The following is a 57,671-nucleotide window of genomic DNA, read 5'->3' as shown; positions in this document are numbered from 1 at the left end:
CATCGTGACGCCTATCGCCATCGGTTACATCATCGCCACCAGCGGCTCCTTTGAAGGCGCGCTGATCTATGTCGGTATTCATGCCTTTGTCGCCGCATTCAGCTTCCTGGTGATCGCGGGCGATATCAAACGTGTCGAACTGAAAACCTGGCCCGGTAAGGATGCATTATGAATACGCAAAGTTCGCCGGTGATTACTGAGATGCAGGTTATCCCGGTCGCCGGCTATGACAGCATGCTGCTCAATATTGGCGGTGCGCACAACGCCTGTTTTACCCGCAATATTGTGGTTCTCACCGACAGCGCCGGTCACACCGGCGTCGGTGAAGCCCCCGGCGGCGACACCATCTATCAGACGCTGGTAGAGGCGATTCCGCAGGTGAAAGGCCAGCAGATTGCGCGAATGAACCGTCTGGTGCAGCAGGTGCACAAAGGCAATCAGTCGGCTGACTTCACCACCTTCGGCAACGGTGCCTGGACTTTTGAGTTGCGGGTCAACGCAGTAGCCGCGCTGGAAGCGGCGCTGCTCGATCTGCTGGGACAGTGTCTGGGCGTACCGGTGGCTGAACTGCTGGGGCCAGGTAAACAGCGTGATGAAGTGACGGTGCTGGGCTATCTGTTCTATCTCGGCGACCGCCGCAAGACCGATCTGCCCTATCTGAGTGGTGAGCAGGCCAGCCACGACTGGTATCACCTGCGTCATCAGGAAGCGCTGACCAGCGATGCCGTGGTGCGGCTGGCTGAGGCGGCGCAGGATAAATATGGCTTCAAAGATTTTAAGCTCAAAGGCGGCGTGTTGCCGGGCGAGCAGGAGATTGCCACCGCGGCGGCGCTGAAGCAGCGCTTTCCCGACGCCCGCATTACGGTCGACCCGAACGGCGCCTGGCTGCTGGACGAGGCGATAGCGCTGTGTAAAGGGATGCAGGATGTGCTGAGCTACGCCGAAGATCCGTGCGGCGCGGAGCAGGGCTATTCGGGACGTGAAGTGATGGCCGAGTTCCGGCGCGCAACCGGCTTACCGGTGGCCACCAATATGATCGCCACTAACTGGCGCGAGATGAATCACGCGGTGATGCTTAATGCAGTCGATATTCCGCTGGCGGATCCTCACTTCTGGACGCTGAGCGGCGCCGTGCGGGTCGCGCAGCTCTGCGATGAGTGGGGCCTCACCTGGGGCTGCCACTCCAATAACCACTTCGATATTTCGCTGGCGATGTTCACCCATGTGGGTGCGGCAGCGCCAGGCAATCCTACCGCGATTGATACCCACTGGATCTGGCAGGAGGGCGATCAGCGCCTGACGAAAAATCCGCTGCAAATCCGCAACGGGAAAATTGCCGTACCGGATGCGCCGGGTCTGGGCATTGAGCTCGACTGGGAGCAGGTAAACAAAGCCAATCAGCTTTATCAGTCACTGCCCGCCGGTGCGCGTAACGACGCTACGGCGATGCAATATCTGGTCCCCGGCTGGACATTTGATCGCAAACGCCCGGCATTTGGCCGTGCAACAGCATAAGGAGCAGGAGATGAGTTCAACACCGAAAGTCACCGCCATGCAGGTTATTCCGGTCGCAGGCTACGACAGCATGCTGCTGAACCTCAGCGGCGCTCACTCGCCATTCTTTACCCGCAACATTGTGATTATCAAAGATAACGCCGGACACACCGGCGTCGGCGAAATCCCGGGCGGCGAAAAAATCCGCCAGACGCTGGAAGATGCAGCGTCGCTGGTGATTGGCAAAACCGTGGGCGAATACAAAAACATTCTCAGCCTGGTGCGCAGCACCTTCGCCGACCGCGATGCCAGCGGGCGCGGCACCCAGACCTTCGATCTGCGCACCACTATTCATGTGGTGACCGGCATTGAAGCGGCGCTGCTCGACCTGCTGGGTCAGCATCTGGAAGTTAATGTGGCCTCGCTGCTGGGCGACGGACAGCAGCGCGACCGCGTTGAGATGCTCGGCTACCTCTTCTACATCGGCGACCGCCGCAAAACGTCCCTCTCTTACCAGAGCCAGGAGAGCGATCCCTGCGACTGGTATCGCCTGCGCCACGAAGAAGCACTAACCCCGGAGACGGTGGTGCGGCTGGCGGAAGCGGCGTATGAGAAATATGGTTTCAACGATTTCAAACTCAAAGGCGGCGTACTGCGCGGCGGCGAAGAGGCCGAAGCGGTTACTGCGCTGGCTAAGCGTTTTCCTGAAGCCCGTATCACCCTCGATCCCAACGGGGCCTGGTCGCTCAACGAGGCGATCATGCTCGGCAAACAGCTCAAAGATGTGCTCGCCTACGCAGAAGATCCCTGTGGCGCGGAGCAGGGTTACTCCGGCCGTGAAGTGATGGCGGAGTTCCGTCGCGCCACCGGCATGCCAACCGCCACCAATATGATCGCCACCGACTGGCGTCAGATGGGCCATACCCTGTCGCTGCAGTCGGTGGACATTCCGCTGGCGGATCCGCACTTCTGGACCATGCAGGGTTCGGTGCGGGTAGCACAGATGTGTCACGACTTCGGCCTGACATGGGGCTCGCACTCCAATAACCACTTCGATATTTCGCTGGCGATGTTCACCCACGTCGCCGCTGCCGCGCCGGGCGCGATCACCGCCATTGATACCCACTGGATCTGGCAGGAGGGCAATCAGCGCCTGACCAAAGAGCCATTCCAGATCAAAGGCGGCATGGTGCAGGTACCGCAGAAGCCCGGTCTCGGCGTCGAGCTGGATATGGATCAGGTGATGCAGGCCAACGCGCTCTATCAGAAGCAGGGGCTGGGCGCGCGTGACGATGCCGAAGCGATGCAATTTTTAGTGCCGGGATGGACCTACGACAACAAACGTCCCTGCCTGGTACGTTAACCTTTTCGGCTCCCCACGGGGAGCCATCGTCACAGGAGTTTAACCATGAGTAATGCAGCCTGGCCAAATGGATTTCGTCGTCGTTTGTTAGCGGGTGAAACCCTGATCGGCAGCTGGTGTGCGCTTGCCAGCCCGATCTCAACCGAGATTTTAGGGCTGGCCGGTTTTGACTGGCTGGTCCTGGATGGCGAACACGCGCCCAACGATATCACCACGTTTGTGCCACAGCTGATGGCGCTTAAAGGCAGCCACAGTGCGCCCGTGGTGCGTCCGCCCTGCAACGAGCCGGTGATCATTAAGCGTCTGCTGGATATCGGGTTTAACAACTTCCTGGTGCCATTTGTCGAGACCGAAGAGGAAGCAGTGCGTGCCGTCGCATCAACCCGCTATCCGCCAGCCGGCATTCGCGGTGTCTCGGTTTCGCACCGCAGCAACATGTACGGCACCCTGCCGGATTACAACAGCACCATCAATGACAACATCACGGTGCTGGTGCAGATCGAAACCCAGCAGGCGGTCGACAACATTGACGCCATCGCGGCGGTGGACGGTGTCGACGGTATTTTTGTCGGGCCGGGCGATCTCTCTGCTGCGCTGGGCTATCTCGGTCAGCCTGCGCATCCTGAAGTGCTGAAAGTGATTAAACACATTTTTGAACGCGCCAAAGCCGCCGGTAAGCCGAGCGGCATTCTGGCACCGGTGGAAGCGGACGCGCGTCGTTATCTGGAGTGGGGTGCCACTTTTGTCGCCGTCGGCAGCGATGTCGGTATGTTCCGCAACGCCTCTCAGGCGTTATGCGACAAATTTAAGCGCTAATCAATCAAGGGGAAACGCAATGAAAATTGGATTTATCGGCCTGGGTATTATGGGCAAACCAATGAGTAAAAATCTGGTGAAAGCCGGTTATTCGCTGGTGGTGCGCGATCATAACGCTGACAACGAAGCGGAACTGACTGAACTGGGCGCGACCGTGGCGAAATCGCCAAAAGAGGTGGCTGAGCAGTGCGATGTGGTGATTACCATGGTGCCCAACTCGCCGCAGGTCATTGAAGTCTGCCTGGGTAAAAATGGCATTATCGAAGGGGCGAAGCCAGGCCTGGTGGTCATCGACATGAGCTCCATTGCGCCGCTGGCGAGCCGTGAAGTCCATGATGCGCTGGCAGAAAAAGGGATCAAAATGCTGGATGCGCCGGTCAGTGGCGGTGAACCCAAAGCGATTGAAGGCACGCTCTCTGTGATGGTCGGCGGTGATAAAGCGGTGTTCGATACCTGCTACGACATCATGAAATCGATGGCGGGATCGGTGGTGCATACCGGCGACATCGGTGCGGGTAACGTGACTAAGCTGGCCAACCAGGTGATTGTGGCGCTGAATATTGCGGCGATGTCCGAGGCGTTATCACTGGCGACCAAAGCGGGTGTAAATCCGGATCTGGTCTATCAGGCGATTCGTGGCGGCCTGGCCGGCAGTACGGTACTGGATGCCAAAGCGCCCATGGTGATGGATCGCAACTTCAAACCTGGCTTCCGCATTGACCTGCATATCAAAGATCTGGCGAACGCGCTGGATACCTCGCACAGCATCGGCGCGCATCTGCCGCTGACGGCGGCGGTGATGGAGATGATGCAGGCGCTGCGTAACGACGGGCAGGGTAGCGCCGACCACAGCGCGCTGGCCTGCTATTATGAGAAGTTAGCGAAGGTTGAAATCGCCCGCTAAAACCCGGTGTCGGTCTCTGCGGAAACCGGACTGGTTCAGAGCCGTTTCAATTACTCAACTGCGCTCGGATTGCCTATGAAAATCGTAATCGCACCGGATTCATATAAAGAGAGTTTATCCGCCCTGGATGTGGCATCGGCGATTGAAGCGGGTTTCCGTGACATCTTTCCCGATGCGCATTACGTGAAAATACCGGTCGCCGACGGCGGTGAAGGAACGGTAGAAGCGATGGTGGCGGCGACGAAGGGAAAAATCGTCAGGCTGAAGGTGACGGGGCCGCTGGGAACAGAGGTTGACGCCTTCTATGGCCTGTCCGGCGATGAGTCCACCGCCTATATCGAAATGGCAGCGGCCAGTGGACTGGAGCGGGTGCCTGCATCGCAGCGTGACCCGCTGATAACGACCTCATTTGGCACCGGCGAGTTGATCAGACATGCGCTGGATAAGGGGGTCGGCCACATCATCATTGGTATCGGCGGCAGCGCCACCAATGATGGCGGAGCCGGCATGATGCAGGCGCTGGGCGCCCGGCTGCTGGACGACCAGGGCTGCGAGATCGGTCACGGTGGCGGTGCACTCGCCGATCTTGCCAGCATCGATATTGACGCGCTGGACGCCCGCATTCATCAGTGCCGCATTGAAGTGGCCTGTGACGTCACGAATCCGCTGACGGGCAAAGAGGGTGCATCGGCCATTTTCGGCCCGCAGAAAGGGGCGACACCGGCGCTGGTGCAGCAGCTCGATCAGGCGCTGGCCCATTACGCCGCGATTATTCACCGCGATCTCGATATTGATGTGCTGCATATTCCGGGCGGCGGCGCAGCGGGCGGTATGGGGGCGGCGCTGCACGCCTTCTGTCAGGCAGAGCTGCGGCGCGGCATTGAGATTGTTACTGAAGCGCTGGGGCTGGCGGAAGAGGTAAAAGATGCTGACCTGGTAATTACCGGTGAAGGGCGTATCGACAGCCAGAGTATTAATGGCAAGGTGCCGATCGGCGTCGCCAGCGTGGCAAAGCGCTTTAATAAGCCGGTGATTGGCATCGCCGGAAGCCTGACGGCCGATGTCGGCGTGGTGCATCAGCACGGGATCGATGCGGTATTCAGCGTGCTCTACAGCATCTGTTCCCTGGATGAGGCACTCGCCAGCGCCGGAAAGAATGTTGAGATGACGGCGCGTAATGTGGCAGCCACGTTAAAGCTGGCCGGGTTTAACTAACCACCAGCATTACCCGGCCACTCCACATCGGCCGGGTTTAACTCACCGCCAGCCTTATCCAATCCCTAACAGCTGGCGGGCTTCTCGGGCGACGTTCTCCATCTCATCCTGCAGCTCCAGCAGTTCCGGCTCCAGCGCAGCGATATCGCTGGCCTCCAGCAGCTCTCTTTCCAGCTGATGGCAGAGTTGCTTCATGCGCGGCACGCCGCTGTAGCTGGCACTGCCGTGCAGCTTGTGAATAATCTCACGCAGGGCGTTGACCTCATTGGTCGACATAAACTGCGCCATCTTCGCATGCACTTCCGGTAAAAATTCCAGCAGCATTCGCAGCAGATCGCGCGCCAGATCGGCTTTGTTCGCCGCCTGTCGCAGCGCCAGTTGCCAGTCCAGCGTGGGTAATATTGGCAGCAGTTCCGGCACGGTGACCACTGGTGGTGGCGTATAGCGCGCCAGCAACTGTCTTAACTTGCTCTCATCAATCGGTTTGGCAAGATAGTCATTCATGCCCGCCTTGATCAATTGCTCACGCTCGCCATCAATCGCATGGGCGGTGACCGCCACAATCGGTGTACTGGCATGATGCGGCATGCTGCGGATAATTTCGCTGGCGCGAATGCCATCGATGTCCGGCATCTGAATATCCATCAGAATCACATCCAGCGACTGCTGACGTGCCTCACGGATGGCGTGTTCGGCGCTGCTGCACAGCAGGATGTTCTGCACCTGCTCCTCCAGCAGCGCGCCAATCAGCTTGAGGTTGGCGGGGTTATCATCCACCGCCATCAGCGTCAGCGGCAGCCGGGGTGAAAGCGGCAGTTCACTGATCTGACGGGTATGCAGATCCAGTAACATCGGCAGGAGTCGCGTCAGGGAGATCGGTTTAGCGATGCAACCGTCAATGCCGCGTACCTTCAGCTCATCCGCCAGCAACATCATCGGGCTGGGGAGCGCCATCAGCACGTTGTCGGCCCGATCCAGCAGCGCATTAATCATGCGTTCATTGAGCAGCTCGGGCTGACTGATGTCGACCGGCATCGCCATCAGCAGCAGCGGATAGTGAGACGCTTTTAAACCCTCCAGCGTTTCGCTGTAATCGATCTGCAATGGTGTGGCGCTCAACATCTCCAGTGCTGCGCTGGCAACGTTAGCATCCGCTTCAACATAGGCAATGCGCGCATGTGACAGCGCATCCAGCACGCGTGGCATGCCGGGCGCATTGGGATTGAGATCCAGCTGCACGCGAATCACAAAGGTGGAGCCCTTGTCCGGCTGGCTGCTGAAGGTGATTTCGCCGCCCATCTCCCGCACCAGTTTCTGCGTGATCACCAGCCCCAGCCCGGTGCCGCCATGACGGCGCGAAATGCTGGCGTCAGCCTGACGGAACGCCTGGAAAAGCTGTGTCTGTTGCTGCTCAGAGATGCCGATGCCGCTATCTTCAACCTGAATCTCCAGCTCGACGCGCGACTGCGTAATCACCCGCTGTCCGACACGCAGGCCGATATACCCTTTCTCGGTAAACTTGATGGCGTTACCGATCAGGTTAATCAGAATCTGTTGCAGGCGCAGCGCATCGCCAATCACATTGTCCGGCACGCTGCTGTCACACACCACCGTCAGCTCCAGCCCTTTGTCATGCGCCGACGGGGCCAGCAGCACCAGCGTTTCATCCAGTGTGGCACGCAGCGGGAAGGGGATCGCCTCCAGCATCAGTTTGCCCGCTTCCAGCTTCGAGAAATCGAGCACGTCATTGATAATACTGAGCAGGTTATTGGCTGAACGTTCAATGGTCTGCATATAGTCGCGCTGGGTGGTGCGCAGCTGGGTTTTCAGCATCTGCCGGGTAAAGCCCAGCACGCCATTAAGCGGCGTCCGCAGCTCATGCGACATATTGGCCAGAAACTCAGATTTGATACGCGCCGCTTCCTGGGCGCGTTTCTTCGCCAGATCCAGCTCAACGTTCTGAATCTCCAGCTGTTCCAGCGTCTCTCGCAGATCGTAGGTCGCCTGATCGATATTGTGCTGCATCTCTTCGTGATAGGCGGTCAGCGACATCGCCATCGCATTAATCCCGTTTTTCAGAATGCTGAGTTCACCCAGCATGTATCCCTCAACGCGGCTGTCGAGCTGGCCGCGACGGATGCGGTCAACGGTGGTGACCATATTGCGGATCGGGCCGGTGACATCACGCATCAGACGATAGGCAAATAGCATGGCCAGGCAGAGACAGAAGAGCAGCATCAGCGTGGCGACAAACACCTCTTTGTACTGCTGCAGGCGCACCGACTGCAGATCCAGCTCTATCGCCACGTAGCCCAGCGGATTGCCCGACGGCTTGGCATCTTCGTCCGGCAATTCATCCACATCGTAACGCTCTGTGGTGATCGGAGTGCGCAGAATCAATACGTTGCCGTGACGTTCCATGGAGACATCGTCGGGCAGGGCGCGGATATCATCCTGTTGCAGCAGGCTGAGGTTCTGCTTGTGATTGGAGGTGACGTAGAGCTGGTTGTGATTATCAAACACCGAGATCGCCCGGACGATGCCGGAATGGCGGCGGTGCAGCAGGCTGACCAGTTCACGCATGGCGTCACGGTTGTGCCAGGTCATGCTGTATTCGCTGGAGATCGCCAGCGGTTCAATGATATTGGCTCCGGCATCGATAACCTGGCGCTGCAGTTCATTGTAACGGTGCACCACAAAAAATGAGCTGAGCAGCAGGCCAACCATCAGCGTGGGTGCCAGAATTAAAATCATCATTCGCGCCCGCAGGCTGTATTTGGTCATAATAGTCGCCTGGCTACTCCGGCATTAACGTCCCTGTGCATGCTGTCGACAAAAACAATGCAGGTCGTTTTCGATAAAGAGAATTAATAACACTATGGCGCAATTTTACGTTGCAAAACAGCGCGTGACGACGCAACAACGGATCACCGTCACCATTGAGGCGCTCGATCCGTTCGGACAAGGGGTGGCGCGTCACAAGGGCAAAACCCTTTTTGTCGCCGGTGCCCTGCCTGGGGAACAGGCGGAGGTCATGCTGACAGAGGATAAACGTCAATTTGCCCGGGCGAAAGTGACACGACTGATTAGCCGCAGTCCGGCGCGCGTCACGCCACGCTGCCCGCATTATGAACGCTGCGGCGGCTGCCAGCAGCAGCATGCCGATGTGGCGCTGCAACAGCAGAGCAAAGCCCAGGCGCTGAGCCGGATGCTGCGCCAGGCCGCCGCACAAGAGGTGGCGGTGGATGAGGTGATTGCCGGTCAGCCCTGGGGCTATCGTCGTCGCGCCCGTCTGGGGCTGCAATGGCAAAATAAGGCGCAGCGGTTGCAGATGGGCTTCCGTCAGGAAGCCAGCAACGATCTGGTTGATATTCAGCAATGCCCCATTTTAGTGCCCGAACTTGAGGCTTTACTGGTTCCATTGCATCAGTGTCTCAGTGACTTACGCGCCGTCAGGCGTCTCGGGCATGTGGAGCTGGTGCTGGCAGACAACGGGCCGCTGATGATTCTGCGCCATCTTGATGCGCTGCATGCGGATGACCGTGAAAAACTGGAACAGTTTTCGCATAAGCATCAGCTGATGCTGTTCCTGGATGCGGGCGAGGAAGAGTTGAGTGCGTTAAATGAGTCGACGCCGTTTTATCAATCTCACCAGCTTAAGCTAACCTTCAGCCCACAGGATTTTATTCAGGTTAACGATGGTGTTAATCAGCAGATGGTCGCGAAGGCAATTGCCTGGCTCGATCTGCAGCCGGAAGACCGGGTGCTGGATCTGTTTTGCGGCATGGGAAACTTCACACTTCCTATAGGAATCTTCGTACATAATGTGGTTGGTGTGGAGGGGATTGCAGCATTAGTGCGGCAGGCAGCGTATAATGCTGATTTGAATAATCTTAAAAATGTCAGTTTCTTTCAGCATAATCTGGAAGAAGAAGTGTCGCGCCAGCCGTGGGCGGCACAGGGATTTAACAAGGTATTACTCGATCCGGCACGCGCCGGGGCTGCGGGCGTAATGGCGCATGTGGTTAAACTTGCACCAGATCGCGTGGTCTATGTTTCGTGTAATCCCACCACACTCGCCCGCGACAGCCAGACATTGCTGTCGGCAGGCTACCAATTGGAAAGGGTCGCGATGCTGGATATGTTCCCACATACCCGTCATCTCGAATCCATGGTGCTGTTCAGAAAAACATAAGCGATGTATGTCGTTGTGCAGGAGAGGTTATGGTTGCGGTCAGAAGTGCGCATTTAAATACTGAGGGGGATTTCGCCCTCGACCAGTGGATCGCCAGTCTCGGTATTGCCAACCCGCAATCATGTCAACGTGTGGCCGAGACGTGGCGCTACTGTGAAGCGCAGACGCAGGGCCATCCTGATCAGTCGCTGCTGCTGTGGCGCGGTATTGAGATGGTTGAAATCCTCTCAATGCTCAGCATGGATATCGAAAGCCTGTGTGCGGCGCTGATTTTCCCGCTGGCTAACGATGAAGTGGTGAGTGAAGAGGAGCTGGAAACCGCCGTCGGCAAAGGCATTGTCTCGCTGGTACACGGCGTGCGCGATATGGACGCCATCCGCCAGCTGAAAGCGATCCACAACGACTCCATGGCCTCTGAACAGGTGGATAACGTCCGCCGCATGCTGCTGGCGATGGTGGAGGATTTCCGCTGCGTAGTGCTGAAGCTGGCTGAACGCATCATGAACCTGCGCGAAATGAAAGATGCGCCGGAAGATGAGCGGGTACTGGCCGCCAAAGAGAGCACCAATATCTATGCGCCACTGGCCAACCGTCTCGGTATTGGTCAGCTCAAATGGGAGCTGGAAGATTACTGCTTCCGCTATCTGCATCCCGACGAATATAAGCGCATCGCCAAATTACTGCATGAGCGGCGTATTGACCGTGAGCAGTACATCGAAAACTTCGTCAGCAATCTGCGCAAAGAGATGGTCAAAGAGGGCGTGCGCGCCGAAGTCTATGGCCGTCCGAAACATATCTACAGCATCTGGCGCAAGATGCAGAAAAAATCGCTGGCCTTTGATGAGCTGTTTGACGTGCGGGCGGTGCGCATCGTCGCCGATCGCCTGCAGGATTGCTACGGTGCGCTGGGTACGGTGCATACGCTCTATCGCCATCTGCCCAGTGAATTCGATGACTACGTCGCTAACCCCAAACCCAACGGCTACCAGTCGATTCATACGGTGGTGTTAGGGCCGCAGGGCAAAACGGTGGAGATCCAGATCCGTACCCGCCAGATGCATGAAGATGCCGAGCTGGGCGTGGCGGCGCACTGGAAATATAAAGAGGGGCCAACTTCCAGCAGCGCGCGTGGCGCGGCCGGTCATGAAGAGCGGATCGCCTGGCTGCGTAAGCTCATCAGCTGGCAGGAAGAGATGGCGGACTCCGGCGAACTGCTGGAAGAGGTCCGCAGCCAGGTGTTCGATGACCGGGTCTACGTCTTTACCCCGAAAGGCGACGTGGTGGATCTGCCCGCTGGATCGACGCCGCTCGACTTTGCCTATCATATTCACAGCGACATCGGTCACCGCTGCATCGGCGCGAAAATCGGTGGCCGCATCGTGCCGTTCACCTACCAGCTGCAGATGGGCGATCAGGTTGAAGTGATCACCCAGAAGCAGCCGAACCCGAGCCGCGACTGGCTCAATCCGAATCTGGGCTACATCACCACCAACCGTGGGCGCTCGAAGATCCACAACTGGTTCCGTAAGCAGGATCGCGACAAGAATATTATCGCCGGACGGCAGATTCTGGATAACGAACTGAATCAGCTGGATATCAGCCTGCGCGAAGCCGAAAAACTGCTGCTGCCGCGCTATAACGTCACCTCGCTTGAAGAGCTGCTGGCGGCGATTGGCGGCGGCGATATTCGTCTTAACCAGATGGTTAACTTCCTGCAGGCGAAGCTGAACAAGCCGAGCGCCGAAGAGGAAGATCGCGAAGCGCTGCGCCAGCTGACCCAGAAATCGTACACTCCCTCTTCACGCAAAGAGAGCGGACGCGTCGTCGTGGAAGGCGTGGGCAACCTGATGCACCACATTGCCCGCTGCTGCCAGCCGATTCCGGGGGATGATATTGTCGGCTTCATCACCCAGGGGCGCGGCATCTCTATTCACCGCGCCGACTGCGACCAGCTGGCTGAACTCATTTCGCATGCGCCGGAACGTATCGTCGATGCGGTGTGGGGCGAAAGTTACTCCAGCGGCTATTCGCTGGTGGTGCGCGTGACCGCCAACGATCGCAGCGGCTTACTGCGTGACATCACCACCATTCTCGCCAACGAGAAAGTGAATGTCCTGGGCGTCTCAAGCCGCAGCGACACCAAAAAACAGCTGGCGACCATCGACATGGATATTGAGATCTACAACCATCAGGTACTGGGACGTGTCCTGGCGCGTCTGAACCAGGTCTCTGATATCATTGACGCCCGTCGCCTGCACTGATATTCAGGCAGGCACTGAGGCAACCGGCAGCTGGAGGTTGCGCAGGCGTTTTCTGCACCACCAGACACGGCCGGACGCGGTGAATAGCGTCCTGCCGTGTTGTACGCTTTGCCTCTTCGCCCGTTGCCTGTCATCTCACTAATCAAGGATCCTCCTGAATGAACGCTATTGAGCGCCTGCTTGGCATAATGAAAACCCTGCGCGATCCACAACATGGCTGTCCGTGGGATCGTGAACAGACCTTCGCCACCATCGCGCCCTATACGCTGGAAGAGACCTACGAAGTGCTGGACGCTATCCAGCGCGAAGATTTTGACGATCTGCGCGGTGAGCTGGGCGATCTGCTGTTTCAGGTGGTGTTCTATGCGCAGATGGCCAGCGAACAGGATCGCTTTAATTTTGAGGATGTCTGCCACGCAATCAGCGACAAGCTGGAGCGCCGTCATCCACACATTTTTGGCGATGCCACAGCAGAAACCAGCAGCGAAGTGCTGAAAAACTGGGAAGCGATAAAAACCGCTGAGCGGGCTGACAAAGCCCAGCATTCGGCGCTGGATGATATCCCTAAGGCACTGCCCGCACTGATGCGCGCCCACAAGATTCAGAAGCGTTGTCGCAATGTCGGATTCGACTGGACCACGCTGGGGCCGGTGGTGGCTAAAGTGCATGAAGAGATTGATGAAGTGATGCACGAGGCGCAGCAGAGCGTGGTGGATGGTGAGAAGCTGGAAGAGGAGATTGGCGATCTGCTGTTCGCCACGGTTAACCTGTCGCGCCATCTGGGCAGCAAAGCGGAAACTGCGCTGCAAAAGGCCAACGACAAGTTTGAGCGCCGCTTCCGCGAAGTCGAAGCGATCATCGCTGCACAGGGGTTAAGTATGCCGGGTGCCACACTGGAGCAGATGGAAGCCGCCTGGCAGCAGGTGAAACGGGGCGAGAAGCGCTGATTATTCCAGCGCTGTGCATAAAGTCACCGCTTTCGCTTACTCGATTCAGCCTGACGGCAACTTTGTGACGCACGTCAACATTTCATTGGCGGCTATCGGCTATGTTAGCCGCAGCAATGCGTTGGAGGATGGCGGTGATTCATCAATTGTGGCTGATAGCGGTTTCCAGTATACTGTTTTCCCGTCCTGGTTATTCCACCGTCTTTAAACCTAAACTCTCAGGTTCAGCATGACAACGAATTATATTTTTGTGACCGGCGGGGTCGTTTCCTCTCTGGGTAAAGGCATTGCCGCAGCCTCCCTCGCAGCCATTCTCGAAGCCCGTGGTCTGAACGTGACCATCATGAAGCTGGACCCGTATATCAACGTGGATCCAGGCACCATGAGCCCGACGCAGCACGGTGAAGTTTTCGTCACTGATGACGGCGCTGAAACCGATCTGGATTTGGGTCACTACGAGCGCTTCATCCGTACCAAAATGTCGCGTCGTAACAACTTCACCACTGGCCGTATCTACTCAGAAGTCCTGCGCAAAGAGCGCCGTGGCGACTATCTGGGCGCAACCATTCAGGTTATTCCGCACATCACCAACGCCATCAAAGAACGCATTATTGAAGGCGGTGAAGGTCATGATGTGGTACTGGTCGAAATCGGCGGCACGGTCGGTGATATCGAATCACTGCCGTTCCTGGAAGCGATTCGCCAGATGGCCGTTGATGTGGGCCGCGAACACACCATGTATATGCACCTGACGCTGGTGCCGTATATGGCGGCTGCCGGTGAAGTGAAAACCAAACCGACCCAGCACTCGGTGAAAGAGTTGCTGTCGATTGGTATTCAGCCAGACGTGCTGATTTGCCGTTCTGACCGTGCCGTACCGGCCAACGAACGCGCTAAAATCGCCCTGTTCTGTAACGTCCCTGAAAAAGCGGTTATCTCGCTGAAAGACGTTGATTCCATCTACAAGATTCCTGGCATGCTGAAATCGCAGGGCCTGGATGACTATATCTGCAAGCGCTTCAACCTGAATGCACCGGAAGCCAACCTGGCCGAATGGGAGCAGGTGATCTACGAAGAAGCCAATCCGGGTGGTGAAGTCACCATCGGTATGGTGGGCAAGTATGTGGAATTGCCGGATGCCTACAAGTCGGTCATCGAAGCGCTGAAACATGGCGGCCTGAAAAATCGCGTCACCGTGAACATCAAACTGATCGATTCGCAGGATGTTGAATCACGCGGTGTCGAATTACTGAAAGATCTGGATGCGATTCTGATCCCGGGTGGCTTCGGTTACCGTGGCGTGGAAGGCAAGCTGATGACCGCGCAGTATGCACGTGAAAACAACGTGCCGTACCTGGGCATCTGCCTGGGCATGCAGGTTGCGCTGATGGAGTTCGCCCGCAATGTCGCCGGGATGCCGGGCGCCAACTCCACGGAATTTGTGCCAGACTGTAAATATCCGGTGGTGGCATTAATCACCGAATGGCGTGACGAAGATGGCAACGTCGAAGTCCGCAGCGAGCAGAGCGATCTGGGCGGCACCATGCGTCTGGGCAGCCAGCAGTGTCAGTTAACGCCGGGCAGCCAGGTTCGCCAGCTCTACGGCTCTGACACTATCGTTGAGCGCCATCGCCACCGCTATGAAGTGAACAATATGCTGTTAAAGCAGATTGAAGCAGCCGGTCTGCGCGTAGCAGGTCGCTCTGGTGATGATCAACTGGTTGAGATTATCGAGATCCCGAACCATCCATGGTTTGTGGCCTGCCAGTTCCATCCTGAGTTTACCTCGACCCCACGCGACGGCCATCCGCTGTTTGCCGGCTTTGTTAAAGCCGCACATGAGCATCAGAAGCGTTTAGCGAAGTAAGTTTCACAGGCAGCGCGCGAACTTTTCGCGCGTTGCTTGTCTTAGGATTGACTAACTTGTACTGAGGAAAATCGTAATGTCCAAAATCGTAAAAGTCATCGGTCGCGAAATTATCGACTCACGTGGTAACCCGACTGTTGAAGCTGAAGTGCATCTGGAAGGCGGTTTCGTAGGCCTGGCAGCTGCGCCATCAGGTGCCTCTACCGGTTCACGCGAAGCGCTGGAACTGCGTGACGGTGACAAATCACGTTATCTGGGCAAAGGCGTAACCAAAGCCGTTGCTGCAGTAAACGGTCCGATTGCTGAAGCGGTAAAAGGCAAAGACGCGAAAGATCAGGCGAACATCGATAAGATCATGATCGACCTGGACGGTACTGAGAACAAATCTAACTTCGGTGCTAACGCCATTCTGGCTGTTTCACTGGCAGCTGCTAAAGCCGCTGCAGCCTCTAAAGGTCAGCCGCTGTACGAGCACATCGCTGAACTGAACGGCACCCCAGGCAAATACTCTATGCCACTGCCAATGATGAACATCATCAACGGCGGCGAACATGCCGACAACAACGTCGACATCCAGGAATTCATGATCCAGCCGGTTGGCGCTCCGAACCTGAAAGAAGCCATCCGTATGGGTTCTGAAGTGTTCCACAGCCTGGCAAAAGTGCTGAAAAGCAAAGGCATGAGCACTGCAGTGGGTGACGAAGGCGGCTATGCGCCTAACCTGGGTTCCAACGCCGAAGCGCTGGCTGTTATCGCTGAAGCGGTAAAAGCAGCAGGCTACGAGCTGGGCAAAGACATCACCCTGGCGATGGACTGTGCGGCATCTGAGTTCTACAAAGATGGCAAATACGTTCTGGCCGGTGAAGGCGGTAAATCGTTTACCTCTGAAGAGTTCACCCACTTCCTGGAAGATCTGACTAAACAGTATCCGATCGTTTCTATCGAAGATGGCCTGGACGAATCTGACTGGGACGGCTTCGCTTACCAGACCAAAGTACTGGGCGACAAAATCCAGCTGGTGGGTGATGACCTGTTCGTTACCAACACCAAAATTCTGAAAGAAGGTATCGATAAAGGTATCGCTAACTCCATTCTGATCAAATTCAACCAGATCGGTTCTCTGACCGAAACTCTGGCTGCGATCAAAATGGCGAAAGACGCGGGCTACACTGCCGTGATCTCTCACCGTTCAGGCGAAACCGAAGATGCGACCATCGCTGACCTGGCGGTAGGTACTGCAGCGGGCCAGATCAAAACCGGTTCAATGAGCCGTTCTGACCGTGTTGCTAAGTACAACCAGCTGATCCGTATTGAAGAAGCGCTGGGTTCTAAAGCGCCATTCAACGGTCTGAAAGAAGTTAAAGGTCAGTAATGACTGTGCGTTGATGTCGCGCTAAGTGACATCATCGGCCTCTGAAGCCCCGCCTTGTGCGGGGCTTTTTGTTGGTGGCGGTGTGCAGATGCAGACGCAGATGGCAAGGCCCGATCGCCAAAGCGGCATCTCTGCCGGCCCGGTCCGCGCGATAACGCACCTCATCCCTGAGGTGCGCCCGTTACCGGGCCAACGCTTTGCGTTGTTCAAAAACGCTTCCGGCGTTTTTGTCCTGAGCGCGGGACGCTTTGCTCTTCGGTCCTGGCCATCCACGTTTTGCGCCTGTCAGCCATCTGAAGCCCCTCTTTTGTGTTTTGTCCGGCGCGGAGAAAAGGCACAACGCGTGGTTGAGCTGCGCGGCAAATCTGCCATAATCAGCGCCCTGTTTTTTTCAAGCGAGTCCGTAATGCAATACCCGATTAACGAAATGTTCCAGACACTGCAGGGCGAAGGTTATTACACCGGCGTGCCTGCCATTTTCATTCGTTTGCAGGGATGCCCGGTGGGCTGTAGCTGGTGCGATACCAAACACACCTGGGAAAAGCGGACAGATCGGGAAACGTCGCTGGGCGATATTTTGATCAAGACGGTGGAAAGCGACGCCTGGGGGGATGCCGACGCGGCGACCCTGGTGAGTGCCATTGCGCAGCAGGGCTGGACGGCGCGTCATGTGGTCATCACCGGTGGTGAACCGGCGATATACGATCTGCGTCCGTTAACCACTGCGCTGGAGCAGCACGGTTTCCAGTGCCAGATTGAGACCAGCGGAACCCACGAGATTCACTGTTCCGAACGGACCTGGGTGACTGTCTCGCCGAAGGTCAACATGCGCGGCGGCTACGATGTTCTGCCCCAGGCGCTGAGCCGGGCCGATGAAATCAAGCATCCGGTAGCGCGCGAGCGTGATGTGGAAGCGCTGGATCGGCTGCTGGCAGGCATTGATGACACCAAAGCGCGTATCATCGCCCTGCAGCCAATCAGCCGCAAAGATGATGCAACCCGGCTCTGTATTGAGACCTGCATTGCTCGTAACTGGCGTCTGTCGATGCAGACCCATAAATATCTCAATATCGCCTGATCCTGATAAAGCGGCACGCAATGAGCCGTTAACTACAGGAAAGCGTTGAGCGTCAGAGGCAGGACGGAGAGAAAAGCCGCGTCGGATCGAAGGGTTCGATCCGACAGGGTTAGCCGCGGTAAACGCAGCCTGCGGTGCAGGTTTCTTTGATCATCACCGCGCTTAGCAGCGGCAGTTGCGGCTTCATCTGATCCCAGATCCATTTCGCCAGCACTTCGCTGGTGGGATTTTCCAGGCCGGGAATATCATTCAGATAGTAGTGGTCCAGCCGATTGTAGACCGGCTTAAACGCCGCCTTCAGCTCAGCAAAATCCATAACCCAGCCGGTATGCGCATCCACTTCGCCGGTAATCTCCAGACGAACCAGGAACGAATGACCGTGCAGACGGCCACATTTGTGTCCGGCCGGCACATTCGGTAGATGATGCGCGGCTTCGAACTGGAACTCTTTAAACAAGGTGGTAGACATAATGGTTCTCAGACATTAAAAAACCGCTGAATTCTACCTGATTACCGCTTTTTTCGCACCCGAACCGCACAAACCGATACTTTTCCTGCGCGTTTATACAGTGTCGTCCAGCTAATTAACTGATATATCACCGCTTTGCTTACCACTTTTAACGATTATTACTACCTGGAAAACCATTTAGTCATTTTGGTTATTTGATATGTCGAAGGTGTATTTAATCGTTAATATACGGACCGGTAACCTACGCACTCTTCCGCCATTTTACGGTCCGGACTTCTGATACTGGAATTTTTAACGCGATGACGACTCAGGCACCTGGTTCAATGCTTCCGCTCTCCCCGGAACAACTCGCTCGCTTACAGGCGGCGACGACAGATTATTCCCCGACTCAACTGGCGTGGCTGTCAGGCTATTTCTGGGGCAGGGTGGAACAGACCCCGGGTAGCGCCGTCGCCAGCACTGCATCTGTTCCGGCTCCGGCTCCGGCCGAAGCGCCCGCCATTACGCTGCTTTCCGCTTCCCAGACCGGCAACGCACGTCGTCTGGCTGAGCAGTTGCGTGATGACCTGCTGGCCGCAAAGCTGAACGTAAACCTGGTGAATGCCGGTGATTACAAGTTCAAACAGATTGGCCAGGAAAAAATGCTGGTGGTTGTAACCTCCACCCAGGGCGAAGGCGAACCGCCGGAAGAGGCGGTGGCGCTGCATAAATTCCTGATGTCGAAAAAGGCACCGAAAATGGAGGGTGCCGCCTTCGCAGTGTTTGGCCTGGGCGACACCTCTTATGAATTCTTCAGTCAGGCGGGTAAAGATTTTGACAGCCGACTGGCGGAGCTGGGCGGTGAGCGTCTGCTGGATCGCGTCGATGCAGATGTTGAGTATGCAGAGCAGGCCGCCGCCTGGCGCAATGCACTGACGGAAATTCTCAAGAAACGCGTGCCGACCGAATCCCCGGCGCAGGCTGCGGCGACAGCAGCCGGCAGCGTCAACGAAGTCACCACCAGCCCCTATACTAAAGAGTCGCCGCTCAGCGCGAGTCTGGCGGTGAATCAGAAAATTACCGGACGGGATTCAGATAAAGATGTGCGCCATATCGAAATCGATCTGGGCGATTCCGGTCTGCGCTACCAGCCTGGCGATGCGCTGGGCGTCTGGTATGAGAACGACGCGGCGCTGGTCAGCGAACTGCTGGAGCTGGTCTGGCTGAAAGGCGATGAGCCGGTAGAGGTTCAGGGGAAAACCCTGCCGCTGGCGGAGGCGCTGCAGAAGCATTTCGAGCTGACGGTTAACACCGCGCAGATCGTGGCGCAGTATGCCCAGCTGTCACGCAACGCGGAGTTGCTCTCACTGGTGGATGATAAAGCCAGGCTGCAGCACTATGCGCAGCACTATCCGATTGTGGATATGGTGCGCCTGGCACCGTCTGAACTCAGCGCTGAACAGCTGACCGGCCTGCTGCGACCGTTGACGCCGCGACTCTACTCTATCGCCTCTTCGCAGGCTGAAACCGATACCGAAGTGCATATCACCGTCGGTGCCGTTCGCTTTGATATTGAAGGTCGCCAGCGTGGCGGCGGTGCATCGACCTGGCTGGCCGATCGCATCGAAGAAGAGGGCGAAGTCCGGGTCTTCATCGAACACAACGACAACTTCCGCCTGCCGGCTAATCCGGATGCGCCAGTGATCATGATTGGCCCGGGCACCGGCATCGCGCCGTTCCGCGCCTTTATGCAGCAGCGCGACAACGACGGTGCCGGCGGCAAAAACTGGCTATTCTTTGGTAATCCGCACTTCACCGACGATTTCCTCTATCAGGTAGAGTGGCAGAAATATGTGAAGGATGGTCTGCTGACCCATATCGACCTCGCCTGGTCACGCGATCAGGCAGAGAAGATTTACGTACAGGATAAGATCCGCGCGAAAGGGGCCGAAGTGTGGCGCTGGATTGAAGAGGGCGCGCATCTTTATGTCTGTGGCGACGCGAATCGTATGGCAAAAGACGTCGAGCAGGCACTGCTGGATGTGGTGGTCGAACACGGCGGAATGGATCGTGAAACGGCCGACGAATTTTTAAGTGAGCTGCGCATTGAGCGCCGTTATCAGCGAGACGTTTACTAATGAGCGATAAACACCCTGGACCGCTGGTTGTAGAAGGCAAATTAGCAGACGCTGAGCGTCTGAAGAAGCAGAGCAACTATCTGCGCGGCACCATTAAAGAAGATCTGGAAGAGGGTCTGACCGGCGGTTTTACCGGCGACAACTTCCTGCTGATTCGTTTTCACGGCATGTACCAGCAGGACGATCGCGATATTCGTGCCGAACGTGCGGAGCAGAAGCTGGAGCCGCGCCACGCCATGATGCTGCGTTGCCGGTTACCGGGCGGCATCATTACGCCGACTCAGTGGCTGGCCATCGACAAATTTGCCACCGATAAAACCATCTATGGCAGCATCCGTCTGACTAACCGTCAGACCTTCCAGTTTCACGGCATTCTGAAGAAGAACGTCAAGCCGACGCATCAGATGCTGCATGAGGTGGGGCTGGATGCGCTGGCGACCGCCAACGACGTTAACCGTAACGTGCTCTGTACGTCGAACCCGGTTGAGTCGGAACTGCATCAGGAAGCGTATGAGTGGGCGAAGAAACTCTCTGAGCATCTGCTGCCACGCACCCGTGCCTATGCGGAGATCTGGTGGGATAAAGAAAAAGTCGCCACCACCGACGAAGAGCCGATCCTCGGTGAAACGTATCTGCCGCGTAAATTCAAAACCACCGTGGTGATCCCGCCGCATAACGACGTGGATCTGCACGCCAACGATCTGAACTTTGTCGCTGTCGCCGAGCACGGCAAGCTGGTGGGCTTTAACCTGCTGGTGGGTGGCGGGCTGTCGATTGAGCACGGTAACAAAGCGACCTACGCGCGCACCGCCAGCGAGTTTGGTTACTTCCCGGTGGAGAAGATCCTCGACGTTGCCGAGGCGGTGGTCACGACTCAGCGCGACTGGGGCAACCGTACCGACCGTAAAAACGCCAAAACCAAGTACACCCTGGAACGCGTTGGCGTCGAGACCTTTAAAGCCGAAGTTGAAAAACGGGCAGGCCTGACGTTTGAGCCGATCCGTCCTTATGAGTTCACCACCCGTGGCGATCGCATTGGCTGGATTAAAGGCATCGACAACAAATGGCACCTGACGCTGTTTATCGAAAATGGTCGCCTGCTCGACTATCCGGGCCGACCGCTGAAAAGCGGCATCGCTGAAATTGCGAAAATCCATCAGGGCGATTTCCGCCTGACCGCTAATCAGAACCTGATTGTGGCGGGCGTGCCGGAAAGCGAAAAAGCGCAGATCGAAGCAATCGCGCGCGAACATGGTCTGATGGATCACGTTACGGCACAGCGCGAAAACTCGATGGCCTGCGTGGCGTTCCCGACCTGTCCGCTGGCGATGGCAGAAGCCGAGCGCTTCCTGCCTGCCTTTGTGACCAAAGTGGAAGGGATCATGCATGCGCATGGCGTTGGTGATGAGCACATAGTGTTACGCGTTACCGGTTGTCCCAACGGCTGTGGCCGTGCCATGCTGGCTGAGCTGGGTCTGGTGGGTAAAGCGCCAGGTCGCTACAACCTGCATCTGGGTGGAAACCGCAGCGGAACGCGTATTCCCCGCATGTACCGTGAAAACATTAACGAAAGCGAAATTCTCGCCACCATTGATGAGCTGGTGGGACGCTGGGCCACTGAGCGCCAGGCCGCTGAAGGCTTTGGTGACTTCACCATCCGCGCGGGCATTGTTGCGCCGGTGCTGGACCCGGCACGCGATTTTTGGGAGGAAGCAAAATGAGTCACCCCGACCTCGCAGCACTGAATGAGATGTCCAAAGTCCAGCGTGCTATGGCGCTGGCCGCGACCAATGCGCAGCTGGAGAAGTCATCAGCGGAAGAGCGGGTCAGCTGGGCGCTGGAGAATCTGCCGGGTGCCTATGTGCTCTCCTCCAGTTTCGGTATTCAGGCCGCGGTGTCGCTGCATCTGGTGACGCGTCTGCAGCCCGATATTCCGGTGATCCTGACCGACACCGGCTATCTGTTCCCGGAGACCTATCGTTTTATTGATGAGCTGGCGGACCAGCTCAATCTCAACCTTAAAGTGTTCCGCGCCGAAACCTCACCGGCCTGGCAGGAAGCGCGCTACGGCAAACTGTGGGAGCAGGGCGTCGAGGGGATTGAGAAATATAACGAGATCAACAAAGTTGAGCCGATGAATCGCGCCATTGAAACCCTTGGCGCGCAGACCTGGTTTGCTGGATTGCGCCGCGACCAGTCGGGCAGCCGGGCGAATCTGCCGGTGCTGGGCGTCCAGCGTGGCGTCTTTAAGCTGCTGCCGATTATCGACTGGGATAACCGCCAGATTCATCAGTACCTGGAACAGCATAAGCTGAAGTACCATCCGCTGTGGGATGAAGGCTATCTCTCGGTGGGCGATACCCATACCACCCGCAAGTGGGAACCGGGTATGGCAGAAGAAGAGACGCGCTTCTTCGGTCTCAAGCGCGAGTGTGGTCTGCACGAAGGCTGACGCAGGACTTCTCTCCCCCAACACCGGGAGAGAAGTTTTTGGCTGCAGTCAGGCGGAAAGCTAAGCGCCTTTTAATCCGGCAAACGCCTCTGCTGCACGGGTCACATTCACTTTCGTCACCTCATACTCTGCCACCGTGACAAACGGATCTTCCGCTAAAATTGCATCCAGCTCTTCTCGTTCCATCTCCCTGACCAGTAACATGCCGCCCGTGCGCGGATCTTTACGTCCCGCTGCAATAAAAAAGCCCGCGTCAAAATAGCGATCCAGCCATTCGATATGGGCTGCCAGCAGCGCTTCAACTTCTTCTACCGGACGAACGTAGTTCAGAAAGACCACGTACATGTCAGATCCTTACACTTTGGGGTTGGTCAGTTCACTGAGCAGCGGCAGTAGCACGCGAACGCTGTCGCGGGTTCGCAAGGTTATCTGCCCCGGCAGCCAGCGGTCGAGATAGCTCAGATTATCCAGGTCAGTCTGATGGCGGGTAACGCCATCAGGAAAGTGGGGACTACGATGACGCTGCAGCGCACCATCTTTATTACCCAGCGTCCAGTTGCTGGCGGTCACATCCAGCAGCGGAAAGCCCGCCTTGTCGAAGGCATTAAGCGCGTCAAAATCTTTACGGTTCAGCTGATGACTGGCGGCGGGAATGCCCTGCTGACGTGCCAGTAACAGGGCTCGTTCGCTGGTCTGCTTGCGCACCGCCCGGGGCGTATTCATGCCGCTGTTAAAATAGAGATGATCGCCGGTGATCAGGCTATTCAGATCGATGACCAGCAGGGTATTCTTCTTCTCACGCGTGCTCATCCGCTCAACATAATCATCCATGCCGTGCAGATCCGCCTCTCCGGCGCTCAGCGCCACAAAGCGTATGCCGTAGTGCAGCGGTTTGCGGCTCAGCTGCTGCGCCAGCTCCAGCATTACGCCAAGACCCGATGCATTATCATCGACGCCCTGCAGGCGTAAGCCGCCCAGGTTGTGCTGGGCCTGGCTGCTATTTTGCGGCGTCCAGGTATCCAGATGTGCCACGATCAGAATCTCCTGCGGCACGCTGCCGGCACGCGCGGCAATCACCGAGGTTGCCGTGAGCTTATGCCAGCGCTGCGTGCCATCCTCTTCCTGCCACTTATAGCCGGTCCTGAACTGGCGGGTATTGGTCTTATAACCCAGCGCGGTAAATTGCTGTTGCAGGTAGTCGGCTGCCATCAGCTCAGCCGGGCTGCCGCTCATCCGGCCAGGAAACAAGGTGGCGATGTGCCGGACCTGCTGTTCGGCAAACTGACCAGGCGGAGTGGCCAGAGCCAGCGGGGAAATGAGTGCGCCAAATAAAATTGTCGCTACCCTCAAGCGGAGGGAATAAAACATAGTGCATCCTTTTTCATTATTCGGGAGCCGTTCCGCATGGGGGCCAGGGCCAGCCATGCCGCGCGCATTATATCCTTTTTGTCCCGTGACTTTGTTAGTGGAATCGGGCGCTGTCACTACCGAAAGGCGTAACGGACCATTATCGCTGGCACTTATCTGCTTTTGCTGCCGCAGGTGTGGCTTTCAATATGTGAGCCTGTTCACGAAAAAGCCATTAAATTTCATCTGTTAAGACCAAATTGTTCTGTGCTTTGCGGCGTCGTTATTCCATTCGGTAACTACTCATTCCAATTCGTAATTTCATCTGGATAAACTCAGCGACGTATAGTCGCGTTAATACAAAGTTAAAACATCAGGGTTAACGTGGACTATTTGCCTCTTTTTGCCGATCTTTCTGGCCGCCCGGTTCTGGTTGTCGGCGGGGGAGATATTGCGGCGCGAAAAATTGAACTGCTGCGCCGTGCACGCGCGCGCGTTCTGATCGCATCTCGTGAACTCTGCCCTGAACTGCAGGCACTGCTGGATAAGCAGGAGCTGGAGTGGCTGGCGACCGAATTTGACCCGGCCCAGCTGGATGGCGTTTTCCTGGTGATTGCCGCCACCGACGACAACCATCTCAACAGCCAGGTGTTTGAAGCCGCCAACGCGCGGCATAAGCTGGTTAACGTGGTGGATGACCAGCCAAAATGCACCTTTATCTTCCCCTCGATTGTTGACCGCTCACCGCTGGTGGTGGCGATCTCCTCCAGCGGCACCGCACCGGTGCTGGCACGCATGCTGCGCGAAAAAATCGAAACGCTGCTGCCTGCCAGTCTGGGTCAGATGGCTGAAGTGGCCGGACTCTGGCGCGATAAAGTTAAACAGCGCTTCAGCCGCATGTCTGACCGTCGGCGCTTCTGGGAACGCGCTTTCGATGGCCGGTTCGCCAGTGAGATGTCTGCCGGTAACGTCGAAGAGGCGAAACGCACGCTGGACCGTGAGCTGCTGGAAGAGCCGACCCGTCAGGGCGAGATCTTTCTGGTGGGCGCCGGGCCGGGCGACAGCGGTCTGCTGACGCTGCGTGGCCTGCAGGTGATGCAGTTAGCCGATGTGGTGCTCTACGACCATCTGGTCAGCGAAGAGGTGCTGGATCTGGTGCGCCGCGATGCCGATCGCATCTGCGTCGGCAAACGGGCCAGCGCGCACACGTTGCCGCAGGAAGAGATCAATCAGATGCTGGTTTCACTGGCGCTGAAAGGCAAGCGCGTCGTGCGCCTCAAGGGCGGCGATCCCTTTATCTTTGGCCGCGGCGGCGAAGAGCTGCAGGCGGCTCAGCAGGCGGGTGTGCCGTTCCAGGTGGTGCCGGGCGTCACCGCGGCTGCCGGTGCGACGGCCTATGCCGGTATTCCGCTGACCCACCGCGACTACGCGCAGAGCGTGATGTTTATTACCGGTCACTGCCGTCCCGATGGGGATGACATTGACTGGCCATCGCTGGCGCGTGCGCGTCAGACGCTGGCGATCTACATGGGAACCGTTAAAGCCGCTGCCATCAGCGAGGCGCTGATTCAGCACGGTCGCGCGCCATCAACGCCGGTGGCGGTGATCAGTCGCGGCACCCGTCAGGATCAACAGGTGCTGACCGGCACCTTAGAACAACTTGAGGCGCTGGCCGCCTCGGCACCCACTCCGGCGCTGCTGGTGATCGGAGAGGTGGTTAATCTGCACGGGCAACTCGCCTGGTTTAAACATTCAGCACAGCAGGGGGCTCGCGAGTCCGCCGTTGTCAATCTGGCTTGAGGGAAAATCATGGACCAAAAACGACTCACTCATCTGCGTCAGCTGGAGGCGGAGAGTATCCACATCATTCGCGAAGTGGCGGCGGAGTTCAGCAATCCGGTGATGATGTACTCCATCGGCAAAGACTCCTCGGTCATGCTCCATCTGGCGCGTAAAGCCTTCTACCCAGGCACGCTGCCCTTCCCGTTGCTGCATGTGGATACCGGCTGGAAATTCCGTGAAATGTACGAATTTCGCGATCGCACCGTGAAAGCGATGGGCGCAGAGTTGCTGGTTCACCGCAACCCGGAAGGCGTAGCGATGGGCATCAACCCCTTTGTTCACGGCAGTGCCAAACACACTGACATCATGAAAACCGAAGGGCTGAAGCAGGCGCTGAACAAATATGGTTTTGATGCAGCCTTTGGCGGCGCACGTCGTGATGAAGAGAAGTCACGCGCCAAAGAGCGTATCTACTCATTCCGTGACCGCTTCCATCGCTGGGATCCGAAAAACCAGCGCCCTGAGCTGTGGCACAACTACAACGGTCAGATCAACAAGGGTGAAAGCATCCGCGTCTTCCCGCTGTCGAACTGGACCGAACTGGATATCTGGCAGTACATCTTCCTGGAAAACATCGAGATCGTGCCGCTCTATCTCGCCGCACCGCGTCCGGTGCTGGAGCGTGATGGCATGCTGATGATGATCGATGACGATCGCATCAACCTGCAGCCGGGTGAAGAGATCACCGAACGGATGGTCCGTTTCCGTACGCTCGGCTGCTGGCCGCTGACCGGCGCGGTAGAGTCCGAGGCGCAGACGCTGCCGGAGATCATCGAAGAGATGCTGGTTTCCACCACCAGCGAGCGTCAGGGCCGCATGATCGATCGCGATCAGTCCGGTTCGATGGAACTGAAAAAACGTCAGGGTTATTTCTAAGGAGACGCCAGATGAATACCGTAATTGCACAACAGATTGCCGACCAGGGCGGCGTTGAAGCCTGGCTGACCACGCAACAACACAAGAGCCTGCTGCGTTTTCTGACCTGCGGCAGCGTTGACGACGGAAAAAGTACCCTGATTGGACGTCTGCTACACGACACCCGTCAGATCTATGAAGATCAGCTCTCGTCGCTGCACAACGACAGCAAGCGTCACGGCACCCAGGGCGAGAAGCTCGATCTGGCGCTGCTGGTGGATGGTCTGCAGGCTGAGCGTGAGCAGGGCATTACCATTGATGTGGCCTACCGCTACTTCTCGACCGAAAAGCGTAAATTTATTATCGCCGACACGCCGGGACATGAGCAGTACACCCGTAACATGGCGACCGGCGCGTCAACCTGCGATCTGGCGATCCTGCTGATCGATGCGCGTAAAGGCGTACTGGATCAGACCCGCCGCCACAGCTTTATCTCGACGCTGCTGGGGATCAAACACCTGGTGGTGGCGATCAATAAGATGGATCTGGTGGAGTACAACCAGGAGCGCTTCGAACAGATCAAACAGGATTACCTCGACTTTGCTGCGCAGCTGCCGGAAGACCTCGATATCCGCTTTGTGCCGATGTCGGCGCTGGAAGGGGATAACGTCGCCTCTGCCAGTCAGACCATGCCGTGGTATAGCGGCCCGACGCTGCTGGATGTGCTGGAGACCGTGGAGCTGAAGCGCGTCGTCGATCATCAGCCGATGCGTTTCCCGGTGCAGTATGTCAACCGTCCGAACCTCGATTTTCGTGGCTATGCCGGCACCCTGGCGTCGGGCAGCGTGCAGGTAGGCCAGCGCGTTAAAGTGCTGCCTTCTGGCGTGGAGTCGACCATTGCCCGCATTGTGACCTTCGATGGCGATCTGCAGGAAGCGGGTGCAGGCGAAGCGATTACCCTGGTGCTGCAGGATGAGATTGATATCAGCCGTGGCGATCTGCTGGTGGATGCCAGTGAAGAGCTGGCAGCGGTTCAGTCTGCCAGCGTTGACGTGGTCTGGATGGCAGAACAGCCGCTGCAGGCCGGTCAGAGTTATGACCTGAAAATCGCCGGTAAGAAAACCCGTGGCCGGGTAGAGAAGGTGCTGCATCAGGTCGAGATCAACTCACTGGAGACGCGTCAGGTCGATACGCTGCCGCTGAACGGTATCGGTCGCATTGAGATCACCTTTGATGAACCGATGGTGCTCGACAGCTATCAGCAGAACCCGGTAACCGGCGGCATGATCTTTATCGATCGCCTGAGCAACGTCACCGTGGGTGCTGGCATGATCCATCAGCCAAACCACGATGCCCCGGTTAATACCGGCGAGTTCAGCGCGTTTGAGCTGGAACTGAATGCGCTGGTGCGCCGCCACTTCCCACACTGGAATGCGCGCGACCTGCTGGGCGGTCAGTAATGGCTCAGCACGACGATAACGTGGTGTGGCATGATCATCCGGTGACACGCGCCTCACGCGAACAGCAGCATGGCCATCAGGGCGTGGTGCTGTGGTTCACCGGCCTTTCGGGCTCGGGGAAATCCACCGTTGCCGGTGCGCTGGAGCAGGCGCTGCACCGCATCGGCGTCAGCACCTATCTGCTGGATGGTGACAATGTGCGTCACGGCCTCTGTCGTGACCTCGGTTTCAGCGATGATGACCGTAAAGAGAATATCCGTCGCGTCGGTGAAGTGGCGAAACTGATGGTGGATGCCGGACTCGTGGTGCTCACTGCCTTTATTTCGCCGCATCGCGCCGAGCGTCAGATGGTGCGCGATCTGCTGGAGCCGGGACAGTTTATCGAGGTATTTGTCGATACGCCGTTAGCCGTGTGTGAAGCGCGTGATCCGAAAGGGTTGTATCGCAAAGCGCGCGCCGGTGAACTGCGTAATTTCACCGGCATCGACAGCGTCTATGAGGCGCCCGATAGCCCGGAAATCCAGCTGGATGGCGAACAATTGGTTACAAAACTGGCCGCCCAATTGTTAGACCTGCTGCGTGACCGCGATATCATCAAATCCTGAAGAGACAGCGGCAAATCGTTTCTGATTTGCCGCCCTCGCGCCAACAGGATGCCTATGCAGAACATTACCCCAATGCTCGCTCGAAAAGATGACTCCTCCCCGGATGAGCCGCGCTCATTGCTGCCGGGCGGCGTTATCGGCTTTCTCGCTTACTGGTGCGCACTGGCGATTCCTTTCCTGCTGTTCGGCTCTAACACGCTGTTCTTCTTTCTTTATACCTGGCCATTCTTTCTGGCGCTGCTGCCGGTTGCGGTGGTCACGGGTATCGCGCTGAATACGCTGCTGAGTGGACAGTGGCTGTGGGCCGCGCTCGCCACGGTGATCATGGTGGTCACGCTCTTCTGGTTAATGTTCTCTTTTCTCTCCGGCTGGTAAGCCCTCAGCGCGCCCGCGCTGATGTGCAAACGCATCGGCAGGTTACAAATCTTTTCCCGTCTGAATCGGTACTGATTCATATTTTGCGCAGACGCGCAGCAAAGCGCGCCATTTTCTCCGCTGGTGTGGAGTCCTGTGCAAAGTTATGGGATGATTGGGCCGTTTTTAGGGGGCGGGATGGGAAAACTGACGTTACTGTTATTGGTGCTGCTTGGCTGGCTGCAATATTCGTTGTGGCTGGGGAAAAATGGCATCCATGACTATACGCGCGTCAATGATGATGTCGCGGTGCAACAGGCAAACAATGCCAAACTGAAATCGCGAAACGATCAGCTGTTTGCCGAAATTGACGATCTCAATGGCGGCTCGGAAGCGATCGAGGAGCGTGCACGCAATGAACTGGGCATGATTAAGCCCGGTGAGACTTTCTATCGTCTGGTGCCTGACCAGAACAAACGCAACGCGCAACAAGCAGCGCTTAACCAACAACGATAAAACATGAACACTCTGGCCTCCCTTGCGGATGTGATTGCCGTGGTGCCCGCTGCCGGGATCGGCAGCCGCATGCAGGCAACCTGTCCGAAGCAGTATCTGACGATTGGTCAGCACACCCTTCTGGAACACAGCATTGCGCGTCTGTTTTCCCATCCCGCTATCAAACAGGTGATTGTCGCCCTCAGTCCTGATGACCAGCACTTCGCTTCACTGCCGCTGGCACGCGATCCGCGCGTGCTCAGGGTGACAGGCGGAGAGACCCGCGCCGAATCGGTGCTGGCCGGATTGCAGGCCGCACAGGGTTCCGCCTGGGTGCTGGTCCATGACGCCGCGCGTCCCTGTCTGCATCCCGACGATCTCCAGCAACTGCTCAACGTGCGTGAACAGAGCCACGTTGGCGGGATTCTGGCCGCGCCAGTGCGTGACACCATGAAACGGGGCGAGCCGGGCAAAGCCGCTGTGGCCCATACCGTAGAGCGCGACGATCTCTGGCACGCCTTAACGCCGCAATTTTTCCCTCATGCGCTGCTCACCGCCTGCCTGACGCGGGCGCTGGCAGAAGGCGCGACCATCACCGATGAAGCCTCGGCGCTGGAGTATTGCGGCTACCACCCGCTGTTAGTCAGCGGACGCAGTGATAACATCAAAGTCACCCGGCCAGAAGATCTGGCGCTGGCGGCTTTTTATCTGAGTCAGATTCAATTAAAGGAGAGCGCATGATGCGTATCGGTCACGGTTTTGACGTTCACGCCTTTGGCGGAGAGGGTCCGTTAGTGATTGGCGGTGTGCGGATCCCGTTTGAGCAGGGTTTTATCGCCCATTCGGATGGCGATGTGGCGCTGCATGCGCTGACTGACGCGCTGCTGGGCGCAGTGGCGATGGGCGATATCGGCAAGCTGTTTCCTGACACCGATCCGGCCTTTAAAGGGGCGGACAGCCGCGGCCTGCTGCGTGAGGCCTGGCGCCGTATCGAAGCCAAAGGCTATCGCATTGGTAATGTCGACGTCACGATTATTGCTCAGGCACCGAAAATGCTGCCGCACGTGCCACAGATGCGGATCAATATTGCAGAAGATCTGGGCTGCCATATGGATGCGGTCAACGTCAAAGCGACCACCACCGAGAAGCTGGGCTTTACCGGGCGCGGCGAAGGCATCGCCTGTGAAGCGGTGGCGTTAGTCCTGAAAGCTGACAGCCAATGATGCTGAATTACCTGCACGGCACACCCGTGGCCTCCGGCGTGATCAAAGCCAATCCGGAAGATTTCGTGGTGGTTGAAGATCTCGGTTATGGCGCGGATGGTGAAGGTGAGCACCTGCTGGTGCGCATCCGTAAAGTGGGGGCCAATACCCGCTTTGTGGCTGAGGCACTGGCGAAGTATCTCGGTATTCATCAGCGCGACATGAGTTATGCCGGAATGAAAGATCGCCATGCGGTGACGGAACAGACCCTCTGTTTTCGCCTGCCGGGTAATGCGATGCCCGATCTGCGCGGTTTTGAGCTGGAAGGGGTCGAGATTCTGCAGGCGGTGCGCCACAAACGTAAGCTGCGCATCGGCGCACTGGCGGGGAACGCGTTCCGGCTGATCATCCGCCAGATCAGTGACCGTGATGCAGTTGAAACGCGTCTGGCGCAGATTCGCGATGCGGGCGTGCCGAACTATTTTGGTGAACAGCGTTTTGGTCGCGGCGGCAATAACCTGGTGATGGCAGAAAAGTGGGCGCGCAATGAGATCATTATTCGCGACCGCAACAAGCGCAGCCTGATGCTCTCTGCCGCGCGCAGTGCGCTGTTTAATCAGGTGACCAGTGCGCGTCTGCAACAGCAGGGTGGGCTGACTCAGGTGCTCAACGGCGATGCGTTGCAGCTGACCGGACGAGGCAGCTGGTTTGTCGCGCAGCCTGATGAACTGGCAGAGTCACAGCGCCGGGTTGATCAGCATGAGCTGCGCATCACCGCGCCGCTGCCGGGACGGGGCGAGCCTGGCCCGCAGGCTGACGCGCTGGCCTTTGAACAGCAGGCGCTGGCTGATGAGACGCTGCTGCTGGGACTGATTGAACGTGAGAAGGTTGATGCTGCACGCCGTGCCATGCTGGTGGTGCCGCGCGATATGCAGTGGAGCTGGTGGGATGATGTCACGCTGGAACTGGCATTCTGGCTGCCAGCGGGCAGCTTTGCCACCAGCGTGGTCCGGGAGCTGCTGACCCACGCGGACTCGCCCGATCAGATTGATGAGTAATCTTCGCCGCAACCTGACCCGCAGTGTGGGTAATGTTGCGGCAAACCCCCACCGTCGTGTGATTTACGCCTACCACTTCCTTGCGCGCCTCGCTAGAATGCAAAAATCGCCGTCCATTCCTCACCTGTTGCCATGCCGTTAAAACAGGTTCCGTCACGGCGACCAGTCGAATAAAAAAAGGTCAGAACGAAATGCGGATATTGCTCAGTAACGATGACGGCATTCATGCGCCAGGCATTCAGACTCTGGCGAAAGCCCTGCGGCAGATTGCTGACGTGCAGGTTGTTGCCCCCGATCGTAACCGAAGCGGTGCCTCGAACTCATTAACGCTGGAAACGCCTCTGCGCACCTTCACCCATGAAAACGGCGATATCGCCGTCCAGATGGGGACGCCGACCGACTGCGTCTATCTGGGGGTGAATGCGCTGATGCAGCCGCGTCCCGACATTGTGGTGTCGGGCATCAATGCCGGCCCCAATCTGGGCGATGATGTGATCTACTCCGGCACGGTGGCGGCAGCGATGGAAGGGCGACATCTTGGCTTACCGGCTATCGCGGTTTCGCTCAATGGCCATCAGCACTACGCCACCGCGGCGGCCGTGACCTGCGCGCTCCTCAGGGCGCTGACGCATGAACCGCTGCGCACCGGCCGCATTCTCAACATCAACGTTCCCGATCTGCCGTTGTCTGAACTCAAAGGCATCCGCGTGACGCGCTGTGGCAGTCGCCATCCGGCGGATCAGGTGATTGCGCAGCAGGATCCGCGTGGCAATACACTCTACTGGATTGGTCCGCCAGGCGAAAAACTGGATGCGGGCCCGGATACGGACTTCGCCGCCGTGGATCAGGGCTACGTCTCTGTCACGGCACTGCATGTCGATTTAACGGCGCACAGCGCGCAGAACGTGCTCAGTGACTGGCTGGCTAAAGCTGAGGTGAACCTGGCATGGTGAATCGGCGTATTGAGACGTTGCTGTCACAACTGCGTCAGCAGGGCATCGATGATGAAAACCTGCTGAAAGCCATCAGCGAGGTGCCGCGCGAACGTTTTATCGACGAAGCGTTCGAGCATAAAGCCTGGGACAATGTTGCCTTGCCCATCGGCTCCGGTCAGACGATATCACAGCCCTACATGGTCGCGCGGATGACCGCGCTGCTCGGACTTAATCCGCATTCGCGTGTGCTGGAGATTGGTACGGGTTCAGGTTATCAGACGGCGATTCTTGCCCATCTGGTGGACCATGTTTATTCAGTGGAACGCATCAAAGGGCTGCAGTGGCAGGCCAAGCGCCGTCTGAAACAGCTGGATCTGCATAATGTCTCAACCCGTCATGGTGATGGCTGGCAGGGCTGGCCTTCACGTGGCCCCTTCGATGCCATCATCGTCACGGCTGCACCGCCTGAAATTCCGATTGCGCTGATAGCACAACTGGCAGAAGGCGGCATCATGGTGCTGCCGGTTGGCGAAGATCAGCAGGTACTGAAGCGCCTGCGTCGTCAGGGCGAAGAGGTGATGGAAGAGACCATCGAACCAGTGCGTTTTGTCCCGCTGGTGCAGGGCGATCTGGCCTGACCCTCTTCGTATTTCTTCACAACTGTTTCATAGCACCACGTACCTGATGTTGTTACTATCCAGTTTATTCATCGAAAACGCAGATTTTATCGCGCCGCGCAGAGTATCCTGCTGGCAGATACAGTGAAACAGATAGATCAGAGTTGCCATCACGGGGGATTAATGAGCACGGGAAGCACACTTTTTCAGTTACGCCGTCTGGCGGCGCTTTCACTGGTAGGTTTTTGGCTGGCAGGCTGTAGCTCCAGCGACAACTCACAGGCACCCATCAGTCGCGTTGGCGACAATGGTGGCATGAACACTAACCAGTCTGGAGCAGACATGAGTTCAGGCGGCGTTCCTGCCACGCCAGCCCAGGGACAAATGTTAAGCAAAAATTCAGCATCTGCCCCCGCTAGTGGTGGAATGATTAGTACCAACAGCAATGTTGAGACGCAGAATGGCCGGATTGTTTACAATCGCAGTTATCAGAACATTCCTAAGGGTAGCTACTCCGGTGAAACTTATACCGTTAAGCGTGGCGACACATTGTTTTACATCGCCTGGATTACCGGCAACGATTTCCGTGATTTAGCCCAGCGCAACAATGTTCCGGCGCCATATGGCCTGAATGTCGGACAAACTTTGCAGATTGGCAATGGGTCGGGTCAGCCGATTACCGGCGGCAATCCCATTACCGTTGCTGATGCAACGCAGGGCGGCGTTCCGGCGGCGCCACAAATTAAATCGCCTGCTGTTGCACAGCAACCTGTTATTACGTATTCTGATGATTCAGGTAATTCGGGTGGCAGCAAAATGTTGCCTTCGAATGGAGCAAATGTTGCAACGACAACAGCTCCAGTCGTTACCGCACCCCCAACGGTTAGCAGTACAACCAACAGTTCAACGCCGGTCGGAAGCTGGCGCTGGCCGACTGACGGGAAGATCATCGATAACTTCTCTGCCGCCGAAGGTGGCAATAAAGGTATCGATATCGCCGGGACGCGCGGACAATCTGTGGTCGCCACTGCTTCAGGACGAGTGGTTTACGCAGGTAACGCACTCCGGGGTTACGGTAATTTAATCATCATTAAACACAACGATGATTACCTGAGCGCCTACGCCCACAACGATACAATGCTGGTCCGGGAACAACAGGAAGTTAAGGCGGGGCAAAAGATCGCTACCATGGGTAGCACCGGAACCAGTTCAGTCAGATTACACTTTGAAATTCGTTACAAGGGGAAATCCGTAAACCCGTTGCGTTATTTACCGCAGCGATAATCCGGCAGAACAAAACAGGTTTATGTTCTGCCCTGGAATCACGGGTAGGAGCCGCTTATGAGCCAGAATACGCTGAAAGTAAACGAGTTACATGAGAACGCGGAATTCGATGAGAACGGAGCTGAAATTTTTGACGAGAAGGCACTCGTTGAAAATGAAGCCAGTGATAGCGACGTAGCGGAAGAAGAGTTGCTATCACAGGGTGCGACGCAACGTGTGTTAGATGCGACGCAGCTCTATCTCGGGGAGATTGGCTATTCTCCGTTGTTAACGGCAGAGGAAGAAGTCTTTTTCGCTCGCCGTGCATTGCGGGGTGATATCCCTTCCCGTCGCCGTATGATCGAAAGTAACTTACGCCTGGTGGTGAAAATCGCTCGTCGTTACAGCAATCGTGGTTTAGCTCTGCTGGACCTGATTGAAGAAGGTAACCTCGGCCTGATTCGCGCCGTAGAGAAATTTGACCCGGAGCGCGGGTTCCGTTTCTCAACGTACGCCACCTGGTGGATTCGTCAGACTATTGAACGGGCGATCATGAACCAAACCCGTACCATCCGTCTGCCGATTCACATTGTGAAAGAACTGAATGTTTATCTGCGTACTGCGCGTGAACTTTCCCACAAGCTCGACCATGAGCCGAGTGCGGAAGAGATCGCAGAGCAGCTTGATAAACCAGTTGATGACGTAAGCCGCATGTTACGTCTCAACGAACGCATTACTTCGGTTGATACGCCATTAGGCGGTGATTCTGAAAAAGCGCTGCTGGATATTCTGGCCGATGAGAAAGACAACGGCCCGGAAGACACCACGCAGGACGATGATATGAAACAAAGCATCGTTAAATGGCTGTTCGAACTGAACGCCAAGCAGCGTGAAGTGCTGGCACGTCGTTTCGGCCTGTTAGGCTATGAAGCGGCAACACTTGAGGATGTGGGTCGTGAAATCGGCTTAACCCGCGAGCGTGTACGCCAGATTCAGGTTGAAGGTTTACGCCGTCTGCGTGAAATCCTGCAGGCGCAGGGCCTCAGCATTGAAGCACTGTTTCGTGAATAATCGTTAACAGTAAATCTGAGTTTGAATGCGAAAAGCGATGGTCAAAACCATCGCTTTTTTTATGTCTGCAGAAAAGTGATTTGCGGGCGAGCGAGCATCGCACCGCGCATTAACGCGGTGCGATGTACGGGATGTAATATCAGACCAGCGATTTAAGACGATAAATCCAGTCGAGTGCCTGACGCGGTGTCAGCGTATCCGGATCCAGCGCCTCAAGCGCCTCCATGGCAGGCGAGGTCTCTTCAACCAGCAGCGGCAGCTGAGAGCCATCGACCGTCGATGACGCGGAGTGGTTTGAAACGGTCTCAAGTTCCTTCAGCTTATTGCGTGCCCGCTTAATCACCTCTTTGGGTACGCCGGCCAGCGCCGCCACCGCCAGACCATAGCTCTTACTTGCCGCACCCTCCTGGACGCTGTGCATAAAGGCGATCGTGTCGCCATGCTCAACGGCATCCAGATGGACGTTGACCACGCCTTCCATTTTTTCCGGCAGTGTTGTCAGCTCGAAATAATGGGTGGCAAACAGCGTCATCGCCTTGATACGGTTCGCCAGGTTTTCGGCGCAGGCCCAGGCGAGCGATAAACCGTCGTAGGTGGATGTTCCGCGTCCAATCTCATCCATCAGCACCAGGCTGTTTTCGGTGGCGTTGTGCAGGATGTTAGCGGTTTCGGTCATCTCAACCATAAAGGTCGAGCGCCCGGAGGCGAGATCGTCAGCGGCACCGACACGGGTAAAGATGCGATCCAGCGGGCCAATCAGCGTCTCATCGGCAGGAACAAAACTGCCAATCCATGCCATCAGCGCAATCAGTGCCGCCTGGCGCATATAGGTACTTTTACCGCCCATATTGGGGCCGGTAATAATCAGCATTCTGCGCTGGGGTGCCAGTGACAGTGGGTTGGCAATAAACGGCTCTTTCAGAACCTGTTCCACCACCGGATGGCGTCCGCCGCTGATTTTAATCCCGGCTTTATCCTGCAATACCGGGCGGCAATAGTTCAGGGACCAGGCACGTTCTGCCAGGTTGCTTAACACATCCAGCTCTGCCAGCGCGGCGGCACTCAGCTGCAGCGCTTCAAGATGCGGCAGCAACTGATCGAACAGCGCCTCATACAGGCTTTTTTCCAGCGACAGCGCTTTACCTTTGGAGGTGAGTACTTTGTCTTCGTACTCTTTCAGCTCCGGAATGATATAGCGTTCAGCATTTTTCAGGGTCTGACGACGCACATAGTGCATCGGTACCTGATGGCTCTGTCCGCGGCTCACCTGAATGTAATAACCATGCACGCCGTTAAAGCCGACCTTCAGGGTATCCAGTCCCAGCTTCTCGCGTTCGCGGATCTCCAGCCGGTCAAGATAGTCGGTTGCGCCATCTGCCAGTGCACGCCACTCATCCAGCTCCGCGTTGTAGCCGGGCGCAATCACTCCGCCGTCGCGGATCAGCACCGGCGGTGACTCAATCACCGCCTGTTCCAGCAGTTCACGTAACGCAGTGAACTCGCCCATCTGCGTGCGCAGCTTCTGCAACTGTGGCGCCTCAACATCGGCCAGCAGCTGGTTAAGTTCCGGCAGTTGCTGAAACGCATGACGCATGCGAGCCAGATCGCGCGGACGTGCGGTGCGCAGGGCCAGGCGAGCCAGGATTCGCTCCAGATCGCCGACCTGACGCAGCACCGGTTGCAGCACGTCGCTGAGATTTTGCAGCTCAGCAATCGACTCCTGACGCTGGTTAATGATGCGCGCATCGCGCAGCGGCATATGCAGCCAGCGTTTCAGCATCCGGCTACCCATCGGGGTGACCGTTTTATCCAGCACCGCCGCTAAGGTGTTGTCGGTGCCGCCTGCCAGGTTCTGGGTGATCTCCAGATTACGGCGGGTGGCCGCATCCATGATGATGCTGTCCTGCTGCCGCTCCATGCTCAGCGAGCGGATGTGGGGCAGCGTGGTGCGCTGGGTATCTTTAACATACTGCAGCAGGCAGCCCGCCGCGCTCAGTCCGAGGTGCGCATTCTCCACGCCGAAGCCATTGAGATCGCGGGTGCCGAACTGCAGGTTCAGCTGCTGGCGCGCGGTATCGATCTCAAACTCCCACAGCGGACGGCGTCGCAGGCCGCGTCGCTGATCGATCAGCGACATCGCCTGAAAATCTTCGGGGTAGAGCAGCTCCGCCGGATTGGTGCGCTGCAGCTCTGCCGCCATGGTTTCAGCATCGGCAGGTTCGCTGAGGCGAAAACGGCCTGAGCTGATATCCAGCGTGGCGTAGCCAAAACCGCGCGGGCTTTGCACGATCGCCGCCAGCAGATTGTCGTGCCGCTCCTGCAACAGCGCCTCATCACTGATGGTGCCCGGGGTAACGATGCGCACCACTTTGCGTTCGACCGGGCCTTTGCTCAGCGCCGGATCGCCTATCTGCTCGCAGATGGCAACGGATTCGCCCAGCTGCACCAGTTTAGCCAGGTAACCTTCAACCGCATGATAGGGCACACCCGCCATCGGGATCGGTTCGCCCGCTGACGCACCGCGCTTGGTGAGTGAAATCTCCAGCAGCTGCGAGGCACGTTTTGCGTCGTCATAAAACAGCTCGTAGAAGTCACCCATACGGTAAAACAGCAGAATGTCAGGATGCTCCGCCTTGAGACGCAGGTACTGCTGCATCATCGGCGTGTGGGAAGGAAAGTCCTTTTCGGTTGGCTCTTGCATAAGGTTTTAGCTCATTTTTAATGCGGTAAATTTCTGGCGGTCAACGCCCATGAAACCGAAAGGGATTCCAGGCGCGCAGGATAATCAGATGATAACGAATAGGGCAGGGCATATGCCAGCATGATGCACAGCCGCGATCCTGACCGGGTGTAACCTGACAGGCATCCTGGCAAATGTGGCGGCGGCTGGCGACAAAAAAGTGCCTGTTCTCATGACGCTGATGCGGGGCTGCGAGGCGGCTCGCGATTTCTGCGGCAGTTTATGGCCGGCAGGACGGCACTGCGCCGCATCGGGAAGGGGGAAAAGTCAGTGCAGCCCGTTCTGCAGCGCCCAGACGGCGGCTTCAAGTCGGGATTTAAGGTTCATCTTCTTCAGCAGATATTTAACGTGAACCTTAACCGTGCTTTCACTGATGGCCAGCTTGCGGGCAATCGCTTTATTGGTCATCCCGTCGCTGATCAGTTGCAGAATATCGCGTTCGCGCCGGGTCAGCTGATTAATGTCGCGCGTCTGAGCAGGCTGCGCTTCACGCAACCGGGCGACCAGAATCGGAGTTAACGCCTCGCTCAGCACGATCTGACCGGCAGCAGCCTGATGCAGCGCTTTCAGTAAGGCTTCCGGTTCCATATCTTTCAGCAGATAACCATCAGCGCCGCGCTTCAGCGCGCTGACCACATCCTCTTCATTATCTGAAACGCTGAACACCACTACCCGGCCAGAAAGGGCTATCTCACGCAGCTGGGTCAGGGTATCCAGTCCGTTCAGACCTGGCATATTAAGATCAAGCAGGATCAGGTCGGGATCATGCTGCTGTGCCAGCGCCAGGCCATCAATGCCATTACCCGCTTCGGCAACCACCTGCAGTCTTTCATCCAGCGCAATCAGCTGCTTCAGGCCATTGCGCAGCATGGGATGGTCGTCGATCAATAAAAGCGTAAATTTCTCTGCCGTCACAATGGCTCCTGTTCCTGTCACATACGCCAGCCCTGAGCGGGCGGAGAGCCTATCTTACCGGTGAAGCGGGGTCGCTATATACCCCCAATGGACTACTCCTTTATTTCCAGTCGGACACCCTTTTACAGAAGGCATTGGCGGCTGTGTTTAAACCCTATGATTTATAAGGGTTATCTGAATTCAGTCAACTACTTAACCGGGGTGAAGAGAGGGCGCCGCGCCTCTGTAACCTGCATTGCCGTTGATTTGTATCAAGCCCGACACCACGGCGGATGCGCAGGATACGCACAATTATTATTCTGCTGATGAGAGATTTATGACCCAATCCACCTCTTTGCAAACCCCGACGCGCGGCGCGTTAATTCAGGACTGGCAACCGGAAAACGATGCGTTCTGGCAGGCGCGTGGTAAACGTATCGCCAGCCGTAACCTGTGGATTTCTGTCTTCTGTCTGCTGCTGGGCTTCTGCGTCTGGATGCTGTTCAGCACCGTTGCGGTTAACCTGAATAAAGTTGGCTTTACCTTCAGCACTGAGCAGCTCTTTTTACTGACCGCACTGCCGTCGGTTTCTGGCGCGTTGCTGCGTGTGCCTTACTCTTTTGTTATTCCCATCTTTGGAGGACGTCGCTGGACCGCCTTCAGCACCGGCATCCTGATCATTCCCTGCCTGTGGCTCGGCTTTGCCGTACAGGACAGCCAGACCTCATTCACCACTTTTATGGTGATTTCCCTGCTGTGCGGTTTTGGTGGCGCTAACTTCGCGTCGAGCATGGGCAATATCAGCTTCTTCTTTCCCAAAGCCCGTCAGGGCGGCGCGCTGGGTATCAACGGCGGCCTCGGTAACCTTGGCGTCAGCGTAATGCAGTTTGTCGCCCCGCTGGCGATCTCCTGTGCCATTTTTGGTTTTGCCGATGTGGGTCAGACCACCGTCACCGGCGACAGCATCTGGCTGGAAAATGCCGCCTGGATCTGGGTGCCGTTCCTGGCGATCGGCACGCTGGCGGCCTGGTTCGGCATGAACGACCTGGCGGCGGCGAAATCCTCGCTGCGTGAGCAGTTGCCGGTGCTGAAACGTCCACACCTGTGGGTTATGGCGCTGCTCTATCTGGCCACCTTTGGCTCATTTATCGGTTTCTCTGCCGGTTTTGCCATGCTGACGAAGACGCAATTTCCTGATGTCGTGATCATGCATTACGCCTTTTTCGGCCCCTTTATTGGCGCGCTGGCCCGTTCAGCAGGCGGCATCATTTCTGACCGCTTCGGCGGTACCCGCGTCACGCTTGTCAACTACGTGCTGATGGCGCTGTTTGCTGCGCTGCTGTTCCTCACCCTGCCGGGTGCCGGACATGATGGCTCGTTCGTTGCCTTCTTCGCCGTGTTTATGGGCCTGTTCCTGACGTCCGGGCTGGGCAGCGGCTCCACCTACCAGATGATTGCGGTGATCTTCCGTAAGCTGACGCTGGAACGTATCAAAGCTGAGGGCGGCGACGATGCGCTGGCACAGCGTGAAGCGGCAACAGAAACCTCTGCTGCGCTCGGCTTTATCTCCGCGATTGGCGCGCTGGGCGGTTTCTTTATTCCGCAGACTTTTGGCCTGTCGCTCGCGATGACCGGTTCACCCGCCGGCGCGATGAAAATCTTCCTGGTCTTTTATCTCTGCTGCATCGCGGTGACCTGGCTGGTTTACGGCCGAAAAGCACGCGCCTGATAACGACAAAGCCGGTGTGGCGCACCGGCACAATTTCACTTTCTGTGTCGGGACAGATGCAGAGTCAGCAATGTCACATTAAGCCTTCAGGAGTATTCCGGATGAGCAAGTTTCTTGATCGGTTTCGCTATTTCAAACAGCTGGCCGAACCCTTTTCAGGCCAGCATGGCCAGACGTTAAACAGCAACCGCGACTGGGAAGATGGCTATCGCAGTCGCTGGCAGCACGATAAAATCGTGCGCTCCACGCACGGCGTTAACTGTACCGGCTCATGCAGCTGGAAAATCTACGTCAAAAATGGACTGGTCACCTGGGAAACCCAGCAGACCGACTATCCGCGTACCCGTCCCGATCTGCCAAACCATGAGCCGCGTGGCTGCCCACGCGGTGCCAGCTACTCGTGGTATCTCTACAGCGCTAACCGCCTGAAATATCCATTGATGCGCAAGAAGCTGATTCAGCTCTGGCGCGACGCGAAAGCGCAGCACAGCGATCCGGTGGATGCCTGGGCATCCATCATCAGCAATCCGGAGAAAGCGAAAAGCTACAAGCAGGCGCGTGGACGCGGTGGCTTTGTCCGCGCCAGCTGGCAGGAAGTTAACGAGATGATCGCTGCCGCGAACATCTGCACCGCGAAGACCTATGGCCCTGACCGCATTATGGGATTCTCGCCGATTCCGGCGATGTCGATGGTCTCTTACGCTGCGGGCGCACGTTACCTGTCACTGATTGGCGGAACCTGTCTGAGCTTCTACGACTGGTACTGCGATCTGCCGCCTGCGTCACCGATGACCTGGGGCGAGCAGACCGACGTGCCGGAATCGGCTGACTGGTACAACTCCTCCTACATCATTGCCTGGGGCTCGAACGTGCCGCAGACCCGCACCCCGGATGCGCACTTCTTCACCGAAGTCCGCTATAAAGGGACGAAAACCGTGGCGATTACCCCGGACTATGCTGAGGTCGCGAAGCTGTGTGACCAGTGGCTGAGTCCGAAGCAGGGCACCGACAGCGCGATGGCGCTGGCGATGGGCCACGTGATGCTGAAAGAGTTTCATCTTGATCGCGAAGTTGGCTATTTCCGCGACTACGTGCGTCGCTACACTGATATGCCGATGCTGGTGCTGCTGGAACCCCGTGAGGGCGGTTTTTACGCCGCAGGCCGTCAGCTGCGCGCCAGCGATCTGGTGGATGGGCTGGGTCAGGAGAATAACCCTGAGTGGAAAACCGTCGCGATCAACGAGGCGACCGGGGAGCTGACCGCACCGCAGGGATCTATCGGTTTCCGCTGGGGCGAAAAAGGCAAATGGAACCTCGAGCAGCGTGATGGGGCGTCACATCAGGAAGTTGAACTGCAGCTCAGCCTGCTCGGCAGCCACGATGAGGTGGTCGAGGTCGGCTTCCCTTACTTCGGTGGCATTACCAGCGAGCATTTCAACAGCGTTGCGCTGGACGAAATCCTGCTGCATAAGCTGCCGGTGAAACGCCTGCAACTGGCCGATGGCAGCGAAGCGCTGGTCACCAGCGTCTACGATCTGACCCTGGCGAACTACGGTCTGGATCGCGGTCTGGATGATGCCAACTGCGCGCAAAACTACGATGAGATCAAAGCGTACAGCCCGGCCTGGGCGGAGCAGATTACGGGTGTCTCCCGTCAGAACATCATCCGCATTGCCCGTGAGTTTGCCGAAAACGCTGAGAAAACCCGTGGCCGTTCAATGATCATCGTCGGTGCCGGTATGAACCACTGGTATCACATGGACATGAACTACCGTGGCCTGATGAACATGCTGATTTTCTGCGGCTGCGTCGGTCAAAGCGGCGGTGGCTGGGCGCACTATGTCGGCCAGGAGAAACTCCGTCCGCAGACCGGCTGGACCCCGCTGGCCTTTGGCCTGGACTGGCAGCGTCCGCCACGCCAGATGAACAGCACCTCCTTCTTCTACAACCACTCCAGTCAGTGGCGCTATGAAACCCTGGCCACCAGCGAATTGCTCTCCCCGCTGGCGGATAAAAGTCGCTACAGCGGCAGCCTGATCGACCTTAACGTCCGTTCCGAACGTATGGGCTGGCTGCCTTCAGCGCCGCAGCTTAACGTCAACCCGCTGCACATCGCGGCGCAGGCGAAAGCCGCCGGTCAGTCGCCGCTGGATTACACCGTGGAAAGCCTGAAGCAGGGCACCATGCGGTTTGCCGCTGAACAGCCGGACGATCCGCAGAACTTCCCGCGTAACCTGTTTGTCTGGCGCTCCAATCTGCTCGGCTCATCCGGTAAAGGGCATGAGTACATGCTGAAGTATCTGCTGGGCACGGAAAACGGCATTCAGGGCAAAGATTTAGGCCAGCAGGGCCGCGTGAAGCCGGAAGAGGTGGAGTGGCTGGATCAGGGTGCCGAAGGCAAACTGGATCTGGTGGTCACACTCGACTTCCGCATGTCGAGCACCTGTCTCTACTCCGATGTCGTGCTGCCAACGGCGACCTGGTATGAAAAAGACGATATGAATACCTCGGATATGCATCCGTTTATTCATCCGCTTTCGGCGGCCGTCGATCCTGCCTGGGACTCAAAAAGTGACTGGGAGATCTACAAAGGCATCGCCAAAGCCTTCTCCGATCTCTGCCCGGGTCATTTAGGCGTTGAAACGGACGTCGTTACTCTGCCGGTGTTGCATGACTCACCCGCGGAACTGGCGCAGCCTTTTGAGGCGAAAGACTGGAAAAAAGGCGAATGCGATCTGATTCCGGGTAAAACCGCGCCACACATTATGGTGGTGGAGCGCGACTATCCGGCGACCTGGGAGCGCTTTACCTCGCTGGGACCGTTGCTGGAGACCCTGGGTAACGGCGGCAAAGGTATCAGCTGGAACACCAGCAAAGAGGTCGATTTCCTCAAGCAACTGAACTACGTCAAAGCGGATGGCCCGGCAGCGGGGCGGCCGAATATCGACACGGCGATCGATGCGGCAGAAGTGATCCTGGCGCTGGCACCGGAAACCAATGGTCAGGTGGCGGTGAAAGCCTGGCAGGCACTTGGCGTGATTACCGGTCGTGACCACACCCACCTGGCGCTCAATAAAGAAGATGAGAAGATTCGCTTCCGCGATATCCAGGCGCAGCCGCGCAAAATTATCTCCAGCCCGACCTGGTCAGGGCTGGAAGATGAACATGTCTCTTACAACGCCTGCTACACCAACGTTCATGAGCTGATCCCGTGGCGAACCCTGAGCGGCCGTCAGCAGCTCTATCAGGATCATGAGTGGATGCGCGCCTTCGGTGAGAGCCTGATGGTCTATCGTCCGCCAATCGATACCCGCGCGGCGAAGCCGTTGCTGAACAGCAAACCCAACGGTAACCCGGAGAAGGCGTTGAACTTCCTGACGCCACACCAGAAGTGGGGCATTCACTCCACCTACAGCGATAACCTGCTGATGCTGACACTGTCGCGCGGCGGACCGATTGTCTGGATGAGTGAAGATGACGCTCGTGAGCTGGGTATCGTGGATAACGACTGGATCGAGGCGTTCAATGCCAACGGTGCGCTGACCGCACGTGCAGTAGTGAGTCAGCGCATCCCGGCGGGTATGACCATGATGTACCACGCGCAGGAACGTATCGTGAATATCCCTGGCTCGGAGATCACCAGCCAGCGCGGCGGGATCCATAACTCGGTGACGCGGACCTGCCCGAAACCGACCCATATGATCGGCGGTTATGCGCAGCTCTCCTGGGGCTTTAACTACTACGGCACCGTCGGCTCGAACCGCGATGAGTTCGTGGTAGTGAGAAAAATGAACAACGTTAACTGGTTAGATGGGGAAGGCAACGATGCCTGCCAGGGCAGCCAGCAGGAGGTAAAACCATGAAAATTCGTTCACAGGTCGGCATGGTGCTGAACCTCGACAAATGTATCGGCTGCCACACCTGCTCGGTGACCTGTAAAAACGTCTGGACCAGCCGCGAGGGCATGGAGTACGCCTGGTTTAACAACGTCGAAAGCAAGCCTGGTGTCGGCTATCCGCACGCCTGGGAAGATCAGCAGAAGTGGAAGGGCGGCTGGATCCGTAAGATCAACGGTAAGCTGGAGCCGCGCATGGGGAGTCGCATCGGTCTGCTGTCGAAGATCTTCGCCAACCCGGATGTGCCCGCGCTGGATGATTACTACGAACCGTTCGATTTTGATTATCAGCATCTGCACAATGCGCCCGCCGGTAAGCATCAGCCGATTGCGCGTCCGCGCTCGCTGATCACCGGTCAGCGGATGAAAAAGATCGAAAACGGCCCGAACTGGGAAGAGATCCTCGGCGGCGAGTTTGCCAAACGTTCGCAGGATAAGAACTTCGATAACATCCAGAAGGAGATTTACGGTCAGTTTGAGCACACCTTCATGATGTACCTGCCGCGCCTGTGTGAGCACTGCCTCAACCCGGCGTGTGTGGCGACCTGCCCAAGCGGCGCGATCTACAAACGCGGCGAAGATGGCATCGTACTGATCGACCAGGATAAATGTCGCGGCTGGCGGATGTGCCTCACCGGCTGTCCGTACAAGAAGATCTACTTCAACTGGAAAAGCGGCAAATCAGAAAAATGCATTTTCTGTTATCCGCGCATTGAAGCGGGCCAGCCCACCGTCTGTTCAGAAACCTGTGTCGGCCGTATCCGCTATCTCGGCGTGTTGCTCTATGACGCTGACCGCATTGAACAGGCGGCCGCAGCGGAAAACGAGAAAGATCTCTATCAGAGCCAGCTGGATATCTTCCTTGATCCCAACGATCCGGCGGTGATTGCGCAGGCGCTGAAAGATGGCGTTGCGCAGAGCGTGATCGATGCAGCACAGCGTTCACCGGTCTATAAAATGGCGATGGAGTGGAAGCTGGCGCTGCCACTTCACCCTGAATACCGCACGCTGCCGATGGTCTGGTATGTGCCACCACTGTCACCGATTCAGTCGGCGGTGGATGGCGGGGCGCTGGCGCACACCGGCGTGCTGCCGGATGTGGAAAGCCTGCGCATTCCGGTTGAGTATCTGGCGAACCTGCTGACCGCAGGCGACACCGCACCGGTGCTGCTGGCACTGAAGCGAATGCTGGCAATGCGTCATTACAAACGCGCAGAAAGCGTGGACGGTGAGCATGATATCCGGGCGCTGGAGCAGGTCGGCCTGACCGAAGCGCAGGCGCAGGAGATGTACCGCTATCTGGCGATCGCGAACTATGAAGATCGCTTTGTGGTGCCTTCCAGCCATCGCGAACTGGCACGTGAAGCCTTCCCGGAAAGCAAAGGCTGCGGCTTTAGCTTTGGCGATGGCTGTCACGGCAGCGACAGCAAATTCAACCTGTTCAACAGCCGCCGTATTGATGCCATCGACGTCAGTAAGAAAACCATTCGTCCGGAGGATGCCTCATGATGACGTTACGGATTCTTTCGCGGCTGCTGGACTACCCGGACGAGGCGCTGTTTACCCACTCTTCCGACCTGATCGCGGCGCTGGATGACGCCACTGAACTCAACCTGCAGCAGAGCGCACGGCTGGTGCGGTTTATCAATCAGCTCTGTGCCCGGCCACTGCTCGACGTGCAGGCTGACTACTGCGAACTGTTTGATCGTGGCCGCGCCACCTCGCTGCTGCTGTTTGAACACGTGCACGGTGAGTCACGCGATCGCGGTCAGGCGATGGTTGATCTGCTGGAACAGTATCGTGCCGATGGTCTGGAGCTGGACAGCAAAGAGCTGCCCGATTTCCTGCCGCTCTACCTGGAGTATCTCGCCTGTAAAAGCGATGAGGCCGCGCGTCAGGGACTGGACGACATCGTGCCTATCCTGGCCTTGCTGGCGGCGCGGCTTGAAGAGCGTCAGAGCCCCTACGCCGATCTCTTCACAGTGTTACTGACGCTGTCCGGTAGCGCGGTTGATCCTGCGGCCCTCAAGCCACAGGTGGCGCAGGAAGCGCGCGACGATACGCCGGCAGCACTGGATGCTGTCTGGGAAGAGGAGCAGATTAAATTTCTCGGCGAACAGGGCTGCGCCTCGGCGCAGCAGGCGATGCATCAGCGTCGCTTCGCCGATGCGGTCGCGCCGCAGTATCTGGACATCGCCGCGGCGACGGCGCGTACCACAGGAGAATCAGCATGAATTTTATTAACACTTTCTTCTTCGATATTTACCCCTATCTCGCCGGAACGGTCTTCCTGGTGGGAAGCTGGCTGCGCTATGACTACGGGCAGTACAGCTGGCGTGCCGGTTCCAGTCAGATGCTGGACAAAAAAGGGATGCGTCTCGCCTCCAACCTGTTTCACATCGGCATCATCGGTATTTTCTTCGGTCATATCGTCGGGATGCTGACGCCGCACTGGATGTATGAATCCTTCCTGCCGATCGACGTGAAGCAGAAACTGGCGATGATTGCCGGTGGCCTGTTCGGGGCGATGACACTGGTGGGCGGTGGACTGCTGCTGAAGCGCCGTCTGACCAATCCACGGGTGCGGGCGACCAGTAGCGTCGGTGATATTCTGATCATGACCCTGCTGGTGGCTCAGGCGACGCTGGGCCTGCTGACCATTCCCTTCTCCGCCCAGCATATGGACGGCAGTGAAATGATGAAGCTGGTGGGCTGGGCGCAGGCGGTGGTGACCTTCCACGGTGGCGCTTCGCAGCATCTCGACGGCGTGGCGTTTATCTACCGCGTGCACATGGTGCTGGGAATGACGCTGTTCCTGCTGTTCCCGTTCTGCCGGCTGGTGCACATCTGGAGCGCGCCGGTTGAGTATCTGACCCGTCGCTATCAGCTGGTGAGAAACCGCCGCTAAGCGCATGATGGCTGCGGGGCAGAGAGAGCCCCGCAGCCATTTTAGCCCACGGCTGCCTTGACGTTTTTTTAAGATTTTGCCCTGTATGTCATTGCGCTGAACGTCTACTATTACCGCATCTGAAATTACCCCTCGTTTATGGATAACCGATGCGCCTCAAGTTAGCCTTCCTTGCGTTCATCCCGCTTCTGGCCTCCTGCAGCAGCAAACCTGAAGTCCCGTCCCAGCAGAAGATGCTGGCTGCGCCACAGGGCGGTTTTTTACTGCAGCCGTCGCACAGCGGACAGGCGATGTTTGGCGACTTTGCCGGTAACCCGGCAGCAGAGCAATTTATCGATAAGATGGTGGAGAAGCATGACTTTGACCGTCAGCAACTGCACAACATCATCGGTCAGGCCAAACGACTGGATTATGTGCTGCGACTGATGGATCGTCAGGCACCAAGCTATACGCCAGCGCCAGGACCTAATGGCGCCTGGATCCGCTATCGCAACAAGTTCATTACGCCCGATAACGTGCAAAATGGGGTGGCGTTCTGGAATCAGTATCAGGATGCCCTGCAACGCGCGCAGCAGGTTTATGGCGTGCCGCCAGAAATTATTGTGGGCATCATTGGCGTAGAAACCCGCTGGGGTCGCGTGATGGGGAAAACGCGGATTCTGGATGCGCTTGCGACCTTATCCTTTAACTATCCGCGCCGCGCAGAGTACTTCAGCAGCGAGCTGGAAACCTTTCTGTTGATGTCGCGCAAAGAGCAGGATGACCCGCTGGCGCTGAAAGGCTCCTTTGCCGGGGCGATGGGCTATGGTCAGTTTATGCCCTCCTCTTACAATGATTATGCGGTTGATTTCAACGGCGACGGTCATGCAAACCTGTGGGATCCGGTGGATGCTATCGGCAGCGTGGCGCACTATTTCCAGAAGCATGGCTGGCGCAGCGGCGAAAACGTGGCTGTTCCGGCCAGCGGTCAGGCACCGATGCTGGAAGATGGCTTCAAAACCCGTTACAGCGTGAGCATGCTGGCGGCGTCAGGATTGTCCCCACAGGGCTCGCTGAACGGTAACGATCAGGTCAGTCTGCTACGCCTGGATTTGGGCACCAGCTACCAGTACTGGTACGGCTTACCCAATTTCTATGTCATTACCCGCTACAACCACAGTACCCATTATGCGATGGCGGTGTGGCAGCTGGGTGAGGCGGTGAGCAAGGCGCGCCAGGGCGGCCTGTTATAAAGGCTATCCTTGTTAACTGTAAGGTTATATGATGACGCCCTTTTTCAGGCCACACAGCCACTGATATTTCTGGAGTCATTATGTCTTTACCTGCCTGCCCGGCTTGTCACGCCGATTACACCTGGCAAGATGGCGATAACCTTAACTGCCCCTCCTGCGGTCACATCTGGACCGAGGGAGAAGGTGACAGCAGCAACGCATCACTGGAAGTGCGTGATGCCAACGGCAATCTGCTGGCAGATGGCGACAGCGTCACGGTGATCAAAGATCTCAAGGTGAAGGGCAGTTCTTCATCGCTGAAGATCGGCACTAAAGTGAAAAGCATTCGTCTGGTTGAAGGGGACCACAACATCGATTGTAAAATCGACGGTTTTGGCCCGATGAAATTAAAATCTGAGTTTGTGAAAAAGAACTGAGATCAGGGGCGCAGGGATGCGCCCGCTTTCCTGCTTAGCTGAACAGCTTATCAATTGCGGCACACTGTTCCGCATTCAGCGTGCCACCGTAGTTTCGTGAGCCGCTGCTCATCGAGTCATAGCGCCGTGCCACGGCCGTTTTAATTGTCGTTACGAAATCATCTCCAATACTGTAAATCGCCATCAGACGGCCGATCTGCTGCTGCAGGCGCGTCAGCTCCGGCAGATTGCCACTTCGCCATGCCGTCATCATCTGCGCAAAGTACTCCGGTACAATATTATTCAGTCCTGAAATTATACCGGCACCGCCCGCCAGCAGGTTCGGGAGCAGGTACTCGTCATACCCCGACAGTACGGCGAAATCGCTACGCACCTTGCGGGTCTCTTCAATCATCATCCGGTTATGCGACAGGCAATCCACCGTATCTTTAATGCCGGCGAAGTTGGGCAGCTTTGCCGCCAGGGCGGCAATCAGCGCGGGCGTCAGATCGCAGCCGGTGCGGGCCGGAAAGTTGTAGGCAAACCATTTACCACCCAGCTGGGCGTCCAGTGCTTCGAAGTAGTGCATCAGCTGGTTTTGCGTCTGGCCATAATAGTAGGGTGGCAGCACCATCACCGCGTCAAAATCATTTTTCCAGGCGGCTTCAGCCAGCTCCAGCATGTCAGGAATGCAGGTTGCCGAGACGTTCGCGACCATCTTCAGCGATGACAAGGGTCTGGCTTCCTGAATCAGTTGTAAGCGTTCCTGCTGCGTCAGTGAGGCGAACTCGCCAATGCTGCCCATCACCAGTAAGGTATCGATACCGGAGTCATTGAGGCGGGAGAAATGTCGCCCGAGCGCATCAATATCGACCGCACCCTGCGCATTAAACGGGGTGACTGAAGGGCACCAGACACCGGCAAAGGGCGATTTTTCACTCATAAATGACTCCTGAATCGGATGTTAAAAAAATGAAACAGCGTTTTAACTTAATGACTCCGGCCGGTCTCTGCCAGCGCATGATTCAAAAGTGAGCAACGGGTCGCACTTTTTCCTCTTTCATCCGTCTCAGTAAGCGGATGCATCTGATAACTGAGCGAGAGGTCATGATGAAAGAGTGGGATCCTGTGCTGTACCGTAAGTTTGAAGCAGAACGAACCCGTCCAGCCCGCGAACTTCTGGCGCGCCTCAGCCTGGAACAGGTTGAGCAGGTGACCGATCTGGGATGCGGGCCCGGTAACAGCACCGAGCTGCTCGCCGATGCCTGGCCACTGGCGCAGATTACCGGGCTGGACAGTTCCGCCACGATGTTAACTCAGGCCGCTGAACGCCTGCCGCACTGTCGTTTTATCCAGGCGGACATCCGCAACTGGCAGGCCGATGTGCCGCAGCAGGTGGTCTACGCCAATGCGTCTCTGCAATGGCTGGATAATCACGCAACGCTGTTTCCCCATCTGGTCAGCCAGCTGGCGCCCGGTGGCGTGTTAGCGATCCAGATGCCTGATAACCTCAATGAGCCGTCGCACCGGCTGATGCGCGAGGTGGCGGCAACAGATCGCTGGCGTTCACGCATCAATGCCGATGCCGCTGAACGTACACAGCTGCTTTCCACGGGCGAGTATTACGATCTGCTGACGCAGGCCGGCTGTGAGGTGGATATCTGGCGTACCACCTATTATCACGTGATGGCCGATGCGCAGGCGATTATCAGCTGGCTGCAGGCGACCGGTTTACGGCCTTTCCTGGCAACGCTGGATGAGACCGAACAGACGGCGTTTCTGACCGATTATCATCAGCGTTTGCTCGCGGCTTATCCGGCTCAGGCCGATGGTCAGGTGTTGCTCGCCTTCCCGCGTCTTTTTATGGTTGCGGTGAAAAACCGGTAAGCGCAGTGGAAAGCTGGCCGCAAAAACAGCGTAATAATGGTGAGTGACCTTGAAAAAGCGGTTTTTCTGCACCACCTTCAACCCACAGCCAAAGGGAGAATCGCAATGGATGATCAGCAATTGCAGGCGCTTAGTGCGCAGATAGGTGAGAAGCTGAAGCAGCGCAATGCCACCGTAACCTGTGCGGAATCCTGCACGGGGGGATGGATTGCCAAAGTCTTTACCGATATCAGCGGCAGCTCCGCCTGGTTCGAACGCGGTTTTGTGACCTACAGTAACCAGGCCAAACAGCAGATGGTCAGTGTTCAGGCTGCTTCGCTGTTGCAGTATGGTGCGGTAAGTGATGTGGTGGTGCGGGAGATGGCGCTGGGTGCCCGCAGGGCGGCCCATGCTGACTACGCGGTCTCCGTCAGCGGTATTGCCGGTCCGGATGGCGGCAGTGAAGAAAAACCGGTGGGCACGGTGTGGTTTGGCTTTGCCGGGCCGCAGGATAACGTATTGACTTTTCAGCAGCATTTTAGCGGCGATCGTGATGCCGTACGCCGCCAGTCGGTGGCATGGGCCCTGCAGAAACTGTATGGCGAATTTCTGACAAATTAAACTTGATACTGTATGACTATACAGTATAATTGTCGGCAACAGAAAGAGTACAGGCACCCTGAGTGCGTGTTTACCCGGCTTGATTAGGAGTTGAAATGGCGATTGATGAAAACAAACAGAAGGCTTTAGCTGCCGCGCTTGGCCAGATTGAGAAGCAATTTGGTAAAGGCTCCATCATGCGCTTGGGTGAAGACCGCTCAATGGATGTGGAAACTATCTCTACCGGCTCGCTGTCGCTGGATATCGCATTAGGCGCAGGCGGTCTGCCAATGGGCCGTATCGTTGAGATCTATGGACCTGAGTCTTCAGGTAAAACCACGCTGACTTTGCAGGTTATCGCATCTGCACAGCGTAAAGGTAAAACCTGTGCCTTTATCGATGCAGAACATGCGCTTGATCCGGTTTACGCCAAGAAACTCGGCGTAGACATTGATAACCTGCTCTGCTCTCAGCCAGACACTGGTGAGCAGGCGCTGGAAATCTGTGATGCGCTGGCGCGCTCTGGTGCCGTTGACGTGATCATCGTCGACTCCGTCGCGGCGCTGACGCCTAAAGCGGAAATCGAAGGTGAAATCGGTGACTCACACATGGGCCTCGCGGCACGTATGATGAGCCAGGCGATGCGTAAACTGGCCGGTAACCTGAAGCAGTCCAATACCCTGCTGATTTTCATCAACCAGATCCGTATGAAAATTGGTGTGATGTTTGGTAACCCGGAAACCACCACTGGTGGTAACGCGCTGAAGTTCTACGCCTCTGTCCGTCTTGATATCCGCCGTATCGGTGCAATCAAAGAGGGCGATAACGTGGTCGGCAGTGAGACCCGCGTTAAAGTGGTGAAAAACAAAATCGCCGCGCCATTCAAACAGGCTGAGTTCCAGATCATGTACGGCGAAGGTATCAATACCTTTGGTGAGCTGGTCGACCTGGGCGTGAAGCACAAGCTGATTGAAAAAGCGGGTGCATGGTACAGCTACAATGGCGACAAGATTGGTCAGGGTAAATCGAATGCCGGCAACTTCCTGAAAGAGAATGCTGCTGTGGCAAACGAGATTGATCTGAAGTTACGTGAGATGTTGCTCAACGGCGCGGATGAAAAACTCGCAGCAGCCGACAAGGCTGCTGAGAAAGAAGACGCGGCTGAAGCGAACGAAGACTTCTAATCTCTGATGCGGGAGGGGCGAAAGCCTCTCCCGTAGTTTTATCCCCCTCTATTGCCTTTCTTGCCTTCCCTCTGTCCTGTTCTGTCGCCATAATCTCCCTCTGTTTGTACAAGGTGCGCAGTATGACTGAACCCTCTCAGCCCCAACCTAATGTCGTCTCTTACTCTCGTCTGCTTGACCGTGCGATGCGTATTCTGGGTCAGCGCGATCACAGCCGTGCAGAGTTAGCGCGTAAACTGCAACAATCAGCGCAGCGTGCTGCGTGGGCGCAGAAAAAAGAGCCCGAAATTGTTACCGAAGCGTTGCTGGAACAGGTTCTTAACTGGTGTCAGGAAAGCGGCTGGTTAAACGACGAGCGTTTCACCGAACGATTTATTCAGAGCCGGAGCCGTAAAGGCTTTGGATCGCAGCGCGTGCGCCTTGAACTGGGCCAGAAAGGCATCGACCGTGAAGCCATTGATCTTGCAATGGAAGAGACAGAGGTAGACTGGGCGGCGTGCGCGGCTCAGCTGGCTGAACGAAAATTCGGACACCCGCTGCCCACAGAGTGGAAAGAGAAAGCGAAAGTACTACGCTATCTGCAGTCAAAGGGTTTTATGAGCGAAGATATCCAGTCCATTTTCAGAAATTTTGATGACTAAAAGCCGATGTAATTTTACTTCCCACTGAAGAAAATTTATCTTATTCCCACTTTTTGTTCCGCTAATCAGGCACCACCAGAATGTGGTCGCGCCGATCAGAGGGAACGTTCGTTAGCGTGATTCCAGGATATATATGAGCAAGAGCACTGCTGAGATCCGTCAAGCGTTTCTCGACTTTTTTCATAGCAAGGGACATGAGGTTGTAACCAGCAGCTCCCTCGTACCGAATAACGATCCAACGTTGTTGTTTACTAACGCCGGGATGAACCAGTTTAAAGATGTGTTCCTCGGTCAGGACAAACGTGACTACACACGTGCGACCACGTCACAGCGCTGCGTACGCGCAGGCGGCAAACACAACGATCTTGAAAACGTCGGTTACACCGCACGTCACCACACCTTCTTTGAAATGCTGGGTAACTTCAGCTTTGGTGACTATTTTAAGAGAGAGGCGATTGGTTTTGCCTGGGAACTGCTGACGAGCGAGCAGTGGTTCAGCCTGCCAAAAGAGCGTCTGTGGGTGACGATCTATGAAACCGACGATGAAGCCTTTGATATCTGGGCGAACGAAATCGGTGTGCCACGTGAACGCATTATTCGCATTGGCGACAACAAGGGCAGCGCGTATGCGTCAGATAACTTCTGGCAGATGGGCGATACCGGTCCTTGTGGTCCGTGCAGCGAGATTTTCTACGATCATGGCGATCACATCTGGGGTGGCCCGCCGGGCAGCCCGGAAGAAGATGGTGACCGTTACATTGAGATCTGGAACATCGTCTTTATGCAGTTCAACCGTCAGGCTGATGGCACCATGCTGCCGCTGCCAAAACCGTCGGTTGATACCGGAATGGGCCTTGAGCGTATTTCTGCCGTTCTGCAACACGTCAACTCCAACTATGAAATCGACCTGTTCCAGAAACTGATTCAGGCCGTGGCGCAGGTTACCGGTGCCACTGACCTCAGTAACAAATCGCTGCGTGTCATTGCCGACCACATTCGCTCCTGTGCTTTCCTGATTGCCGATGGCGTCATCCCGTCTAATGAGAACCGTGGCTACGTGCTGCGTCGTATCATTCGTCGTGCCGTGCGTCATGGCAACATGCTGGGCGCTAAAGAGGCCTTCTTCTATAAGCTGGTTGCGCCACTGGTTGAGGTCATGGGTGCCGCAGGCGAAGAGTTACAGCGCCAGCAGGCTCAGGTTGAGCAGGTGCTGAAAAGCGAAGAAGATCAGTTTGCCAGAACCCTGGAGCGCGGACTGGCGCTGCTGGACGAAGAGCTGGAAAAACTGCAGGGCGACACGCTGGATGGCGAAATCGTCTTCCGTCTCTACGATACCTTTGGTTTCCCGGCAGATTTAACGGCTGACGTCTGTCGCGAACGCAATCTGAAGATCGACGAAGCTGGCTTTGAGCGGGCGATGGAGCAGCAGCGTCAGCGCGCACGTGAAGCGAGTGGCTTCGGCGCTGACTACAGCAACGTTATTCGTATTGATGCCGCCTCATCCTTCAAAGGCTACGACCAGCTCGATTTAGCTGCCACGGTGAAAGCGCTCTATGTTGCAGGCGAGGCGGTTGATGAAGTGACCGCGGGTCAGGATGCTGTGGTCGTGCTGGATGAAACGCCATTCTATGGCGAATCGGGTGGCCAGGTAGGCGATACCGGTCTGCTGAAAGGGAAGAATGCTGAATTTAGCGTCCAGGATACACAAAAATATGGTCAGGCAATCGGTCATGTCGGTAAGCTGACCGCAGGGCAGTTGCGTATCGGTGATCGCCTTGAGGCACAGGTTGATGCGGCACGCCGTGCGCGCATCCGTCTTAACCACTCTGCTACTCACTTACTGCATGCCGCCTTGCGTCAGGTTTTAGGTGAGCATGTGGCGCAGAAAGGCTCGCTGGTTAACGACAAGTACCTGCGTTTCGATTTCTCGCATTTCGAAGCGATGAAACCTCAGGAGATTCGTCAGGTCGAAGATATCGTCAATGCGCAAATTCGTCGCAACCTGCCGGTTGAAACCGAAGTGATGGATCTGGATGCGGCGAAGTCTAAAGGGGCAATGGCACTGTTTGGCGAGAAATATGATCAGCGCGTGCGCGTTCTGACCATGGGTGATTTCTCTGTTGAGCTGTGTGGTGGTACCCATGCTGCGCGCACGGGTGACATCGGGCTGTTCCGTATTCAGGCGGAGTCAGGTACCGCAGCCGGTATTCGTCGTATCGAAGCGATTACGGGTGAAGGCGCGCTGGCGCAGGTCAATGCGCAGAGCAGCCAGCTGCAGGATCTTGCGCAGCTGGTAAAAGCGAACAGCAGCAACCTGAATGAGAAAGTGCGTGGTCTGGTCGATCATGTACGGGCTCTGGAGAAAGAGTTGCAGCAACTGCGCGATCAGCAAGCCGCGCAGGAGAGCGCTTCACTGAGCAGCAATGCTATCGACATTAAGGGAGTGAAACTGCTGGTCAGTGAGCTCAACAATGTTGAACCTAAAATGTTGCGTACCATGGTTGATGATCTTAAGAATCAGCTGGGTTCGGCGATTATTGTGCTGGCAACGGTTACTGAAGGTAAGGTGTCGCTGATTGCGGGTGTGACCAAAGATCTGACTGACCGTGTTAAAGCGGGTGAGTTGATTGCCGGTCTGGCTCAGCAGGTTGGCGGGAAGGGCGGTGGCCGTCCTGATATGGCACAAGCTGGTGGTAACGATGCGGGTGCTCTGAAAGGCGCATTAGCAGGGGTTGAGGACTGGGTCAGCAGCCGTCTGTAAGTGAATTAAAACAAGGCATCGTAAAAAGCGTCAGAACGGTTGTTCCGGCGCTTTTTAATACGATGCTAAAGCAGCAAATGACAAAGTCAGGTTGATGTAGTGTATTTCGGCTAAACTAACTATCAGCAGAATGTATTGGCGCATCGATGTGCATTGGTGTATTTCTCATACACATTGTGCAGCGTTAAATGATGGATAATGCCGGGAGCCTGTACAAGCCCGACTCTTTTAATCTTTCAAGGAGCAAAGAATGCTTATTCTAACTCGTCGAGTTGGTGAAACCCTCATGATCGGTGATGAGGTAACTGTAACGGTGCTGGGTGTTAAGGGTAACCAGGTTCGTATCGGTGTTAACGCGCCGAAAGAAGTGTCTGTGCATCGCGAAGAGATCTATCAACGCATCCAGGCTGAAAAAACGCAACAAACCAGCGTTTAACGGATTCAGCGTCTCGCACCTGTGCGAGGCGCTACCGCTTTCTGTAAAAATCCTGCCTTTTCTTTCTACCTGTTCCTCCTCTGTTTTGTTAACGCCATCATCTTTCATTGTTGATAATTCACTCTTTTTGTCGCCATTTTGTCCCAATTGTGTGTGATTTGCTCAATCAAACAAAGTTTCGGAAAAATTGTTTGACTTAAAAGTCCGGGAAAGTAATATGTGCGCCACGCAGTGCCGATGAGCAGAAACAACGTTCAGACGCACAGTTCGAAAGAAAGCGTAAGGTGAGGTGGCCGAGAGGCTGAAGGCGCTCCCCTGCTAAGGGAGTATACGGTCAAAAGCTGTATCGAGGGTTCGAATCCCTCCCTCACCGCCATTTTCGATGCATCCATAGCTCAGCTGGATAGAGTACTCGGCTACGAACCGAGCGGTCGGAGGTTCGAATCCTCCTGGATGCACCATATTCTTCCCGAATATGGACAGTGCCTCAGTGTGTCATGACGTGATTATCGTTCAGGCCGCACTAAGGAGGATAACGTTGCATCAGCAACGGCCCATAGGGCGAAGCGCAAGCTGAGTAATCCTCCTGGATGCACCATTCTTTGTAACATCCTCAGGTTGGTTTCTGTAAGTCCATAAAAAGTTGTACCTCAAAAGATAGACCCCAAAAGACAGACCCCAATGCATCCATAGCTCAGCTGGATAGAGTACTCGGCTACGAACCGAGCGGTCGGAG

General features: G+C 56.6%; 48 protein-coding genes and 3 tRNA genes (2 of these 51 cut by a window edge). 44 read left to right on the top strand and 7 right to left on the bottom strand.

Annotation, left to right across the window (positions count from 1 at the left end; genetic code table 11):
- From ACK13D_RS20335 to ACK13D_RS20310, 6 genes are all read left to right on the top strand, one after another.
- Positions 1–172: the end of an MFS transporter gene (locus ACK13D_RS20335; RefSeq protein ID WP_031594089.1), read on the top strand. Its footprint begins 1,190 nt before the window's first position; 172 of the gene's 1,362 nt are visible here — the last part of the coding sequence; its start codon lies off the left edge, out of view; its stop codon occupies positions 170–172.
- Complete coding sequence (locus ACK13D_RS20330; RefSeq protein WP_187493121.1) at positions 169–1,515, top strand: enolase C-terminal domain-like protein; 1,347 nt, start codon at positions 169–171, stop codon at positions 1,513–1,515. The genes ACK13D_RS20335 and ACK13D_RS20330 overlap by 4 nt, the downstream gene beginning before the upstream one ends.
- A gap of 10 nt (positions 1,516–1,525) precedes the next feature.
- Complete coding sequence (gene gudD, locus ACK13D_RS20325) at positions 1,526–2,857, top strand: glucarate dehydratase (RefSeq protein ID WP_010248587.1); 1,332 nt, start codon at positions 1,526–1,528, stop codon at positions 2,855–2,857.
- A 45-nt stretch (positions 2,858–2,902) separates the two neighbouring features.
- Positions 2,903–3,673, top strand: coding sequence for a 2-dehydro-3-deoxyglucarate aldolase (gene garL, locus ACK13D_RS20320; RefSeq protein ID WP_010248585.1), 771 nt, complete (start codon positions 2,903–2,905; stop codon positions 3,671–3,673).
- A 19-nt stretch (positions 3,674–3,692) separates the two neighbouring features.
- Positions 3,693–4,577, top strand: coding sequence for a 2-hydroxy-3-oxopropionate reductase (garR, locus tag ACK13D_RS20315; protein WP_010248583.1), 885 nt, complete (start codon positions 3,693–3,695; stop codon positions 4,575–4,577).
- A 75-nt stretch (positions 4,578–4,652) separates the two neighbouring features.
- A complete protein-coding gene (locus ACK13D_RS20310) occupies positions 4,653–5,792 on the top strand; it encodes a glycerate kinase (RefSeq protein WP_158131413.1) in 1,140 nt (379 codons plus the stop codon).
- A 54-nt stretch (positions 5,793–5,846) separates the two neighbouring features.
- On the opposite strand, the gene barA is transcribed toward ACK13D_RS20310, so the two are convergent.
- The gene (gene barA, locus ACK13D_RS20305; protein WP_418797005.1) at positions 5,847–8,576 is read right to left on the bottom strand and encodes a two-component sensor histidine kinase BarA; all 2,730 of its coding nucleotides are present in this window, start codon (positions 8,574–8,576) and stop codon (positions 5,847–5,849) included.
- Between the two features lie 94 nt (positions 8,577–8,670).
- Between barA and rlmD the strand changes: the two genes are divergently transcribed.
- From rlmD to queE, 6 genes are all read left to right on the top strand, one after another.
- Entirely contained in the window at positions 8,671–9,987 is a 1,317-nt protein-coding gene (gene rlmD / locus ACK13D_RS20300) for a 23S rRNA (uracil(1939)-C(5))-methyltransferase RlmD (RefSeq protein WP_250327783.1), read from the top strand.
- Between the two features lie 29 nt (positions 9,988–10,016).
- The gene (relA, locus tag ACK13D_RS20295) at positions 10,017–12,248 is read left to right on the top strand and encodes a GTP diphosphokinase (RefSeq protein WP_010248576.1); all 2,232 of its coding nucleotides are present in this window, start codon (positions 10,017–10,019) and stop codon (positions 12,246–12,248) included.
- A 158-nt stretch (positions 12,249–12,406) separates the two neighbouring features.
- Positions 12,407–13,195 carry a nucleoside triphosphate pyrophosphohydrolase gene (mazG, locus tag ACK13D_RS20290; RefSeq protein ID WP_418797004.1) on the top strand — a complete coding sequence of 263 codons (789 nt, stop codon included), beginning with the start codon at positions 12,407–12,409 and terminating at the stop codon, positions 13,193–13,195.
- A gap of 229 nt (positions 13,196–13,424) precedes the next feature.
- Complete coding sequence (gene pyrG, locus ACK13D_RS20285; RefSeq protein ID WP_010248572.1) at positions 13,425–15,062, top strand: glutamine hydrolyzing CTP synthase; 1,638 nt, start codon at positions 13,425–13,427, stop codon at positions 15,060–15,062.
- A gap of 76 nt (positions 15,063–15,138) precedes the next feature.
- Positions 15,139–16,434: a phosphopyruvate hydratase gene (eno, locus tag ACK13D_RS20280; RefSeq protein WP_010248571.1), complete on the top strand. Its 1,296-nt coding sequence runs from the start codon at positions 15,139–15,141 to the stop codon at positions 16,432–16,434.
- A 406-nt stretch (positions 16,435–16,840) separates the two neighbouring features.
- A complete protein-coding gene (gene queE / locus ACK13D_RS20275; protein WP_010248569.1) occupies positions 16,841–17,512 on the top strand; it encodes a 7-carboxy-7-deazaguanine synthase QueE in 672 nt (223 codons plus the stop codon).
- 109 nt (positions 17,513–17,621) lie between these two features.
- Here the strand turns inward: queE and queD are convergent, their stop codons facing one another.
- Positions 17,622–17,981 carry a 6-carboxytetrahydropterin synthase QueD gene (gene queD / locus ACK13D_RS20270; RefSeq protein WP_010248568.1) on the bottom strand — a complete coding sequence of 120 codons (360 nt, stop codon included), beginning with the start codon at positions 17,979–17,981 and terminating at the stop codon, positions 17,622–17,624.
- 299 nt (positions 17,982–18,280) lie between these two features.
- On the opposite strand from queD, the gene cysJ reads away from it, so the two are divergent.
- Genes cysJ through ACK13D_RS20255 form a run of 3 tightly spaced genes read left to right on the top strand, consistent with a single transcriptional unit; the run spans position 18,281 to position 22,550 of the window.
- Positions 18,281–20,098, top strand: coding sequence for an NADPH-dependent assimilatory sulfite reductase flavoprotein subunit (cysJ, locus tag ACK13D_RS20265; protein ID WP_418797003.1), 1,818 nt, complete (start codon positions 18,281–18,283; stop codon positions 20,096–20,098).
- Positions 20,098–21,819 (top strand): assimilatory sulfite reductase (NADPH) hemoprotein subunit, encoded by a 1,722-nt coding sequence (cysI, locus tag ACK13D_RS20260; RefSeq protein WP_010672134.1) that lies wholly within the window; start codon positions 20,098–20,100, stop codon positions 21,817–21,819. The genes cysJ and cysI overlap by 1 nt, the downstream gene beginning before the upstream one ends.
- Positions 21,816–22,550, top strand: coding sequence for a phosphoadenylyl-sulfate reductase (locus ACK13D_RS20255; protein ID WP_010672133.1), 735 nt, complete (start codon positions 21,816–21,818; stop codon positions 22,548–22,550). The genes cysI and ACK13D_RS20255 overlap by 4 nt, the downstream gene beginning before the upstream one ends.
- A gap of 60 nt (positions 22,551–22,610) precedes the next feature.
- On the opposite strand, the gene ACK13D_RS20250 is transcribed toward ACK13D_RS20255, so the two are convergent.
- Together ACK13D_RS20250 and ACK13D_RS20245 are read right to left on the bottom strand one after the other, a co-directional pair.
- Complete coding sequence (locus tag ACK13D_RS20250) at positions 22,611–22,895, bottom strand: YciI family protein (protein ID WP_010248560.1); 285 nt, start codon at positions 22,893–22,895, stop codon at positions 22,611–22,613.
- Positions 22,896–22,904: 9 nt separating this feature from the next.
- Positions 22,905–23,918 (bottom strand): aminopeptidase, encoded by a 1,014-nt coding sequence (locus ACK13D_RS20245; protein WP_010672132.1) that lies wholly within the window; start codon positions 23,916–23,918, stop codon positions 22,905–22,907.
- 363 nt (positions 23,919–24,281) lie between these two features.
- Here ACK13D_RS20245 and cysG point away from each other — a divergent pair, with 363 nt between their 5' ends.
- The 13 genes from cysG (at position 24,282) to rpoS (ending at position 35,654) form a co-directional block, all read left to right on the top strand.
- Complete coding sequence (gene cysG, locus ACK13D_RS20240; RefSeq protein WP_033758695.1) at positions 24,282–25,697, top strand: siroheme synthase CysG; 1,416 nt, start codon at positions 24,282–24,284, stop codon at positions 25,695–25,697.
- A gap of 9 nt (positions 25,698–25,706) precedes the next feature.
- Entirely contained in the window at positions 25,707–26,615 is a 909-nt protein-coding gene (cysD, locus tag ACK13D_RS20235) for a sulfate adenylyltransferase subunit CysD (protein ID WP_010248554.1), read from the top strand.
- 11 nt (positions 26,616–26,626) lie between these two features.
- Complete coding sequence (gene cysN, locus ACK13D_RS20230; RefSeq protein WP_010248552.1) at positions 26,627–28,054, top strand: sulfate adenylyltransferase subunit CysN; 1,428 nt, start codon at positions 26,627–26,629, stop codon at positions 28,052–28,054.
- Complete coding sequence (gene cysC / locus ACK13D_RS20225; protein WP_010672130.1) at positions 28,054–28,659, top strand: adenylyl-sulfate kinase; 606 nt, start codon at positions 28,054–28,056, stop codon at positions 28,657–28,659. The genes cysN and cysC overlap by 1 nt, the downstream gene beginning before the upstream one ends.
- 54 nt (positions 28,660–28,713) lie before the next feature.
- Positions 28,714–29,034, top strand: coding sequence for a DUF3561 family protein (locus ACK13D_RS20220; protein WP_010248547.1), 321 nt, complete (start codon positions 28,714–28,716; stop codon positions 29,032–29,034).
- A gap of 177 nt (positions 29,035–29,211) precedes the next feature.
- A complete protein-coding gene (ftsB, locus tag ACK13D_RS20215) occupies positions 29,212–29,529 on the top strand; it encodes a cell division protein FtsB (protein ID WP_010248545.1) in 318 nt (105 codons plus the stop codon).
- A gap of 3 nt (positions 29,530–29,532) precedes the next feature.
- Complete coding sequence (gene ispD, locus ACK13D_RS20210) at positions 29,533–30,249, top strand: 2-C-methyl-D-erythritol 4-phosphate cytidylyltransferase (RefSeq protein ID WP_010248543.1); 717 nt, start codon at positions 29,533–29,535, stop codon at positions 30,247–30,249.
- Positions 30,249–30,731, top strand: coding sequence for a 2-C-methyl-D-erythritol 2,4-cyclodiphosphate synthase (gene ispF, locus ACK13D_RS20205; RefSeq protein WP_010248541.1), 483 nt, complete (start codon positions 30,249–30,251; stop codon positions 30,729–30,731). Before ispD ends, ispF begins: the two co-directional genes overlap by 1 nt.
- Positions 30,728–31,768, top strand: a complete 1,041-nt coding sequence (truD, locus tag ACK13D_RS20200; protein WP_064690371.1) for a tRNA pseudouridine(13) synthase TruD — start codon at positions 30,728–30,730, stop codon at positions 31,766–31,768. The genes ispF and truD overlap by 4 nt, the downstream gene beginning before the upstream one ends.
- Positions 31,769–31,959: 191 nt before the next feature.
- On the top strand, positions 31,960–32,721 hold the full coding sequence (surE, locus tag ACK13D_RS20195) for a 5'/3'-nucleotidase SurE (RefSeq protein ID WP_003849099.1): 762 nt from the start codon (positions 31,960–31,962) through the stop codon (positions 32,719–32,721).
- Positions 32,715–33,341, top strand: a complete 627-nt coding sequence (locus ACK13D_RS20190) for a protein-L-isoaspartate(D-aspartate) O-methyltransferase (protein ID WP_010248537.1) — start codon at positions 32,715–32,717, stop codon at positions 33,339–33,341. Before surE ends, ACK13D_RS20190 begins: the two co-directional genes overlap by 7 nt.
- Before the next feature lie 162 nt (positions 33,342–33,503).
- Entirely contained in the window at positions 33,504–34,604 is a 1,101-nt protein-coding gene (gene nlpD, locus ACK13D_RS20185; protein ID WP_010248535.1) for a murein hydrolase activator NlpD, read from the top strand.
- Positions 34,605–34,661: 57 nt separating this feature from the next.
- A complete protein-coding gene (gene rpoS / locus ACK13D_RS20180) occupies positions 34,662–35,654 on the top strand; it encodes an RNA polymerase sigma factor RpoS (RefSeq protein ID WP_003849090.1) in 993 nt (330 codons plus the stop codon).
- Between the two features lie 139 nt (positions 35,655–35,793).
- On the opposite strand, the gene mutS is transcribed toward rpoS, so the two are convergent.
- Together mutS and narL are read right to left on the bottom strand one after the other, a co-directional pair.
- Entirely contained in the window at positions 35,794–38,355 is a 2,562-nt protein-coding gene (mutS, locus tag ACK13D_RS20175; RefSeq protein WP_010248533.1) for a DNA mismatch repair protein MutS, read from the bottom strand.
- A gap of 306 nt (positions 38,356–38,661) precedes the next feature.
- A complete protein-coding gene (narL, locus tag ACK13D_RS20170; RefSeq protein ID WP_010248531.1) occupies positions 38,662–39,309 on the bottom strand; it encodes a two-component system response regulator NarL in 648 nt (215 codons plus the stop codon).
- Positions 39,310–39,625: 316 nt separating this feature from the next.
- Between narL and ACK13D_RS20165 the strand changes: the two genes are divergently transcribed.
- The 7 genes from ACK13D_RS20165 (at position 39,626) to ACK13D_RS20135 (ending at position 49,468) form a co-directional block, all read left to right on the top strand.
- Positions 39,626–41,017 (top strand): NarK family nitrate/nitrite MFS transporter, encoded by a 1,392-nt coding sequence (locus ACK13D_RS20165; RefSeq protein ID WP_010248529.1) that lies wholly within the window; start codon positions 39,626–39,628, stop codon positions 41,015–41,017.
- A 101-nt stretch (positions 41,018–41,118) separates the two neighbouring features.
- The gene (locus ACK13D_RS20160; RefSeq protein WP_187512326.1) at positions 41,119–44,880 is read left to right on the top strand and encodes a nitrate reductase subunit alpha; all 3,762 of its coding nucleotides are present in this window, start codon (positions 41,119–41,121) and stop codon (positions 44,878–44,880) included.
- Positions 44,877–46,421: a nitrate reductase subunit beta gene (gene narH, locus ACK13D_RS20155; RefSeq protein ID WP_010248525.1), complete on the top strand. Its 1,545-nt coding sequence runs from the start codon at positions 44,877–44,879 to the stop codon at positions 46,419–46,421. The genes ACK13D_RS20160 and narH overlap by 4 nt, the downstream gene beginning before the upstream one ends.
- The gene (gene narJ, locus ACK13D_RS20150) at positions 46,418–47,146 is read left to right on the top strand and encodes a nitrate reductase molybdenum cofactor assembly chaperone (RefSeq protein WP_033772484.1); all 729 of its coding nucleotides are present in this window, start codon (positions 46,418–46,420) and stop codon (positions 47,144–47,146) included. Before narH ends, narJ begins: the two co-directional genes overlap by 4 nt.
- The gene (narI, locus tag ACK13D_RS20145) at positions 47,143–47,820 is read left to right on the top strand and encodes a respiratory nitrate reductase subunit gamma (protein WP_022623789.1); all 678 of its coding nucleotides are present in this window, start codon (positions 47,143–47,145) and stop codon (positions 47,818–47,820) included. Before narJ ends, narI begins: the two co-directional genes overlap by 4 nt.
- Positions 47,821–47,969: 149 nt before the next feature.
- Positions 47,970–49,052, top strand: a complete 1,083-nt coding sequence (gene mltB, locus ACK13D_RS20140) for a lytic murein transglycosylase B (RefSeq protein WP_010248519.1) — start codon at positions 47,970–47,972, stop codon at positions 49,050–49,052.
- 80 nt (positions 49,053–49,132) lie between these two features.
- Complete coding sequence (locus tag ACK13D_RS20135) at positions 49,133–49,468, top strand: zinc ribbon domain-containing protein YjdM (RefSeq protein WP_033770017.1); 336 nt, start codon at positions 49,133–49,135, stop codon at positions 49,466–49,468.
- A gap of 34 nt (positions 49,469–49,502) precedes the next feature.
- Here ACK13D_RS20135 and ACK13D_RS20130 read toward each other — a convergent pair whose 3' ends face one another.
- Complete coding sequence (locus ACK13D_RS20130; protein ID WP_418797002.1) at positions 49,503–50,390, bottom strand: dihydrodipicolinate synthase family protein; 888 nt, start codon at positions 50,388–50,390, stop codon at positions 49,503–49,505.
- A gap of 167 nt (positions 50,391–50,557) precedes the next feature.
- Here ACK13D_RS20130 and tam point away from each other — a divergent pair, with 167 nt between their 5' ends.
- From tam to ACK13D_RS20085, 9 genes are all read left to right on the top strand, one after another.
- Positions 50,558–51,334, top strand: a complete 777-nt coding sequence (tam, locus tag ACK13D_RS20125; RefSeq protein ID WP_033770048.1) for a trans-aconitate 2-methyltransferase — start codon at positions 50,558–50,560, stop codon at positions 51,332–51,334.
- A 105-nt stretch (positions 51,335–51,439) separates the two neighbouring features.
- Entirely contained in the window at positions 51,440–51,934 is a 495-nt protein-coding gene (gene pncC, locus ACK13D_RS20120; RefSeq protein WP_033780769.1) for a nicotinamide-nucleotide amidase, read from the top strand.
- Between the two features lie 95 nt (positions 51,935–52,029).
- Positions 52,030–53,097 (top strand): recombinase RecA, encoded by a 1,068-nt coding sequence (gene recA, locus ACK13D_RS20115; protein WP_010248510.1) that lies wholly within the window; start codon positions 52,030–52,032, stop codon positions 53,095–53,097.
- A 122-nt stretch (positions 53,098–53,219) separates the two neighbouring features.
- Positions 53,220–53,738, top strand: coding sequence for a regulatory protein RecX (locus ACK13D_RS20110; RefSeq protein WP_010248508.1), 519 nt, complete (start codon positions 53,220–53,222; stop codon positions 53,736–53,738).
- 133 nt (positions 53,739–53,871) lie between these two features.
- Positions 53,872–56,499: an alanine--tRNA ligase gene (gene alaS / locus ACK13D_RS20105; RefSeq protein WP_010672120.1), complete on the top strand. Its 2,628-nt coding sequence runs from the start codon at positions 53,872–53,874 to the stop codon at positions 56,497–56,499.
- 250 nt (positions 56,500–56,749) lie between these two features.
- Positions 56,750–56,935: a carbon storage regulator CsrA gene (gene csrA / locus ACK13D_RS20100; RefSeq protein ID WP_008927091.1), complete on the top strand. Its 186-nt coding sequence runs from the start codon at positions 56,750–56,752 to the stop codon at positions 56,933–56,935.
- A 283-nt stretch (positions 56,936–57,218) separates the two neighbouring features.
- Positions 57,219–57,311, top strand: a tRNA-Ser gene (locus ACK13D_RS20095).
- An 8-nt stretch (positions 57,312–57,319) separates the two neighbouring features.
- A tRNA-Arg gene (locus ACK13D_RS20090) sits at positions 57,320–57,396 on the top strand.
- A gap of 222 nt (positions 57,397–57,618) precedes the next feature.
- A tRNA-Arg gene (locus ACK13D_RS20085) sits at positions 57,619–57,671 on the top strand (it continues 124 nt past the right edge of the window).

Source organism: Pantoea sp. K16 (assembly GCF_048452805.1).
Taxonomy (GTDB): Bacteria; Pseudomonadota; Gammaproteobacteria; order Enterobacterales; family Enterobacteriaceae; genus Pantoea; species Pantoea agglomerans.
Note: the sequence above shows the minus strand (reverse complement) of the source record. Positions and strands in the feature narration are given on the sequence as shown.

What these genes read in the sequence shown, in the direction of transcription:
- mutS (WP_010248533.1), bottom strand. Translation starts at nt 38,355, where the DNA reads ATGCAAGAGCCAACCGAAAAGGACTTTCCTTCCCACACGCCGATGATG.
- narI (WP_022623789.1), top strand. Translation starts at nt 47,143, where the DNA reads ATGAATTTTATTAACACTTTCTTCTTCGATATTTACCCCTATCTCGCC.
- gudD (WP_010248587.1), top strand. Translation starts at nt 1,526, where the DNA reads ATGAGTTCAACACCGAAAGTCACCGCCATGCAGGTTATTCCGGTCGCA.
- recA (WP_010248510.1), top strand. Translation starts at nt 52,030, where the DNA reads ATGGCGATTGATGAAAACAAACAGAAGGCTTTAGCTGCCGCGCTTGGC.
- barA (WP_418797005.1), bottom strand. Translation starts at nt 8,576, where the DNA reads ATGACCAAATACAGCCTGCGGGCGCGAATGATGATTTTAATTCTGGCA.
- alaS (WP_010672120.1), top strand. Translation starts at nt 53,872, where the DNA reads ATGAGCAAGAGCACTGCTGAGATCCGTCAAGCGTTTCTCGACTTTTTT.
- csrA (WP_008927091.1), top strand. Translation starts at nt 56,750, where the DNA reads ATGCTTATTCTAACTCGTCGAGTTGGTGAAACCCTCATGATCGGTGAT.
- ACK13D_RS20190 (WP_010248537.1), top strand. Translation starts at nt 32,715, where the DNA reads ATGGTGAATCGGCGTATTGAGACGTTGCTGTCACAACTGCGTCAGCAG.
- queE (WP_010248569.1), top strand. Translation starts at nt 16,841, where the DNA reads ATGCAATACCCGATTAACGAAATGTTCCAGACACTGCAGGGCGAAGGT.
- rlmD (WP_250327783.1), top strand. Translation starts at nt 8,671, where the DNA reads ATGGCGCAATTTTACGTTGCAAAACAGCGCGTGACGACGCAACAACGG.
- cysC (WP_010672130.1), top strand. Translation starts at nt 28,054, where the DNA reads ATGGCTCAGCACGACGATAACGTGGTGTGGCATGATCATCCGGTGACA.
- cysI (WP_010672134.1), top strand. Translation starts at nt 20,098, where the DNA reads ATGAGCGATAAACACCCTGGACCGCTGGTTGTAGAAGGCAAATTAGCA.
- pyrG (WP_010248572.1), top strand. Translation starts at nt 13,425, where the DNA reads ATGACAACGAATTATATTTTTGTGACCGGCGGGGTCGTTTCCTCTCTG.
- pncC (WP_033780769.1), top strand. Translation starts at nt 51,440, where the DNA reads ATGGATGATCAGCAATTGCAGGCGCTTAGTGCGCAGATAGGTGAGAAG.
- ispF (WP_010248541.1), top strand. Translation starts at nt 30,249, where the DNA reads ATGCGTATCGGTCACGGTTTTGACGTTCACGCCTTTGGCGGAGAGGGT.
- ACK13D_RS20160 (WP_187512326.1), top strand. Translation starts at nt 41,119, where the DNA reads ATGAGCAAGTTTCTTGATCGGTTTCGCTATTTCAAACAGCTGGCCGAA.
- ACK13D_RS20255 (WP_010672133.1), top strand. Translation starts at nt 21,816, where the DNA reads ATGAGTCACCCCGACCTCGCAGCACTGAATGAGATGTCCAAAGTCCAG.
- narJ (WP_033772484.1), top strand. Translation starts at nt 46,418, where the DNA reads ATGATGACGTTACGGATTCTTTCGCGGCTGCTGGACTACCCGGACGAG.
- ACK13D_RS20310 (WP_158131413.1), top strand. Translation starts at nt 4,653, where the DNA reads ATGAAAATCGTAATCGCACCGGATTCATATAAAGAGAGTTTATCCGCC.
- queD (WP_010248568.1), bottom strand. Translation starts at nt 17,981, where the DNA reads ATGTCTACCACCTTGTTTAAAGAGTTCCAGTTCGAAGCCGCGCATCAT.
- ACK13D_RS20165 (WP_010248529.1), top strand. Translation starts at nt 39,626, where the DNA reads ATGACCCAATCCACCTCTTTGCAAACCCCGACGCGCGGCGCGTTAATT.
- ACK13D_RS20250 (WP_010248560.1), bottom strand. Translation starts at nt 22,895, where the DNA reads ATGTACGTGGTCTTTCTGAACTACGTTCGTCCGGTAGAAGAAGTTGAA.
- ACK13D_RS20135 (WP_033770017.1), top strand. Translation starts at nt 49,133, where the DNA reads ATGTCTTTACCTGCCTGCCCGGCTTGTCACGCCGATTACACCTGGCAA.
- cysN (WP_010248552.1), top strand. Translation starts at nt 26,627, where the DNA reads ATGAATACCGTAATTGCACAACAGATTGCCGACCAGGGCGGCGTTGAA.
- ispD (WP_010248543.1), top strand. Translation starts at nt 29,533, where the DNA reads ATGAACACTCTGGCCTCCCTTGCGGATGTGATTGCCGTGGTGCCCGCT.
- garL (WP_010248585.1), top strand. Translation starts at nt 2,903, where the DNA reads ATGAGTAATGCAGCCTGGCCAAATGGATTTCGTCGTCGTTTGTTAGCG.
- ACK13D_RS20245 (WP_010672132.1), bottom strand. Translation starts at nt 23,918, where the DNA reads ATGTTTTATTCCCTCCGCTTGAGGGTAGCGACAATTTTATTTGGCGCA.
- mltB (WP_010248519.1), top strand. Translation starts at nt 47,970, where the DNA reads ATGCGCCTCAAGTTAGCCTTCCTTGCGTTCATCCCGCTTCTGGCCTCC.
- tam (WP_033770048.1), top strand. Translation starts at nt 50,558, where the DNA reads ATGAAAGAGTGGGATCCTGTGCTGTACCGTAAGTTTGAAGCAGAACGA.
- cysD (WP_010248554.1), top strand. Translation starts at nt 25,707, where the DNA reads ATGGACCAAAAACGACTCACTCATCTGCGTCAGCTGGAGGCGGAGAGT.
- garR (WP_010248583.1), top strand. Translation starts at nt 3,693, where the DNA reads ATGAAAATTGGATTTATCGGCCTGGGTATTATGGGCAAACCAATGAGT.
- relA (WP_010248576.1), top strand. Translation starts at nt 10,017, where the DNA reads ATGGTTGCGGTCAGAAGTGCGCATTTAAATACTGAGGGGGATTTCGCC.
- rpoS (WP_003849090.1), top strand. Translation starts at nt 34,662, where the DNA reads ATGAGCCAGAATACGCTGAAAGTAAACGAGTTACATGAGAACGCGGAA.
- surE (WP_003849099.1), top strand. Translation starts at nt 31,960, where the DNA reads ATGCGGATATTGCTCAGTAACGATGACGGCATTCATGCGCCAGGCATT.
- mazG (WP_418797004.1), top strand. Translation starts at nt 12,407, where the DNA reads ATGAACGCTATTGAGCGCCTGCTTGGCATAATGAAAACCCTGCGCGAT.
- narH (WP_010248525.1), top strand. Translation starts at nt 44,877, where the DNA reads ATGAAAATTCGTTCACAGGTCGGCATGGTGCTGAACCTCGACAAATGT.
- cysJ (WP_418797003.1), top strand. Translation starts at nt 18,281, where the DNA reads ATGACGACTCAGGCACCTGGTTCAATGCTTCCGCTCTCCCCGGAACAA.
- ACK13D_RS20130 (WP_418797002.1), bottom strand. Translation starts at nt 50,390, where the DNA reads ATGAGTGAAAAATCGCCCTTTGCCGGTGTCTGGTGCCCTTCAGTCACC.
- ACK13D_RS20330 (WP_187493121.1), top strand. Translation starts at nt 169, where the DNA reads ATGAATACGCAAAGTTCGCCGGTGATTACTGAGATGCAGGTTATCCCG.
- ACK13D_RS20220 (WP_010248547.1), top strand. Translation starts at nt 28,714, where the DNA reads ATGCAGAACATTACCCCAATGCTCGCTCGAAAAGATGACTCCTCCCCG.
- truD (WP_064690371.1), top strand. Translation starts at nt 30,728, where the DNA reads ATGATGCTGAATTACCTGCACGGCACACCCGTGGCCTCCGGCGTGATC.
- eno (WP_010248571.1), top strand. Translation starts at nt 15,139, where the DNA reads ATGTCCAAAATCGTAAAAGTCATCGGTCGCGAAATTATCGACTCACGT.
- nlpD (WP_010248535.1), top strand. Translation starts at nt 33,504, where the DNA reads ATGAGCACGGGAAGCACACTTTTTCAGTTACGCCGTCTGGCGGCGCTT.
- ACK13D_RS20110 (WP_010248508.1), top strand. Translation starts at nt 53,220, where the DNA reads ATGACTGAACCCTCTCAGCCCCAACCTAATGTCGTCTCTTACTCTCGT.
- ftsB (WP_010248545.1), top strand. Translation starts at nt 29,212, where the DNA reads ATGGGAAAACTGACGTTACTGTTATTGGTGCTGCTTGGCTGGCTGCAA.